Here is a 57671-nt window from a genome sequence, read left to right on the forward strand (position 1 = left end):
GATCACCATCCATGGGGCATTCGCGGTACTGGTCTCTTTGAGTACACGCCCGGCAATGCGGCGGAATCTATCGTATAGCTTCAGGTGTTTGATATCCTGTTTGCTGACACGCCAACGCGTCTTGGGGTCTTTTTTTAATGCCTTGATTCTGTTTTTTTGTGCATCTTTGGATAGATGGAACCATAGCTTGATGACAAGTGCACCTTCTTCTGTGAGCATCTGTTCAAAGCGCACGATGTCGTTCATGGCATTATCTAATTCAGAGGTTTTGATCTCACCATAGCTTTTCTGGACGATAGGCTCGGTGTACCAAGAGCCAAAGAAGATGCCAATCTCGCCTTTAGGAGGTAGTGCTTGCCAGAAGCGCCACATGGGTGGTTTTGCCAGCTCGTCCTGGCTGGGTGGCGCAAAGGCATAGGTGTGGATATGGCGGGCATCCATCCACTCATTGAGAATGTTCGCTGTTTCGCCTTTTCCTGCACCATCCACACCACTGATGAGCAGAATGACGGGGAAGGACTTAAGCTCAAGCAATTTATACTGTACATCCAGCAAAGCCTTTCTGAGCAAGGGCAGTGCTAGTTCATATTTTTCTTTGGAGATGTGATGCCCGAGTTCAGCCGATTCAAACATAGCGCGATGCTTTAAAGTTAGGAACTGTTAGTTTAACTGCATAGCTCCACAGGTGGCAGATGTTCGAGTTCATCATCGGTGAAAAGGCGTGAGCGGATGATGAAGTGTTTGCCAGTGGCCTGTTCCAGCGAAAACATACCGCCATGGCCAGCAATGACGTCCAAGGTTAGGTGCGTGTGCTCCCAATACTGGAATTGGAATTTTGCCATATAGAAAGGCACGCCATGCACGTCGCCGAGTTTGACATCTGAACTACCTATCATGAATTCGCCTTCTTGCAGGCACATGGGGGCACTGCCTTCGCAGCAACCACCTGATTGATGGAACATAAGATTGCCATGCTCTGCTTTCAGCTCATCAAGTAGGGCATCGGCAGCGGGCGTGCTGGTAATACGCGTTGCAATCATGGCATCACCTTTTGGCGTAATGTATCTTTATCGTACTATTCATCAAGCTGTGAATGAAAACGCAGTGCGACATTTTAAAATCTAAATGCGACACTGCGTATCTCTTTACTTGCGCCAATTATTTTAATCAGCGTTGAGTGTGTTTAGAAAAAACCTAAAGCGTTAGGACTGTAGCTGACGAGCAGGTTCTTGGTTTGTTGGTAGTGATCCAGCATCATCTTGTGGTTTTCACGGCCGATACCTGATTGCTTGTAACCACCGAACGCCGCATGCGCAGGGTAGAGGTGGTAACAGTTAGTCCATACACGGCCAGCCTGAACACCACGGCCCACGCGGAATGCACGGCTGCCATCACGCGTCCATACACCTGCACCCAAGCCATACATCGTGTCATTGGCGATAGCCAGTGCTTCTGCTTCATCCTTGAATGTTGTTACTGATAATACTGGGCCAAAGATCTCTTCCTGAAAGATGCGCATCTTGTTATGGCCCTTGAATACGGTAGGTTCGATGTAATAACCTTCGCTCAACTCACCATCCAGTTTGCTGATGTTGCCACCTGTGAGCAGCTCTGCACCTTCTTCTTTACCTAGCTTGATGTAGGAAAGAATGATCTCGACCTGTTCGCTAGATGCTTGCGCACCGATCATGGTAGCGGGGTTAAGTGGATTGCCTTGTTTGATCGCTTTTACGCGTTTGATGGCACGTTCGATGAATTTCTCGTAGATCGATTCCTGAATCAATGCACGACTAGGACAGGTACAGACTTCGCCTTGGTTCAATGCAAACAGGGCAAAACCTTCAAGACATTTATCAAAATAGGCGTCATCAGCATCCATGATGTCTTCAAAGAAGATATTAGGTGATTTACCGCCTAACTCCAACGTGACAGGAATCAAGTTTTGGCTCGCATATTGCATGATCAAGCGACCAACCGAAGTAGAGCCAGTGAATGCGATCTTGGCGATTCTTGGGCTGGTAGCCAATGCTTTGCCTACTTCAACACCAAAACCATTGATGACGTTTAATACGCCAGCAGGTAATAATTTGCCGATGATCTCCATTACGATCAGGATGGATGCAGGCGTCTGTTCAGCCGGTTTTAGCACGATACAGTTACCTGCTGCCAACGCGGGTGCTAATTTCCATGCGGCCATCAGGATCGGGAAGTTCCAAGGGATGATCTGGCCAACGACGCCTAGCGGTTCATGGAAGTGATAAGCCACGGTGTCATGGTCGATCTCGCTAATGCCGCCTTCCTGCGCACGAACACAGCCTGCGAAGTAGCGAAAGTGATCGATAGCTAGAGGAATATCTGCATTCATGGTTTCGCGCAATGGTTTGCCATTGTCGATGGTCTCTGCAATCGCGATCTTTTCAAGATTGGCTTCCATTGCATCTGCGATTTTTAGCAGAATGTTCGAACGTTCTGTCGTTGAGGTCTTGCCCCATGCTTCTTTGGCAGCATGGGCAGCATCTAGTGCGACATTGACATCTTTCTCGTTAGAGCGTGCAACGCGGCAGAACACCTTGCCGGTGATCGGGCTGATATTGTCAAAGTAACGGTCATCTACAGGAGCAACCCATTCGCCACCGATATAATTATCGTATTTTGCTTTATATGGGATATCAACACCCAGACCTTTTAGGCTTTCTAAAACCATGATGCTTCTCCTCAATGTAAAAATTATTGAACTTGTTATTTGACTTTGTTTCTAAAATTGTATCAAAATGTAACGGTGATGTGAGTAATAAAAAAAACAGCAGTATCGATTCGAACTAATAAAAATAATTTTATCAGGTGGTAGAGGAGATAGACGTTGTGTTGCCAGATCAAAAAGCGCGAGTAGAAGCGCACATCGTGACATGCAAAGACGCACCTGGTGCGTTGTTGCCTTTGTTACACGCCATTCAGGATGACATCGGTTTCATCCCTGAAGAATCTTATAGCCTCATTTCCAAAGCACTTAACCTCTCGGTTGCTGAAGTTCACGGCGTTGTTACCTTTTATCACCATTTTCGCCAACATCCTCCAGGCCGGCATGTCTTGCAAGTGTGCCGTGCTGAGTCTTGCCAATCCATGGGAAGTGCAGCCCTTGAGCAACATATCCAATCTACCTTAGCCGTTCATTTTCATGAGACGACAGCCGATGGCAGCATCACGCTGGAGCCAGTCTACTGTTTAGGTAATTGTGCCTGCTCCCCAGCGGTGATGATGGATGATGAGATATACGGGCGCGTGAGTGCGCAGAAGATCGACCGCATTATCGCTTCGGCAAAGGGGGCATGATGAGCATCAAAGTCTATGTGCCGCGAGATTCAAGTGCTTTATCGTTAGGTGCCAATGATGTGGCGAAGGCCATAGCGGCAGAGTCTGCTAAGCGGAATATCCCCATCAAACTCATCCGTAACGGTTCGCGCGGCCTGTTTTGGCTTGAACCGCTAGTGGAAGTGGAGACTGAAGCCGGTCGAGTAGCTTATGGGCCTGTAGATGAAATGGATGTCGCTGGGTTATTCGATGCTGATTTTTTACATGGCGGAGCACACAGATTAAACCTCGGTCTTACAGAAGAGATTACATGGCTTAAAAAGCAGGAGCGTTTGACTTTTGCTCGTGTGGGCATCACTGATCCGGTATCACTGGAAGATTATCTGGCGCATGACGGCTATCGCGGGCTTAAACAGGCATTAAGTATAGAACCTGCTGGCATTGTCGCCCGCGTGACAGACTCGGGCTTGCGTGGCCGTGGCGGTGCAGCATTCCCCACAGGCATCAAGTGGAAGACCGTGCATGGTTGTGTGGCAGATCAAAAATATATCGTTTGCAATGCAGATGAAGGTGATTCAGGTACTTATTCTGATCGCATGATCATGGAAGGTGATCCTTTCGTTTTGATAGAGGGCATGACCATCGCTGGTTTGGCTGTCGGCGCTACGCAAGGTTATATCTATCTGCGCTCAGAATATCCCCATGCGCTTGAAACACTGAATGAGGCGATCTTGAATGCCTATCTTGCAGGGTATCTAGGTAAAGATATTCAAGGTAGTGGTAAGGATTTTGATTTGGAAGTTCGTCGCGCAGCAGGGGCTTATGTATGTGGCGAAGAGACTTCCTTGCTAGAGAGCCTAGAAGGTAAACGCGGCCTAGTGAGATTTAAACCACCCTTGCCTGCTATTGAAGGTCTATTTGGTAAACCAACCGTTGTAAATAACGTCATTTCATTTGCGAGCGTGCCGATTATTCTCGATAAAGGTAGCGTCTATTACCGCGATTACGGCATGGGTAAATCACGCGGTACTTTGCCGATTCAGTTGGCCGGTAATATCAAACATGGCGGTCTGGTTGAAAAAGCTTTTGGCATCACCTTACGCGAGCTTCTTTACGATTACGGTGGCGGTTCTGCAAGTGGTAGACCAATACGCGCCGTGCAGGTCGGCGGTCCTTTAGGCGCTTATCTGCCTGAATCACAATTCGATACCCCATTGGATTATGAAGAGTTCACCAAGATATGGGCGGTGCTTGGCCACGGCGGCATCGTTGCTTTTGACGATACGGTGGATATGGCAAAGATGGCGCGCTACGCATTTGAGTTCTGTGCGATCGAGTCATGCGGTAAATGTACGCCATGCCGCATAGGCTCTACGCGCGGTGTGGAGGTCATGGACAAGATCATCGCTGGTACTGATCAAGCGAAAAGTATAGCGTTGGTGCGCGATCTCAGCGACACCATGCTCAACGGTTCTTTGTGTGCACTGGGGGGAATGACGCCTTACCCTGTATTAAGCGCGATTAACCATTTTGCAGAAGATTTCGGCCTACAAAATAAAGAGCAAGCGGCCTAGCAGGTTCAAGGAGTAAGTCATGGATACGCAAAAAGATTATGGAACGCCAGCAATAAAATCCGATAAGCAGGTGACCCTGCAGATCGATGGTGCGCAGGTCACTGTCCCTGCTGGAAGCTCCATCATGCATGCTGCAATGGTGGCGGGTATATCGGTACCTAAATTATGTGCAACCGATAGCCTTGATCCCTTCGGCTCATGTCGCTTATGTCTGGTAGAGATCGATGGGCGGCGTGGCTATCCGGCATCGTGTACGACACCTGTCGATGAAGGCTTAAAAGTTCACACACAGTCTGCAAAACTGGCAGATATCCGCCGTGGTGTGATGGAACTCTATATATCTGATCATCCTTTGGATTGTCTGACTTGTTCAGCCAATGGAGATTGTGAGTTACAGGACATGGCCGGTGCTGTGGGTTTGCGTGAAGTGCGTTACGGCTATGAGGGCGAGAATCACCTGAAAGCGGAAAAAGATACTTCCAACCCTTATTTTACTTTTGATCCTTCCAAGTGCATCGTCTGCTCTCGCTGTGTGCGGGCGTGTGAAGAGACACAAGGCACGTTTGCATTAACGATCCAAGGGCGCGGTTTTGAATCAAAAGTCGCTGCTGGCATCACCGATTTTATGGATTCTGAATGTGTATCCTGCGGTGCCTGTGTGCAAGCTTGCCCGACTGCGACTTTGATGGAAAAGTCGGTCATCCAACATGGGCAGCCTGAGCATAGTGTCACCACCACCTGTGCTTATTGTGGTGTGGGCTGTTCATTCAATGCTGAGATGAAAGGCGAAGAGTTGGTTCGAATGGTGCCGAATAAAGATGGCGGCGCCAATCATGGGCACTCTTGCGTCAAAGGCAGGTTTGCATGGGGGTATGCAACGCATAAAGACCGCATTACGACACCAATGATCCGTAAAAACATCACCGACCCATGGCAAGAAGCGTCATGGGAAGAGGCTATCGGCTACGCTGCTAGCGAGATCACCCGTATTCAGGGTAAATATGGTCGCGAATCCGTTGGCGCGATCACTTCGTCACGTTGTACCAATGAGGAAGTCTACGTTATCCAGAAACTAGTGCGTGCCGTATTCGGCAGTAATAATGTCGATACCTGCGCCCGTGTTTGCCATTCGCCTACGGGATATGGCCTAAAGCAGACCTTAGGTGAGTCAGCCGGTACACAGACATTTGATTCTGTGATGAAATCAGATGTGATTATGGTGATTGGTGCCAATCCTACGGATGGTCATCCTGTATTCGGCTCACAGATGAAAAGGCGTCTGCGCGAAGGCGCGAAATTGATTGTCGCTGATCCGCGTGCGATCGATCTTGTGTCATCGCCGCATGTCAAAGCTAACCATCATCTTAAATTACGTCCCGGTACCAATGTCGCATTGATATCTGCTTTGGCGCATGTTGTAGTAACCGAAGGATTGGTTAAAGAGGATTTCGTTAAAGCGCGCTGCGAATGGGATTCTTTCGTTCTTTGGCGTGATTTTGTCGCTAAACCTGAAAACTCGCCTGAAGTACTCCAAGAAGATATCGGTGTTAAAGCTGAAGACATCCGCGCCGCTGCAAGATTATTTGCTACCGGCGGCAATGCGGCTATCTATTATGGATTAGGCGTCACAGAGCATAGCCAAGGCTCTACTATGGTGATGGGTATCGCCAATCTTGCGATGGCAACGGGCAATATTGGTAGAGAAGGTGTGGGAGTCAATCCATTGCGTGGGCAAAACAATGTGCAGGGTTCATGTGACATGGGGTCTATGCCGCATGAGTTCACAGGATATCGTCACGTGTCTGATGATGCTGCACGCGCTTTATTTGAGACTGCATGGGGCAGGCCGCTTAGCAAAGAGCCGGGGTTGCGTATCCCCAACATGCTGGATGCCGCGATAGAAGGTGGCTTTAAAGCACTTTATTGCAATGGTGAGGACATCGCCCAGTCGGACCCTAATACGCAGCATGTAACGCATGCGCTGGAATCTATGGAATGTGTCATCGTGCAGGACCTGTTCCTCAACGAGACCGCGATGTATGCGCATGTATTCCTGCCGGGCGCATCATTCCTTGAAAAAACCGGCACCTTTACGAATGCTGAGCGTCGTATTTCGCCAGTGCGTCGTGTGATGAGCCCGAAGAATGGATTTGAGGATTGGGAGATCACAGCCAAGCTATCTGCCGCACTGGGTTATCCTATGCACTACAACTCTGCGTCCGATATCCTAGATGAGATCGCAGCGCTCACCCCGACATTCAAAGGTGTAAGCTTCAAAAAGCTGGATGAGCTTGGTAGTGTGCAGTGGCCTTGTAATGATGATCATCCAGAAGGCACGCCCACCATGCATATCGATGAATTTGTGCGTGGTAAAGGCAAATTCTTTATCACCCAATATGTACCGACCACTGAAAAGGTCAATGCGAAATACCCATTGATACTCACTACCGGGCGTATTCTTTCGCAATACAATGTCGGTGCTCAGACTCGCCGGACTGATAACGTAGCTTGGCACCCTGAAGACCAGGTTGAGATTCATCCGCATGATGCAGAAGACCGCGGCATCAAAGAAGGTGATTGGGTGGGCATCAATAGCCGAGCCGGTGAAACGGTATTGCGTGCAAAAATTACTGAACGCGTGCAGCCCGGTGTGATCTATACTACTTTCCACCATCCTGAGTCAGGTGCGAACGTGATCACGACTGATAACTCCGATTGGGCGACAAACTGCCCGGAATTCAAGGTGACAGCCGTGCAGGTGACGCGTGTCTCGCAATTATCAGGATGGCAAAAGAACTATCAGGAATTCAGCGAAGAGCAGATTTCCTTTGCATATAATCCACTTCATGAGGCACGGGTAGAATAATTGAACGATCTGGTTATCAAAGAAGGCATGACATCAGAGGCTACGACAGGCATATACCCTGTACAAAAGTGGCAGCAAGATGGCGTAGTTAAATTAAGCGATTGCGTTGCTGAAGAAGTGCCTATCGCCATGATCTATAACGGCGTATCACATGCTGTGATGCTGGCGACACCTAGTGATCTGAAAGACTTTGCGCTTGGTTTTTCATTGGCTGAAGGTATCTTGTCTTCGCCAAGTGAGTTGTATGGCATTGAGATCGTACCGCAGGAAAAGGGGATCGAGCTGCATCTTGATATTGCCTCTGAGCGTTTTCATCGGCTCAAAGAGCGCCGCCGTAGCATGACAGGTCGCACTGGTTGCGGTTTATGTGGTGCAGAAAGTTTGGAGCAAGCCCTACGTATTCCCCAGTCATCTGTAAAAAGTACCTTAAAATTCAAAGCTGATGCCATTCAAAAAGCACAACAGCAGATGCAAATCCAGCAACCATTGCAGAATATGACAGGCGCAACGCATGCCAGTGCGTGGGTTAGCCCAGAGGGTGAGATATTGCTGGTGCGTGAAGATGTCGGCCGTCATAACGCATTGGATAAACTGGTTGGGGCGTTGGCATCTAGTGGCAGCGACAAGCAGGGCTTTGTATTAACGACCAGCCGCGCCAGCTATGAAATGGTACAAAAAGTCGCTACAGCGGATATTCCCATGTTGGTTGCCATTTCAGCGCCTACCGGTTTGGCGATACGTATCGCCAAAAGCTGCGATGTCACATTAGTGGGATTCACACGTGCACATCAGCATGTGGTTTACAGTGGTGCAGAACGCATCATCTATTAAGAAAAAGCTGAGACGTTTATGAATATCGAACAACTTATCAAAATGGCGAACCAGATCGGGGAATTCTTTTTTGCCTATCCTGATGCCGAGCAGGCAAAGCTGGATATCGTGAGCCATATCAAACGCTTCTGGGCACTCTCCATGCGCAAGCAGATCGTGGAGTATGTGACAGAAGAGCAGGGAACTGCATTGCAGCCATTGGTTGTTGATGCTATCAAAGAGAACGTTGCCGTCTTAGCTTAATCAAAAGTCTGTTTTTAAGGGTTTTATATTTAATCGCCGTCCATAAAACGTAACTTTTTTTGCATCCAAAAAATGAGATTGAATCTCATTACTCAAGAATTTAATCACCCACGTTATAATCCATTCTCCTTTGGGGAGTAGCCTGCTTTCAGCTCTGAAAGCGCTTGTGTCAACATACTCGACATCATGCATGTCGTGGCACCTGCAGCCTGATTAGGTTGGCGAGACCAAATGGTATTTCAGCGCGAAGTTGTCGGATGCGTTGTTGTGCCATTTCGTCTTATCCGACTTTAATTGAAAGCTGCAATATGAATTTCGCCTCTATCGTTTTAATCGCCTTTGCTATGTCTACCGATGCTTTTGCCGCAGCGGTTGGCAAAGGTGCGACCCTGCAAAAACCACACTTGCGTGAAGCCTTGAGAATGGGCCTGATATTTGGTGTTATCGAAGCTATCACACCTGTTATAGGCTGGGCGATAGGTTCTGTTGCATCAAAATATATCTCCGAATGGGATCACTGGATCGCTTTTACGCTTTTGGCTATATTGGGTGTGAGCATGATTCGTGAGGGTTTTGCAAAATCTGAGCATGAAGATGAAAAACCCGAACAGCATTCATTCTGGATGTTGGCAGTCACCGCATTTGCCACCAGTATCGATGCCATGGCAGTTGGTGTCAGTCTGGCTTTTCTTGATGTCAGTATCGGAAAAATCGCGCTGGCGATAGGTTTGGCTACCATGTTAATGGTGACCATTGGCGTGATGCTTGGGCGTGCCTTAGGTGCAGTCGTAGGCAAGCGTGCAGAGATTGTTGGCGGTGTTATTCTTATCGCGATCGGTAGCTTTATTTTATACGAGCATCTAAGTCAGGCGACACTCGTCGCGCAATATCTGTGACTGGCATAAAACCTGCATTAAATGAAGCATGGGTAATCTGATATTCAAAGTGAGGTATTCATGAAGAGTGTATTCAAGGCGGTTCTGTTCGATCTCGATGGCGTTTTATACGTAGACAATACCGTGGTCGAAGGCGCCATAGAGGCGGTTAAAAAGGTGCGCGCTGCGGGTATTCCATGCCGATTTCTGACGAATACCAGCACACTCTCATTGAAATCATTGCAAGAAAAGATCAATGCGATGGGTTTTAATATCAAGCGTGAGGAGATTTTCAGTGCACCACAGGCTGCATTGCTTTATCTGAGCCAACGAGGTGATCCGGTATGTCGGTTATTATTGGCTGATGATGTAAAAAAGGATTTTTCCGGCTTTCGTCAATCCGATACCAAACCCGACTATATCGTGATCGGCGATATTGGCGATGCTTGGTCGTATAGCTTAATGAATGAGATTTTCACTAATCTCATGGACGGGGCAAAGCTGATTGCCATTCACAAAAACCGTTTCTGGCAGACTGAACAAGGGCTCAAATTGGATATCGGGAGTTTCATCGCTGGCTTGGAGTATGCCAGTGGCACTTCTACCATGATCATCGGCAAGCCTTCCAACGACTTTTTTAAGACGGCATTGGAAGACCTTGAGGTCAGCCCTATCGAAGTGTTGATGGTAGGCGACGACATCGATTCTGATATCGGTGGTGCTCATGATGCGGGTATTCATGCCGTGCTGGTCAAGACGGGTAAATACCGTCAGGAATATGTGGATAAATCAGCTATCACGCCGGATTGGGTATTCGATTCTATCGCCGACCTCCCCGGCTTTCTGGGAATTCACTCCTAGCTTATTCAGCGGCATCATGGTGGGGCATGCCATGATAAAATGCCGCCATGTCAAAATTCCATGTCATCATTCCCGCGGCTGGTTCCGGCAGCCGTATGGCGTCTGAAACACCAAAGCAATATTTGCCATTCTTGAGCGGTACACTCATTGAAAAAACGCTGAGTGTATTTCTCACATGCCCACACATCGATTCAGTCTCACTAGTCATCAGTGCCGATGACAATCACTGGGACGCATTGAGTATCCCCGTGACGCAAAAACTACATGTACATCGCCAGGGTGGTAACACCCGTGCAGAAACCGTACTGAATGGATTACGCATGTTAGCTTCGGCAAGCGATGACTGGGTGTTGGTGCATGATGCGGCAAGGCCAGGATTAAGTGTTGCGTTGCTGGAAAAACTCATCAGTGAGTTAAGTGATGACCCCGTGGGCGGTTTGCTGGCTATACCGCTGGCAGACACTTTGAAACGAGCAGATAATGATCAGCGTGTAGCGCATACAGAACCAAGAGATCACTTGTGGCAAGCACAGACGCCGCAGATGTTTCGCTATGCCTTGCTTAAAGAGGCACTTGAGAATCCTACTTCTCACGCCCCTACCGATGAAGCACAGGCAATCGAAGCATTAGGGTTCAAACCTAAGTTGGTGGCAGGTGAGTTGCGTAATTTAAAGATCACTTATCCAGAAGATATGGCGTTGCTTGAAGCTGTATTAAAAGCGGACTGAGCGGCCTTAACGTGCGAGAAAAGTAAAAGAGGTTATCTATGATAAGAGTCGGGCATGGTTTCGATGTTCATCCGCTGGTTGAAGGTCGGAAATGTATGATAGGCGGCGTAGATGTGCCGCATGATAAAGGCCTTGATGGGCATTCGGATGCGGATGTTTTGCTACATGCCATCAGTGATGCATTGTTGGGTGCTGCGGCTCTGGGCGATATCGGCAAGCATTTTCCAAATACAGATGAACGCTATAAAGGCATAGACTCACGCCAGCTATTGCGACATGTGGCGGCTCTGCTCAAGGCCAAGCATTACTCTATCGTCAATATCGATGCGACGGTGATTGCGGAAGCGCCCAAGCTATCGCCACATACGGCTCAGATGTGTGCCAATATCGCCAGCGATTGCCAGATTCTGGGAGACATGGTGAACGTAAAAGCGACGACTTCAGAAAAACTTGGTTTTACAGGCCGAGGTGAAGGTATCGCCGCTGAAGCTGTATGCTTGATCCAGTGTTACAGGATCTGATATTTTCGCGTTTTATGACGCATGCTCTAATAAGAAAAAAGTGGTAGGATAAAAATTGGATAAAAACGAAAAAGCGATTGCCGTATTATTTGAGCAGGATAGTAATTTCCATCAAGTCGTTTACGGTGCCTTGAATAAAGCACTTGAGGATGGCAACGGAGAGGCTACTTTCTCTGAACTGCTCCAGATATTCCAGCGGAATTTTGAAGTGATTGCTTCAGAGTTCATCGCTTCTGAGCTATTGGATGTTGATTTGGCTGATTATTACGATGTGCATAATGATCTCATGCTCGCTGATGACGTGCAGCGTATGATAGATGATAGTGAAGACGACGAATTAGATTTAGATTGATCATTTGAGTCACTCATTAGCGATATAAAAAAGCCCGCCTAGGCGGGCTTTTTGTCGCATAAAGCTTTTACTGACTATCTTTCCACTTCTTATTCTCATCGGAGAAGTACGGGAAGAGTAGGGGGAGTAACAGTAAAGTAAAGAATGTTGCTGTGACTAATCCACCAACGATCACAACAGCGAATGGCCGCTGCGTCTCGGAGCCGATGCTATGAGAAAGCGCTGCTGGCAATAAGCCCAGACCAGCCATTAGTGCTGTCATCAGGATAGGGCGCAACCTTGCTACTGCGCCATCCATCACTGCATCTGAGAGTACATGTCCTTGGCGCATCAGATATTTGATCTGGTCGACCATGATGACGCCGTTTTGCACAGAGATGCCTGCAAGCGCGATAAAGCCTACTGCGGCTGATACCGATAGATGCAAACCAGCCAGGCCAAGTGCTGCCAGACCGCCAATCAACGTGAATGGGATCATACACAAGACCAGTAAGGCATTACGTATAGAGCGGAAAGCCGAGAACAGCAGGATGAAGATCAGCATGATTGAAAGCGGCACGATGACTTCAAGACGTTTCATCGCACGTTGCTGATTCTCGAATTGACCACCCCAAGTAACGGTATAGCCGGGTGGTAACTTGACCTGTTCTTTTACCTTTGCCATGGCTTCTTGCACAAAGCTGCCTTGATCGCGGTCGATCAGGTTTGCCTTGATCGCCACGATACGAGAGACCCCTTCGCGGCTAACGCGCGATGCTCCTTGCTTGATCTGGATATCAGCGACTTCGCCGAGTGGAATGGTGCCGGCACCATCAGGCAATGCGACAGGCAATTCGGAGATGTCATCCACATCATCGCGGAATGGTCTATCCAGGCGCAAGGTCACATCGAAGCGGCGATCACCATCATAGAAGGTATTGGCAGCATTGCCAGCAAGTGCGGTTTGCACGGTGGTGTTCACATCGCTGACGGTCATGCCGTAGCGTGCGAGCTTGGTACGATCTAGTGTGATATCCAGCTCTGAGTTACCCGATATACGAATCGCCGCAACATCAGTGGCACCTTTAACCGTATTTAAAACATCCACGACTTGATCTGCTTTTTCTTCCAGAATACTCAGGTCAGGGCCGAATATCTTGACCGATATTTCGCCTTTCACGCCGGATAATGCCTCTTCAACACTGTCTTGAATCACTTGTGAGAAGTTAGTGGGGATGCCGGGAATCGTATGAATCTTGGCAGAGATGCTCTCAATGAGGGCTTCTTTATTGGCAAAGTGCCATGTGTCTTTTGGTTTCAGGTCAGCCAATATTTCGATGTTGTTCGGCCCTTTAGGGTCAGTGCCGTCATCCGGCCTACCGACATGGCTTACTACCAGATTGACCTCCGGGTAGCTTTGAAGAATGTTACGTACATGGCGTTCGACATCTTTGGTTTTTTCCAAACTGGTCGATGGCGGTAGGCTGATTGTGAGCCAGATATTACCTTCATCCAGTTTTGGCAAGAACTCAGAACCCAGTTTTGGCGCGAGCAATAATGAGATCACCAGCAGGCCGATAGAGCCAGCCACGACAGGCAATCTGAATTTGCCCATCTTCAGCAGGAATTTCAGGTAGTTTTGCTGGATAGCATGCATCCATTTGCTGTGTTTTTCACCCATGCCCTCACCCCGCATGGTATAGGAAAGTAGGGCAGGAACCAGCGTCAGTGTAAGAATGATCGCACCAAGTAAGGCAAAGCTCAGTGTGAATGCCATCGGGGAGAAAATCTTGCCTTCAACACGTTGGAACGTAAAGATTGGAAGGAACGCGAGAATGATAATGGCTTTTGAGAACAGGATAGGGCGCCCCATTTCAATGGCCGTTGTCTTTAGGCTATTAATGCGCCAGCCATAGTTGGACTGCTGCGCGTTAGCGAAGGCCAGCCGCACCATGAGCGCCTCTACCAGCACCACCGCACTATCGATGATGATACCGAAGTCGACCGCGCCGAGAGATATCAGGTTGGCTGAGACCCCACGGATATTCATGATGATGAAGGCGAAGAGCAGTGACAGTGGAATCACCGATGCCACGATCAATGCCGCTCGCCAGTTACGTAGGAAGATGATCAATATCGTCACCACAAGAAAAGCGCCGACAATCAGGTTTTCTGTCACCGTATGCACCGTATGGTGGATAAGGTTGGTGCGGTCATAAAAGGGCACGATTTTCACCCCCGCCGGAAGTTTCTCATTCACTTCTTTGACTTTATCTTGCAATGCCTCGATCACTTTGGCAGGGTTTTGACCTTTGCTCATGATGACGATACCTTCGATGACATCATCTTGATCATTAAAGGCGACGATGCCGGAACGTGGTCTATCACCGATCTCAACTGCCCCAATATCGCTAATCAGGATAGGTTTGCCGCCGCGCGAGGTGATGACGGTTTGCGCAATGTCATCCAGACTCTTATATAACCCGATGCCGCGCACGACCAGTGATTCATCGCCCCTATGCATCAATCCACCACCTACGTTGGTGCTATTACCTGCAAGCGCCTGATTGACTTGGTCGATACTCAGGTCGAATTTTTTGAGCAGATAAGGATCTATTTTTACTTGATATTCTTTGACTGCGCCGCCGAAACTGGTGATATCTGCAACCCCCGGCACGGTACGTAATACAGGGGTGATCGCCCAATCCTGCAGCGCGCGAATCTCACGCTGTGGCATATCTTTAGGTGCTTCTACCAAATAACGGAATATCTCACCGACTGCGGTCGAGAGTGGCGCTAATGTTGGCTGGTAACCCGGTGGCAGGTCTGCACCTTGTAATCGTTCAAGCACTTGCTGACGTGCGAAGTAGTCATCTGTATGTTCTGAGAACGTTAGCGTGATGACTGAAAGACCCGTGATAGAAACAGAGCGCATCTGCATCAGATGCGGTACACCGCTCATCTCATGTTCGATGGGCAGTGTGACCACCCGCTCGACCTCTTCAGGTGCCAATCCCGTTGCTTGCGTCACGATACCCACGTGCACGTCTTCTACATCAGGAAAAGCCTCAATAGGCATATCGCTGACGGCAAACCAGCCAGCAATGATCAGCGCCGCTGTAGCGAGCAGCACGAATGCCCGCTGTTGCAGGGAGAATGTAATGATCTTTTCTAACATTATTTGCCTGCTGATAATTCAGAGTTAAGAAGAATCGCGCCAGATGTAACCAAGCGATCACCGACTTGGAGACCTTCTTTTACTGTAGCGAAATCGCGCGCTTGTGTATTCAAGGTAACACGCCGCTTCTTGATGTGCCCGGGGGAGACTTCTACAAATACGTAGCTATATAGCCCTTCTGTAATCAGCGCGCTGTTAGGCAGGCGAATAACTTTGTTGTTGTTATTGCTAAGCGGGGTAATGCGCGCATACATTTCGGGTTTCAGCTTGCCCTTTCCCTCAAGGACGATACAACGGACCGGTATTCGGCGTGTCGTTGGCTCTACCATCGCACCGATAGATTGCACTTTGCCGGAGAAGCTTTCGTTAGGGTAGGCATCTACCTCGATGCTCAGCATTTGGCCTTCAGTGACTTTGTTTAGATCACGTTCCGGTAAATCTATGCTTGCCCATAAATGGCTAGGGTCGGTGATGATGAACAGCGGTGAAGGTGCATCAGGCCGCACTTCACTACCAGGGTTGATCTGTCGGTCAACGATCACGCCGCCGATCGGTGCGCGTAGCGTAAAGCTTTCGTTGTTAGACGCACTGCTCACACTGCCAAGATTCTTTAATCTGGCGCGGGCACGTTGGGCTTCAGCACCTGCTTCAGCCATCTCTGCCTGACTATTCTCATATTCCTTTTGTGCTATTACGCCGCCTTCAAGCAGCATACGGCTGCGTTCCAAGGCCTGTTTCTTCAGTTGCAGGTCAGCATCAGCTTTGCGTGAGTCAGCAACTGCACTGCCTAAGTCTGGTGAATCCAAGACCATCAGCACTTGACCTGCTTTTACCTTATCACCAATCTGTGCGTTGATTTGTAATGCACGCCCAATGACGGGGGAGGTGATGCGTGCTGTGTAATTCTCATCGAAGCTGATCTTGCCATTGAGTGGTTCAGCTGCTGGGGCCGCTACTTCGATCACCGATTCTATTTTTAGATTAGCCAGTTGTGGAGAGTCTGCTGGCAGGATGATCTCATCCTGACTGACAGGTTGTTTGCTAGCAGCCATCGCCATAGGCATAGTTGCGATAGTAAAGAGTGACGTTATCCCTAATGTCAGGTGTATAAAGCGATTCATTGTGCGTCCTCGGGGGTAATAGCTGCTTGCCATGCGGCAAGGGATTTTGCATAGTCTGCACGTACAGTGGCGGCATCAAGTTCGACTGCGCGCAATACACGGCGAGCATCCAGCAGGTCAGTTACGTCCATCGCGCCATGTTTGTAGGCAAATTCGGCTGCATCTGCACTTTTTTTGGCATCTGCGAGCATCTCCTGGTCATAACGCCTGACTTTGTCTATAGATGATTCCAAGTCGGCACGCGCACGGGTGATCTCGCCTGTTGCCGTTGCGCGGACTTGCTCTAATGATTCCAATGCGCTGGTATAAGCCACTTGTGAGCGCGCGATCTCACCTTGATACTGGTAATTACTTAAGAGTGGAAAACTGACGCCAGCGCCGACCGTGTTACGGCTATCGTTCGGGTAGTGTTCATACTGTACGCCTACTGTAATGTCACGGGTATTCAGTGACTCGGCGAGTTGTCGAGATTCATCTGCCAATTGCACACGGCTTTGCGCCGCGCGTACATCCGGGCGTTGGTCAACGACCTTATCGATCTCTACCAATGCGGTATCTTGGTCGTCGGTTGATGGCCAATTGTCCGTTGCGCTCAGGTTTCGAGCGTCATTATCCTTACCGATGAGATAAGCGAGTAAAGATTGCGCTTTTTCTTTATCTGCTTTTGCCTGGCGCACGTCATTTTGCGCCCGCATTGCATCGATGCGGATGCGCGATACATCCGTTGCAGCAATGTCGCCCGCTTTGAATCGTAATTGCGCTGCATCCAAGCTCTTTTGATAAAGATCAACGTTATTTTGTTGAATACCTTCTTTGTCCTGCGCCAATAGCAGATCATAGTAAGCAGAGCGTAAGGCGTATTTTTGCTGGCGTACGGTATCTGTCAGATCGAATTCACTGGCTTTTAGCGCATTATCTGCCGCAGCCATTCTGAGTTGACGTTTACTGCCACGCTCAATGAGTTGATCGATGCGGATGATAGAGTCCAGTGTCTTGTCGTCCAGCCCACCATTGCCATTGCTTTGACGAAGTCTGAAATTGGTCGAGCTTAGAGATAGTGTAGGGTTGGGTCTTTGTGCCGCAGATAAGGTATCAGCCTGCGAGCCTTCTACTAGTCGTTTCGCTGCGATGAGTTCCCGATTGTTGCTTGTGAAAAGCTGTTCAGCCTGTTGAAGGCTTAAGCGGTCAAGTGAAATATCCCCCAAATCGGCAGACATGCCAGCTAATGGAAACAACAAAGAGACAACAAGCACGCTAGTTATTTTTATGCGATGCTTCATAAAGCCACCTTTAAATCATTTGAGTGACATGGATATAAAAAACTATCAATTATAGTCTTGCATAACTCACGAGCTAGGATTCACTTCATGAGGTACATGACATGGACATATACGCTTTCAAAATAATTCAGTTTTACAAAAAATATATTTTAAGCTTTAAGCAGTACGATGACGGCGCCGCTACCACCATCATTCGCTCTTGCTTGCGCATAGGCAATTACCTCATCTTTTTGCATCAACCAATGCCGCAATTTATGTTTCAGTACAGGCTCACGATTCTTTGAGCCCAAGCCTTTGCCGTGCACGATACGCACACAGCGTATGCCTCTTTTTTTACATTCTGCGAGAAACGTCGCGACATACAACCGTGCCTCGTCACTGATCATGCCATGCAGATCAATCGCTGCTTGCACTACCCAGTGGCCGCGCCTTAGCTTGCTTAATATGTCGGGAGAATGACCTTCTCGGATATATAGCAACTCTTCGCCGCTTTCAAGTTCATGCGAGGGGATATAGCCATCACTTAGCGAGTCAACCAGTGCCTGCTGTTCGTCGCGTATAAATTGCTGGGGGATTGGTTTGGGTTTTGGCTGGCTGTGGTGCAAGCGGGTTGCTTTTAATGGGCGTGCACCTTTTACCGCTTCGCGGAATAGGGTGTCATCATCATCGTTGTCGTTTGAGTGTTCCATGATATTCAACGCACAAATAAAAACGCACGGGAGTAGCGCTATATTGCCACAACCGTGCGTCTTCTACTGCAATTGCTTGATGAATCTATAGGTTATTGCAGTCCATCCAGATAGCGCTCAGCATCAAGTGCTGCCATACAACCACTACCTGCACTGGTGACCGCTTGGCGATAGATATGGTCTTGCACATCGCCAGCAGCAAATACACCGGGAATGCTCGTGGCGGTTGCATTGCCTTTACGGCCTGCTTGCGTCACAAGATAACCGCCTTCCATCTCAAGTTGCCCGGCAAAGATATCCGTGTTCGGTTTATGTCCGATTGCAATAAAGACACCTTGCAAGGCGATATCCTTAGTAGCGCCTGTTTGTGTGTGCTTGATCCGCATACCGGTCACGCCACTGTTATCGCCCAGCACTTCTTCAAGTGTCGAGAACACTTCCAGTTCGATCTTGCCTTCTTTCACGCGTTCCATCAGCTTGTCGACCAGAATCGCTTCAGCTTTAAACTTGTCGCGACGGTGCACCAAGGTTACTTTACTTGCGATGTTTGCAAGATAAAGCGCTTCTTCAACGGCTGTGTTGCCGCCGCCGATGACAGCTACAGGCTGGTTGCGGTAAAAGAAGCCATCACATGTCGCACAAGCTGAAACCCCTTTACCTGAAAAAGCTTCTTCAGATGGTAAACCCAAATACTGTGCTGAAGCGCCAGTCGCGATGATCAAGGCATCAGCCGTATATTCACCAGAGTCGCCAATCAGACGGATCGGTTTTTCTTCCAGTTTGGCTGTATGGATATGATCAAAGATCATTTCGGTATTGAAGCGCTCAGCATGTTTTTGAAAACGTGCCATTAGCTCAGGACCTTGTACGCCTTCATTATCCGCAGGCCAGTTATCAACCTCGCTGGTTGTCATGAGTTGACCACCTTGGGCAATCCCCGTGATCAACACAGGTTTCAGGTTGGCGCGCGCAGCATATACTGCGGCCGAGTAACCGGCAGGGCCAGACCCCAAAATCAATAGGCGCGCATGTTTGGTTGCCATGATAAAACTCCTAAAATTTCAAATCTAAATTTAATTCAGTGTTGCTTTGCTTAACGCTATTCAATAACTTGTTTCTCTAGTTTATTGCCTAGCAGATTTATTTCTCTAGCAAGCTGCGCAACATCCATGCAGTTTTTTCATGTAACTGCAAACGCTGGGTCAATAGATCGGCACTTGCCTCATCTGCTGCTTTATCTACTACCGGAAACACCGAGCGCGCTGTGCGAACCACAGCTTCGTGGCCAGCAACCAGTTCGCGGATCATATCTTGCGCTTTTGGCACGCTTTCACTTTCCTGAATCGATGCCAGTTTGATAAAGTCGCGATAAGTGCCCGGCGCGTAGAAATCCAGTGAACGGATACGCTCTGCAACCAAGTCGACCGCCAAAGCCAGTTCTGTATATTGCGCCTCAAACATCAAATGCAATGTATTGAACATCGGGCCTGTGACGTTCCAATGGAAATAATGTGTCTTCAGGTACAGGGTATATGTGTCTGCCAGCAGGCGGGATAAGCCTTCAGCGATTTTCTTGCGGTCTTTTTCATTAATACCAATATCTACCATTTTATTCTCCTTGAATGCGCTTCGTTGGTTTTTCAGGTTATTTTGATTCTAAGATTTTGAGTAATCATAGGTTCGCGTAAGCAATAGTGCAAATTGATTGTATAAATTAAACCAATTAGTTTTACCTATAGTTCTTTAGGTGCTTGATTTTGCGATAAAGACGAATCCAAAGGCAATATGCCACTCAATTTGATACTCATGATAGCTTGCCTTACAAGCTCTATCGCCTCTGGTCGGGGGAATGATTTACGCCATGCTAGAGCAACGCGTCGACTCGGTGCGGGCTGAGTAAAAGGTTTGAATGTCAGCATCCGGTTTTCTTCCCGTGTAGGAATACAAGCGGTAGATGGCAGCACTGTCATACCAACGCCCGAGGCCACCATGTAACGTATCGTTTCCAATGAGCTGCCTTCAAGTGTTTGTTGTACACCGCTGGCTGTCTGGGTGTTACCCAGTTGTGGACACATCTTCAATACTTGGTCGCGGAAGCAATGCCCTGTGCCTAATAACAGTACAGTCTCGTCACCTAATGTTGCTGGGTCTATCGCAGATTTATCACTCCACGCATGTTGTGATGGTAATGCAAGCTGGAAAGGCTCATCGTAAAGCGTTGTAGTTTCAATCCCCGGCTCTGAGAATGGTAACGAGATAATAATTACATCCAGTTTCCCGCGCTTTAGTTGTTCACGCAGGTCAGAGGTATAACTTTCCTGAATGATCAATTGCATCGCAGGCGCTTTTTTGCGAATGAATGGCAGCATCTTGGGCAAGAGATACGGCCCTATCGTATAGATTGCGCCTATGCGTAAAGGATGGGCGAGTGGGTCACCACTGCGTTGAGCAATAGACTGTATCGCTTCAGCCTGCTCGATAATGCGTGCCGCCTGCGCGACAATTTGCTCGCCTACTGGGGTCAGTGTGATCTCATTGGAGCTGCGCTCAAAAATGGCGATGCCCAGTTCTTCCTCAAGCTTCTTGATACCCACGCTCAGTGTTGGCTGGCTGACGAAGCAAGCCTCCGCCGCACGGCCAAAATGGCGTTCACGTGATACGGCTAGCACATAGCGAAGTTCCGTTAGGGTCATGCAAGTAAGGTGTAAGAATGCAAAACATCATTTTACCCGCAATAGATAGCTTCTACGCAGGCTTATTGATACTGCTATACTTGTTGATATAATCAAATCCAATATTCTTGTCTCGGGCAATCAAACTATCTTGTTTTTCTCGAAAAATAAACTGCCACTCAATAGTCGTCGCGAAGTTGCGCCACCGCCATCTGAAGGTACAGGGCTTATCAAAGAAGCGTGGTGGCTGGCATTAGTTGTTGTCGGCATCTACCTCACGGTTATCCTCGCCACCTACCAGCCGCAAGATCCATCATGGTCGCATAGCGCAAGCAATAGTGATGTGGTACATAACGCTGGCGGAACAGTCGGTGCGTGGCTATCCGATATCCTGTTATTCCTGTTTGGATTTTCTGCATGGTGGTGGGCTGTATTTGCTTTTTACGCCATCTGGCTCGTGTATTTGCGCTTGGAAGTCGTGGCTGCGAGTGAGCGCCCATTGCTTCTTTTTAATATTGTCGGCTTCTTCATGTTGCTGGCTGCTTCATGCGCACTAGAGTTCGGCCATCTTGTTCACCTGCCTGCTGAGTTGCCTTCCGCGTCTGGCGGTATGTTAGGTTCCGTGCTTGATGGACTCCTGCAATCCATGCTTGGTTTTACCGGATCAACGATGATCCTGCTGTTACTGATGGCAACGGGTTTTAGCCTATTTACGGGCTGGTCATGGATCGTCATGACAGAAAAGCTAGGTGGTGCACTTGAGAGTAGTTATTTCTTTATCCAGAATAAACTGCAAGATCGCCAAGATAGAAAATTAGGCCGTGTCGCCGAGCAGTTGCGTGAAGAGTTCGTAGATAGCGAACGCAAACGCACTGAAGACAGGCCGCCCGTACAGATAGAAGTGCCAGTACTTGAGATTGCAAAAAGTGATCGAGTTGAAAAAGAGCGCCAAAGCCCTCTATTCGAGACCATGCCTGATTCTCCATTGCCGCCATTACACTTATTGGATGAACCAACAGGCGCGGTCGAAGTGCAATCTGCTGAAACACTCGATTTCACTTCCCGCCTGATTGAGCGAAAGCTCATGGATTTCGGTATCGAAGTGAAAGTCATCACCGCATTACCGGGTCCTGTGATTACACGCTATGAGCTTGAGCCAGCAGCTGGTGTAAAAGGTAGTCAGGTAGCTAACCTCTCGAAAGACTTGGCACGTGCGCTATCAGTAGTGAGTATTCGCGTGGTCGAAACCATTCCCGGCAAAGCCTATATGGGGTTGGAGATACCCAATCCTAAACGGCAGATCGTTTTCTTATCTGAGATATTAGGCTCGCAAGTCTATGCCGATGTCACCTCTCCGTTAGCTATCGCGATGGGTAAGGATATCGCGGGCAAACCTGTGGTCGCTGATTTGGCAAAAATGCCACACGTGCTGGTTGCCGGTACGACAGGTTCAGGCAAATCCGTTGCCATCAATGCCATGATCCTGAGTCTTTTGTATAAAGCAGAACCCAGCAAAGTGCGATTGATCCTGATCGACCCTAAGATGCTGGAGTTATCTGTTTATGAAGGCATCCCGCATTTGCTCGCACCAGTCATTACTGATATGCGTCAGGCAGGTAATGCACTTAACTGGTCAGTTGCCGAGATGGAGCGCCGTTATAAGCTGATGTCGGTGCTTGGTGTGCGTAACCTTGCGGGTTATAACCAAAAGATACGCGATGCTGAAAAAGAGGGCACCTCCATTCCTCATCCATTCACGCTTACGCCAGAGAGTCCTGAGCCATTAGAAGAGCTGCCATTGATTGTAGTCGTGATTGATGAGCTTGCCGATTTGATGATGGTTGTTGGCAAAAAAGTCGAAGAGCCTATCGCTAGGCTTGCGCAAAAAGCACGTGCCTGCGGCATTCACTTGGTTGTTGCTACGCAGCGTCCATCGGTCGATGTGATTACCGGACTTATTAAAGCGAATATTCCAACCCGCGTCGCCTTCCAGGTTTCCAGTAAGATAGATTCCCGAACTATTCTCGATCAAATGGGTGCCGAAGCCTTGTTGGGGCAGGGAGATATGCTCTATCAACCCCCTGGCACCAGCTATCCGCAGCGTATCCATGGGGCGTTCGTTTCTGATCAAGAAGTGCATCGCGTCGTCGAGCACATCAAGTCACTAGGTGAGCCAAATTACATTGAAGGCATTCTCACAGGCGGTGTTGATGAAAATGCTGAGGGCGGATTATCTGGCGAATCAGGTTCAGGTAGCGAAGCTGATCCTCTTTACGATGAAGCCGTTGCTATCGTCCTCAAAAGTCGCCGTGCCTCCATCTCTGCGGTTCAGCGCAATCTACGCATAGGCTATAACCGCGCTGCTCGATTAATAGAAGAAATGGAGCGGGCAGGCCTTGTATCTGCCATGCAGAGTAACGGTAATCGCGAAGTGCTCGCCCCTAATAACCAAGAGTAATCATGAAACAGCTATTCATCATCATCCTAGCAATCCCCACATTAGCCTTTGCTGGTGGTATGGATAGGCTAAAAGCCTTTTACCAGAATACGACTTCCATGCGTGCTAATTTTAATCAGACCGTGGTGGATAGCCAGGGCCGCAAGGTGCAAGAAGTCACTGGCACCATGCAATTGCAACGTCCGGGTAAGTTTCGTTGGGACTACAACAAACCCTATGTGCAACAGATTGTCGGCGATGGCGAAAAGGTATGGTTATATGACCCTGACCTTAATCAGGTAACTGTTCGTCCCCTAAGTAAAACCTTAGGTTCCAGCCCAGCATCTTTGCTTGCTGGCAGCAAAGATATGGAAAAAAGCTTTACGATTAAAGATGAAGGTCGTCAGGACGATCTCGATTGGGTGCAAGCCACACCTAAAGATGCGGATAGTGGTTTTGAGCGCGTATATCTGGGGTTCAAAGAAGACGCATTGCAACAGATGGAGCTGCATGACAGTTTTGGTCACATTACAGTGATCGAATTTACCAAGCTTGAACGTAATCAAAAACCAAATGCCCAAGCCTTCCGCTTCACCGTGCCTGCTGGCGCCGATGTCGTAGGCGAGTAGCTAATTGCTTGGATTTTATGTTGCATCCCTGCAACAGGATTACTTAATTTTACGATTGATAAACAATCAATTTCTTGTTACTGTAAACAAAAAACATAATGTTTATGTATAGTTACATAAAAATGCCAATTAAATCAGGGACGGTTTAAATGCTTAAAACGCATATTCGTAAAATAGGGGCAATAGTTCTTTTGTCCCTAATGCCAATGCTGGCACATGCAGCAGATGAATCACTAGAAAAAGCAGCAGCCTTAATCAAAGCTAACAAATACAGTGCAGCTTATGATTTGCTTGAGCCGCTAGAGGCTGACCGCGCTGGTGATCCTAGTTTTGATTATCTATTCGGCGTAGCAGCGCTTCAAAATGGTAAAGCCACGCGTGCTGTATTTGCCTTGGAGCGTGTGCTTGCTATCCAACCTAATAATACCGATGCAAGGGCTTTTATTGCCCGCGCTTATTTTCAGCTTGGCGAGAAAGATACTGCAAAAACCGAGTTCAAATATACGCTTGAGCAGAAGCCATCTCCGGCACTTTCAAAGGCTATTAATGACTACATGACCGCCATTGATAAATCATTGGGTTTAATCACCACTTATAACGCGTATATCGAAGCTACGTATGGATATGATACGAATATCAATAGCGCTACTGGTGTAAATGGATTTCCATTATTGGGCGGTACCGTTATTCTTGATAAAAATGCGCGTGAAATTTCAGATAATTTCATGAGTGCAAATGCTGGAGCATCTTTTAGAACGCCTATTGCCAAAGATATCGATTTCTTTGCTGGGGTGAACGGTATGATGCGTGTGAACTTGCATGAAGAGCTTTTTGACACAAAGTCTTATGATGCAAATGCTGGTCTACGAATTAAGCAAGCGATTGATACATATACTGTTGCGTTACAGGATAGTAACTTTTATGTAGATAGTGTCCGTTACCGTCATGCTTATGGAGTTACTGGGCAATGGCAACGTGATTTAAGCGCTACTGACCAAGTTAATGCTTTTGCGCAGTTTACTAAAATCAAATATCCGGACAACGATATTCGCGATGCTAAAAGATATGTCGCCGGAGGCGGTTGGGCGCATGTATTCTCGGGAGACAAAACACCTGTGCTTTTTCTGAGTGGTTATCTGGGTAAAGAAAAACCGGAAGATTCGAGTTTTGATCAGTTTGATAACAATATATATGGCGCGCGTGCTGGTGGGCAGGTAACCCTTACCCCACATTGGGTTACATTTGCTAATTCAAGTTATGAGTATCGTGACTATAAGGGGGATGAGCCATTTTTCTCGAAAGCCAGAGAAGATAAGCAATACGATGCATCTGTGGGTTTGCGTTATTTGGGTAAGATTTGGACAATTAAACCGCAAATCAGTTACTTGAAGAATGATTCGAATATTGTAGTAAACGATTTTGACCGAACGTTGCTGTCTGTAAGCTTCAGACACGATTTTAATTGGTAACAATTGAGGAACCATCATGAGAAATGACCCTAAATTTATCCTGACAACCCAGGCTTGGTTGATAGCCGTAGTTTCCACGGCCTATGCCGGCAGTGCGGTAGCTGCCGCAGGAAAAGTAGAATTCTCCCTCGGTGATGTATCGGCACTAGGAGCAGATGGCCGTGCCCGCACTCTTTCAAAGGGTGCGGAGATTAATCCGGGTGATACGATCCAGACTGTAGATGGACGTGCTCAAGTACGCTTTAGTGATGGTGGCTATATCTCGCTACAGCCTAATACGCAATTTAAAGTAGAAGACTATGCCTTTAGTGGAAAAGCTGATGGAAGTGAAAAAGGCTTCTTTAGCTTAGTTAAAGGCGGATTAAGGGCAATTACGGGTGCTATTGGACATGGTTCCAACAAAAGCGCATACCGCGTCAGCACTCCAGTTGCGACCATTGGTATTCGTGGAACTGAATACACAGCCAATTATGGATCAGATAACCAAAAGCTTAACTTTCACGTAGGTGATGGCGCAGTCTATGTAGAAAGTGATGGTGGTAATAAAGTCTTTTATCAAGGCCAGAATGGTGAAGTAAGTGGAACTGGTGGCAGCCCACAGCATACTACTGAAACTCCTAGTGTGGGTGCAGCCGGGCCTACCAACCCTCAGCAGCAGCAGCAGGAGCAACAACAAAATCAACAGCAACAACAGACCTTTGTAGCAGGTGAGCTTAAGACGCAGGATGGTGGAGTCTGTGGTATTGAAGGCGCTAGTGGTGGTGGTTGTGGATTTGTGCAAGGCGGCTCATCCTTCGATATGGCGGGTGAGATTGCTACGTTGAATGGTATAGGGGCTACCGGGAATTATTCGGGTTCTTCTACCAACGGTGGCATTACTGCTTCGGTAAGTTTTAGTATCTATTTTTCTAGTTATGAAACTTATTTAAATTACTTTAAATTGGAAAGTGGAGGGGGCTCAAATTATGTTGCTGTCTATGGTAGTGGCTCCGGCTCATTAAACTCATCTACAGGGGGATTTGGGTTTGGCACTACATATACAAGCAGCTCTGGATCCTGCGCTGGATCTGGTGGTGGTTGCTCGATTGGCAGTTTAGGTGGGCAATTGAATTCTGTGAGTGGTTTAACTGGCGCGACTGTTAATTATAGTGGGACATTTAATGGTAGCTCTGTGGGTGGATCTGTTGGCGCTACTGGATCTATTTATACAGGCGAAGGTGGCTAATTGATTTAGAGCAATAAAAAAGGAGGGGTTTCCCTCCTTTTTTATTGCTCTATTCAAGCTTTGCGATAGGCATTACAAATGAAATACAGGTTTAAATGCTTTGTTTTTAATGGCATAAAGAGATAATGCTGCAGGCGCTTCTGAATAAAAAAGATTTCTTGGCAGTAGAGCGCTATTGTCTGACTGAAATCGCAAATGGTAGTGAGGCGTTTGACATCTGGTTTTACCTTGCTATCGCTTACCAAGAGCAAGGCAGGGCTGATGCGGCTCTTACATCCTTGCAAAATATCCTTAAACAGACATCTCAAAATCCCAATGTCCATAGTTTGCATGCCGCCATATTGTGTTCATTGGAACATTATGATGAAGCGCTCGAAGCTTCTTTATGCGTATGTAGATTGACGCAGAACGCGCCTAATTCCATTTTAAACGCTGCCGCTATTTGCCAGCAGGCCGGTAAATTCGAACAGGCGATTGAGTTTTATCACCAAGCATTATCTATCAGACCTCTGGATATTTCAGCAAATCTTCATTTGGCGACGACGCTGGTTCTAGCCGGTAGGTATCCCGAAGCCCAAAAGCATTGTTTATCAATTTTGCAGCAATTCCCTCAAGTTGCTGAAATATACAATGTACTTGCCGAGTCTTATTTACAGATGGGTGATTGGAATAAATCTCTGGCCATGTGCGATTCAGGGCTTGGTCTGGATAATAGATTTGCCTTTTTATGGTTTAAGCGTGGATTATTGCTGGCATATATGGAGCGCTTTGATGAAGCAATCGATGCTATGGATCGAGCAGAAGCATTGCAACATGATGTTGCGACAGCTTATTTCTCTAGTCAGTATATCAATAAGCATGACAAGCCGTTATTAGAGAGCAGCTTGAATGTGCGACTCATATTTCTTGAGATGGCTTATATCGGATTGGGCAAGTGTGATTGGCGGATGTGGTACCAATATCCAAAAGTTTTAACAGATTACATTAGATCCGCGTCTGTTGAAGAGATAAGCCGTACGTTGGCTTTTAGGGTGTTTAATCGACCTGTGCCATCCTATTTAAGACTTAACCTCATGAAACGGATATCAGAGTCAGTAAGTGCTAAGGCGCAAGCACTTGGAGTTGAGCCTTATACCTATCATTCAGCTAACAAGACTCAATTACGAATCGGATATCTATCCGCAGACTTTTACCAACACCCGACCTCTGTATTAAGTCGTCAGATATATAGGTTGCATGACCGTTTGAAATTCAAGATATATGCATATTCGCTAATAGCTAAAGGTTCTGAAGATATATATCAGAAAGAGATCGCATCAAATTGCGATGTTTTTCGTGATGTGAGCAATATAAGCGCGGTTGATATTGCTAATCTGATTCATCAAGATGAAATCGATATATTGGTAGATCTTGGTGAGTACGCAACTTCAGATGGTAAATTGGAGATACTGGCATTAAGGCCTGCGCCTATCCAAATCAATTATCTGGCTTTTATGGCAACGACAGGGGCAGATTTTATTGATTATGCATTGGTCGATCACTATATTAGCCCTGAAGATAAAAATGCTGATTGGTCTGAACGTCTATTGAGGCTTCCAAATTCTTTATATACCTATGATAACGAGATTGATAATTCGCCGACGTCATTGTATAGAAAAGACTATGGGCTGCCGGAGGTTGGTATCGTATTTTGTTGTTTCAATAATGACTACAAGATAGAGCCGGAAATATTTGCAGTATGGATGAATATATTGAGAGCTGTGCCTAGTAGCGTGCTGTGGCTGCTAGGCAGTAACCAAGATGTTTGTACCAACCTTGGTAACGAGGCTGTAAAATCTGGTATAGATGAAAGTAGATTGATATTTGCGGGAAGAGAATCTATAGAAAAGCATGTGAAACGCTATCAACTTGCCGATATCTTTCTGGATACCTACTGGTTTAATGGGCATACAACGACATTAGAAGCGCTTTGGCAGGGGTTGCCTGTTCTGACGCGATGTGGAGATGTTACCTCGTCACGCGTGGCAGCATCATTTCTAAATGTATTGGGTTTGAGTGAGCTAGTTACGCATACTTATAAGGATTATCAGAATAAGGCTATTTATTATGCTAATCATCATGACGAGCGATTAGCCCTTAAGGCTAAATTGAGGGTAGGCAGGCAAAGTTCCCCCTTATTTAATACAGCATTAACATTGAAACATATAGAGTTGGCATACGAGATGGTATGGAGTCGATATACAAATAATCTTAAACTTGATCATATCGATGTTCCGGCGATTCCTGTATTGAATTGGTAAGTAAATGAGCGGATTGTTTGAACCTAACATGCCGGAAGCGCCCTTAGCTGAGCGCTTGCGTCCTAAGTCTTTGGATGAGGTTGTCGGGCAGAAGCACTTACTTGGTGAAGGTAAGCCATTAAGATTGGCCTTTCAGTCAGGCAAGCTTCCATCGATGATTCTTTGGGGGCCGCCAGGTGTGGGTAAGACTACCTTGGCGCGGCTGATTGCCAATACAGCGGACGCTGAATTTATACCTATCTCGGCCGTGTTATCTGGCATCAAGGATATTCGTGAAGCGGTAGAGCGTGCAGAGCATACTTTGCAGCAGTCTGGTCGCCGTACTATTTTGTTTGTTGATGAAGTGCATCGCTTTAATAAAGGGCAACAGGATGCTTTTCTGCCATTTGTTGAGAGTGGTTTGATTACCTTCATCGGTGCGACAACAGAAAATCCATCATTCGAAGTGAATAGCGCTTTATTGAGTCGTGCGCGCGTATTTGTTTTACAGGCTTTATCGGAATCCGAACTGGGTGAATTGCTTGAGCGCGCGCGTAAAGTAATGGCGGAGAATTTAAGTCTAGCTGATGAGGTAAAAGAGCAGATACTTGATTATGCGGATGGTGATGCAAGAAGGCTTTTGAACTTTGTTGAAGGTCTGTTTAATGCGGCGATCACCTCAAAAATTAATGTGATTGATGAAGCATTTCTGCTGAGCACGATGGCGAGTAAGCTGCGCCGCTTTGATAAAGGTGGCGAGGCTTTTTACGACCAGATATCTGCCTTGCATAAGTCGGTTCGGGGTTCTAACCCTGATGCAGCGCTTTACTGGTTCTTGCGTATGTTGGATGGTGGCGCAGACCCGCTTTATCTGGGTAGACGCATTATCCGCATGGCGGTTGAAGATATCGGCATCGCTGACCCAAGAGCCCAGACCATGGCGTTAGAAGCATGCCAGATATATGAACGTTTAGGATCACCTGAAGGTGAACTGGCATTATCCAATGCCGTGATTTACTGTGCTGTGGCACCTAAAAGTAATGCCGCCTACATGGCTTATAATCAGGCCAAGGCTTTTGTCGCGCAAGATAACTCGCGCAATGTGCCGTTGCATTTACGCAATGCGCCGACCAAGCTCATGAAAGACTTGGATTATGGCAAAGAGTACCGCTATGCACATAATGAGCCGGATGCTTATGCGGCAGGTGTAGATTATTTTCCTGATGATTTAGATACGATGCAGTTTTATGTGCCCACACCACGTGGACTAGAGGGTAAAATTAGCGAGAAATTAGCGCGATTACGCGAGCTTGATGCCCAAGCAAAACAAAAACATATTAAAAAGAAATAAGCCCAAAATTTGGGTAAGAAATAATTAGGAAAGTACATGTTAGATATACAGCAGTTACGTAATGATCTTGATACAGTTGTCGCTAAATTAGCTTTGCGTGGCTTTGTCCTTGATACAGCTAAGTTTAGTAGTCTGGAGCAAGAACGCAAGACCGTTCAGACGCGTACACAAGATCTACAAGCTAAACGCAATAACACTTCCAAGCAGATCGGCATTGCCAAATCTAAAGGTGAAGATGTTGGCGCGATTATGGCAGAGGTCGCTGGTTTGGGTGAGCAGTTAAAGACCGACGAAGAGCGACTGGCTGCTATTCAACATGAGTTGCAGCAGTTGCTACTTAATGTGCCAAATCTGCCGCATGAAAGCGTGCCACAGGGTAAATCTGAAGAAGACAATATCGAGGTTCGTAAAGTAGGTACGCCACGTGTATTAGATTTTGAGGTTAAAGACCATACTGATATCGGCGCACCATTAGGGTTGGATTTTGATACAGGCGCTAAATTGGCTGGCGCACGCTTTACCCTGATGCGCGGTCAGATTGCAAAACTGCATCGTGCACTTGCTCAGTTCATGCTGGATACGCAGACGGAGCAACATGGTTATGAGGAGTGTTATACCCCTTATATCGTGAATGCAGATACCCTTAAAGGTACCGGACAGTTACCTAAGTTCGAGGCTGATTTGTTTGCCGTGCAAAAGGGTGGTCAAGAAGGAGAGGGAGAGGCACTTTATCTTATCCCGACCTCAGAAGTAACGCTCACGAACACTGTGCGCGATGAGATCGTTGCTTTAGATGCATTGCCGATCAAATTAACAGCACATACGCCATGCTTTCGTTCAGAGGCTGGTTCTTATGGGCGTGATACACGTGGCATGATTCGGCAACACCAGTTTGATAAAGTCGAAATGGTGCAGATAGTCCATCCTGAGAAAAGCTATGCAGCACTGGAAGAGATGGTCGGACATGCCGAGAATATTCTGAAAGCACTAGGCTTGCCATATCGTGTGGTATCACTATGCACTGGCGATATGGGTTTCGGTGCGGCTAAGACTTATGATTTAGAAGTATGGCTGCCTGCTCAGAATACTTACCGCGAGATATCTTCTGTATCGAACTGCGAAGCTTTTCAGTCTCGTAGATTGCAAGCACGTTTCCGTAATGAAAATGGTAAGCCAGAGCTTGTGCACACATTGAATGGTTCAGGCCTTGCTGTCGGACGTACCTTGGTGGCTGTGCTTGAGAATTATCAGAACGCAGACGGTAGCGTCACAGTGCCTGAAGTGTTGCGTGGCTATATGAATGGGCTTGATAAGCTAAGCGTTCAATAAACTATTTATTGCTTGCAAAGTTATTATTAAAGCCTGAATCAACCAGATTAAAGTTGGGCAGTAGTGGCGTATGCTGCTGCTCATATCTTTCCAAGACTTTATGGTAAGTACGTATCGACTCCACGAACACGACAGGTGCACCACCACGCGCGAAGCCATATTTTACGGTTGAGTAATATTCAGCTTTATTAAGTAATGGCAGTGTCTTTTTAAGGTCGGCCCAGCTATCCGGGTTAAGCTTCATCCGTTGGGCAAGTACGCGTGCATCTTCCAGATGTGCGTAGCCAATGTTATATGCAGCAAGGGCCAGCCATGTTCTATCAGGTTCTTCAATGCGTGCCGGAATCAAATCTTTGAGCATGACGATGTAGCGCGCCCCCCCGAGAATGCTTTGCTTCGCATCTAATCTATCATTGACCCCAAGTAAGTCTGCCGTATCTTCCGTTAGCATCATCATGCCTCTGACATTGGTGGGGGATGTATTGAAGCGATCCCAATGCGACTCCTGATAGCTGATGGCGGCTAATAGTCGCCAATCTACGTTGGTTAATTCTTGCGCCTGTTTAAATGTGTTGATGTACTGCGGCAATATATTGCGTGAGCGTTGCAGGAACGAGGTGATGTCAACCGGATTGAGGCGTTCTGTATGGCCATAGTAACGATCCAGCAGGCTATGTAATGTGCCATCTTTTATGATGCGTTTAAAAAAAACATTGGCTTTCTCATGTATCCAAGGTTGCCCATTTTCCGGGAATGCCCAAGCGATACTCTCTGGGTCACCTAGTGACATACCCGCCTCTAGATTTGGGTAGTAATTTTGCAACATGGATACGAGATGGCCATCCGAAATGGTGTAATCAAGATTGCCTTCAGCCACTTGTTCCAGTAATTCGTCTGCGCTGGTATTGCTCAATTGTTGCCATTTTAAGCCCGGCTCTTTCTGGCTTAAATTTTTTAAGCGTTCGGCGTAGCTTGTACCTGCGGGTACGGCGATACTTTTATCTGCAAGGTCATTTATTTTCTTCGGCGGGCTTTTTTGTGAAGAATTATAGACCACCTTTTGTTGCACGCTCTGGTATGGAATGCTGAACTTCACCAGCTTTTCTCGTTCTGGCGTGATGCTTAGATCAGCTGCTGCAAAGTGTGCCTTGCCTTTGGTGAGCGTAGGGACGACTTGGGAGATATTGTCGACGATGAGGAATTTTACGCTGTATTCGGGGCCAAGCTCTTTGACGAATAGTTTAACGAGATCATATTCAAGGCCCGCGTATTGACCTTCGCCATTCACATAGTAAGTGTTGGGGCCATTATGAGTAACGACGATCAGCTCTTTTGATAGCTGCGCATCTGGCAATGGCTTTGGCGGCTGATCACAGCCTTGCAGCATTGCTAATAATATGAAGATAAAGAATAAACGCACGGTGTCAGTTTCCTTAACTTTGCTGGTTTTGTCCAGCTAAGTGTATGGATACTTAGTTGAAGCGCTCGGCAGAAAAAGTGATGAATGTTAGAATGGCTGCTGTGATAAAGCGAGTAATGATGCAAGTTTTATCGCTAACGGAGAGGTGGCAGAGTGGTTGAATGTACCTGACTCGAAATCAGGCATACGCGCAAGCGTATCGAGGGTTCAAATCCCTCTCTCTCCGCCATCAGCCCCGTATTCCCAACTTTTACTACTGATAACGCAGGGCTTCTATCGGGTTCAAACGCGCTGCCATACGGGCAGGGTAGAAGCCAAAGAAAACGCCGACACTGGCCGCAACGCCGAATGCGATCATGATAGAGTCGCCTGAGATGACGACGGCCGCTTGAGTCAACATATTGACCAGTAACGCGCCACCTACGCCGATGACAATGCCGATCAGGCAGCCGATGATCGAGATGACGATGGCTTCGAGCAGGAATTGCATGAGGATATCGCGCTCACGGGCACCAATGGCCATCCGTATGCCGATTTCGCGGGTACGTTCAGTGACTGATACCAGCATGATGTTCATGATGCCAATACCGCCAACTAAGAGCGATACAGATGCGATTGCGCCCAAAAGCAGCGACATCGTCTTTGTTGTTTCAGCGGCTGAGTCGGCTAATGCAGTCAGGTTGCGCACAAAGAAATCACTATCAGAGCCTTCACGTATCCTGTGGCGCTGACGCAAAAGGCTATTTACATCCTGTTCTACGAAAGGCAAGGCTTTTGCCGAATCAGCTTGTACCATGATCATGCGTACCGTGGTAGAGAATTGGCTGCCGAAAAGCTTGCGCTGCGCGGTGGTAAGCGGGACGATGATGGTGTCATCCTGATCACGCCCATCCAGATTTTGGCCTTTTCGGTCTAGCACGCCAAGTACGACAAAAGGGCTTTGTTTGATGCGGATAGTTTTGCCGATAGGGTCGATATCATCACCAAACAGATTCTTTGCAACGGTTTGGCCGATCAGTGCAACGCGTGTTGCCGAGCGAATATCGGAATCTGAGAATGCATAACCTTCAACAAGGTTCCATGAACGTACATCCAGATAACTTGGGGTAGTGCCTATGACGCTCGTGTTCCAGTTATTGGAGCCATAAATCACTTGCGCACTGCTATTTGTTGATGGTGCAACACCACTTACATTATCCAGCTCGGCAATAGCCTCTGAATCGTTGATGGTGAGGCTAGGGCCGCTGCCTGATGCTGATCTCGCGCTACCGCCCATTCCCGGCGGCGCAGAGAGCACGATAAGCAGGTTGCTACCCATTGAGCTGATGGATTGCGCGACAGAATATTGTGCACCTTGACCGACAGCCATCATGAGTACCACGGCACCCACTCCGATGACCATGCCTAGCATGGTCAGAAACGTGCGTAGACGGTTGGCGCCCATCGCGTGCCAAGCTTCTCCTAACATGGCAGAAAACATTATACTGGCTCCGAAATAGGGTGAGTGCGCACATCTTCTACGATGCGGCCATCAAGAAAACGCACTTGACGGCTCGCATGTGCCGCAATATCAAGCTCATGAGTGACCACAACGATGGTGATGCCTTCACGATTGAGATTGCCGAATAGCTCCATGATCTCTTCGCTGGTTTTACTATCTAGATTACCTGTGGGTTCATCCGCAAGTAAAAGTCTTGGGTTGTTGATGAGTGCGCGTGCGATAGCCACACGTTGTTGTTGACCACCGGATATCTGATTAGGGCGAGAATCCACATGTTTACCCAAACCAACTTTTTCTAGTAGTTGTCTGGCACGAGCGTGACGCTCTTCTTTCTCCACACCGGTGTAAACCAATGGCAAGGCAACATTATCCAGCAGGTTGGATCGTGAAAGCAGGTTAAAGCCCTGAAACACAAAGCCGATGGTCTGGTTGCGCACTTTTGCCAGATCGTCGCTTTCTAACTTATCGACATGGTGTCCATCCAGGATATATTCGCCACTGCTTGGCTTATCCAGACAACCGAGAATATTCATAAACGTGGATTTACCTGAACCCGATGGACCCATGATAGCAACATAGTCGCCTTTATCGATCTGCAGTTCGACTTCTTTTAATACTGGAAACAGACCAGCAGCGGTGACGTAATCTTTGAATAGATTACGTACAACAATCACATTCTGCATTAGAACATCCGCATCCGCATGTTATTGCCAGGGCCTTGGGTTTGCGGCTGATTGTCAGCCAAGGTTTCACCCACAATGATCTTGGCATCGGGTTCAAGATGCCTGCTCTTGATTTCAGTAAAGCGACCATCTGAGATACCTAGGCGTACTTTCACTTCTTCTGGTTTGCCATTATTGAGTACATACACCTTACCTGCGGAAAGGTCTTCATTTTTGCCTCTGCGTTTGCCGCCACGTTCACGGCCACCTTTTTGACCACCCGCTTGCTGATCACCGCCAGCATTGGTTTGCCCATTCGGGTTGGGTTTATCACCTGAACCTGATGCAACTTTGGTATTTTGGTTAGCATCTGAATCATCGACTTTAGGTTTGTAGCGTAGGGCAGCGTTCGGTACAAGCATCACATCATCGTGCTTGGCCACAGTGATGTTCACATAAGCCGTCATACCAGGCAGCAATATTTGACCTGGGTTATCTACGGTGACTACAACGTCATAAGTCACAACATTGGATGTGACCGTAGGATTGAGGCGCACCTGTTTGACCAAGCCTTCAAAGTTTTTATTGGGGAAAGCATCAACAGTAAACTTGGCTTTCTGCCCGACTTTGATATTGCCGATGTCGGCTTCTGCGAAGCTAGAGTTGATTTGCATCTTAGAAAGATCCTGCGCGATCTGGATCAATGTGGGCGTTTGAAAACTGGCAGCCACTGTTTGACCAAGATTGACCACACGATCAACCACTACGCCTGAGATAGGGGAGCGGATAATCGAGTAGCTCAGATTGGTCTTATCTCGACGCAATTGGGCTTTGTAAGTGTCCACCTGGGCCTGAGCTGATTGCAAGGCCTGCACTGCCTGATCAAGCTCCTGCTTTGAGACATATTCTTGCGTATATAACGAGCGAATACGCGCTTCGCTGGCCTTGGCTAAATCAACGGATGCCTGTGCGTTACGAACATTTCCTTCAGACTGTGCGATCTGCGCAGTGAAAAGGGAGTCGTCCAGTTCCAATAACACTTGCCCCGCTTTCACCTCATCATTGAAGTCCACATAGAGCTTGCTTACACGGCCAGATACTTGCGCACCTACACTCACTACTGTTACCGGGTTCAACGTGCCATTGGCTGAGACGGTTTGCTCTACAGAACCTTGTGTGACTTTCTGTAAACGGTACAGGTCTTCAGGTTTAGGTTTGTGGCTTTCTTTATAGTAATAGAAGCCGCCACCTGCGATTGCGAGAAGCGTGATCAGCGTGATTGTTTTTTTTGTAGAGCGTTTCATGGTTGGGCGTCCAGACCTGTCTTGATGATGTTACCTTCGGGTAATGATTGAATCATGGCGTTATCTAAACTGCCGATAGATTGTGCAAGCGTTGCGCGGGCGATATTCCAGTTAAGTTGTGCCGTGATCTTTTGCTGGCGCGCATTTGCAAGCGCACTTTGTGCATTCAGTGTATCGATGATATTGCCTACTCCGGCCTTATACCGGCCTAAGGCTACACGCTCAGACTCTTCAGCACTACTTAGTAATATATTAGATGCAGTGATGGTTTCATTCGCTGTGCGCAAACTCTGGTAAGCACGCCAGACATCCAGTGATATCTGCAAGCGAATACGATCACGTTGCGCTACCCGTGCATCGGCTGTGGCCTCTGCGGAGCGGATTCTATAAGTTGGGGCATAACCGTTGAAAAGAGGGATAGCGACGGTAAACCCAACGGTGGAATTGTTATTTGAAGTGATGTTGCTACCATCCTGCACATTGTTGGAAACACCAAGTGACACGGTAGGTTTTGCAGCCGCTTTGCTTGCTTCTATGGCTGCCTGTGCCGCTTTTACCTGCGCTTCACTTGCCATGAGGTCAGGGCGACGGTTTCTGGCTTGCTCTATCAAGCCATTAATATCCGCTTCTATATTCTGGCCGCCATCAGCAGATAGCGATGGCGCTAGTGTGAGTGGTTGATTCGAATCGATACCCATCACGTTCGCCAATGTGCCATAAGCAGTTTTTACCGTACCTTCTGCCGTGATGCGTAGAAGTGTAGCTTGCGCATACGCCGTTTGCGCCTGCAGTTTATCTGCAGGGGTGACGATGCCCGCGATATAACGGGCATTGGCAGCCTTGAAGCTTTCCTCGCTTGCCCGTTCTGCTTCGCGTGAAGCCTCAAGGGCTGCTACGCCAGATTGTGCCAAGTAATAGGATTGAATCACACTTAGCAGGATGGTTTGTATGGTCGCATCTTGCGTGGCGCTCGCAGCCTGTAGCAATTGCCGGGCGTTTTCCAACGTAGCATTGCGGTTACCAAAATCGTACAAAAGGTATGACGCTACGATGCTATTGCTGATTGTATTGTAAGGGTTTTTTCTCGTCGCTTGTTCAGGATCTGACCATGTAAAGTTGCCTGAAATATTATCTGTAACGCTGGGTAGGTAAGCGGATCTTGTGATACCGACCTGTGCTGCCTGAATACGGGCATTTGCCCATGCCTCACGGGTTTGCGGGTTGTTACACAATGCGGCATCTGCAACATCTGCGAGGGTTAGCGTAGTGTTCACATTGAGCTGGGCGCAGGGCGAGGTGCTCTTATCGCTTAGATAACCTTGCGGTATTACAGGTGGGGTCAGTGCCTGCGTCTTGAATGGATCATCTTTGCTATACCAGATAGAGCTATCAGCATACGCTGGCGCCATCTGTGTCAAAGTAAGGATAAGGGCAAGTATTCGGTAGAGCGTGCTTGGCATTTTATATAAGCCAAGTGCTTTTTTATGATGATTCAACTGCATGTAATGTATCAGCCCCTGATAAAGCTATTGGTCTTAAAATCATTCGCCTGATTAATCAATATAGGTTTGATTGAATTGGTTTAATCAGGTGAATGATATCTAGTCTTGCTCACGGTATACAACCGATGCTGATCAGATTTACTTACTTTTACTTATTTTTTTGATCGCCATCGTTTTGGCTACACTGATACGGTAAATCAGTTGCTAGCTAAATGTACGTCACTCTAACGCGGCAACTTTGCATTAGGTTGACATCATTTAGTTAATTTTTAATCAACACCCTGACTTGCTAAGTAATCTTCATAGTTGCCAGTGAAATCGATGATCTTGTCTGCACGGATATCAATAATGCGTGTCGCTAATGTGCTGACGAATTCGCGGTCATGGCTGACGAAGAATAGCGTACCTTTATATTTATCAAGTGCGGTATTCAGTGCTTCGATCGATTCCATATCCATGTGGTTGGTTGGTTCATCCATCAGCAATACGTTGGTGCGTGCCAGCATCAGTTGGCCATATAACATACGGCCTTTTTCACCACCTGATAATACTTTGACTGATTTTTTGGTATCTTCCCCAGAAAATAGTAAACGCCCCAGCATGCTACGCACGGATTGATCATCGTCACCTTCCTGCGTGTACTGTGACATCCAATCGAACAGGTTAAGGCCATTTTCAAATTCCGATTCGTGGTCTTGCGCAAAATAGCCAAGTTTTGCTTTTTCAGCCCATTTCACTTCGCCATGGTTTGGTTTTAGCACACCAGCTAGGCAGCGCAGGAACGTTGTCTTACCGATACCATTCTCACCGATGATCGCGACTTTTTCACCTGCTTCAAACATCAATTCGACATCATTGAAAAGCGTGCGATCAAAGCCATGACCAAGTTTCTTCAACTCAACTGCATTACGGTGTAGCTTTTCACGTTCATCGTACTCAAAACGAATGAATGGATATTGACGGCTGGAAGGCTTGAATTCTTCGATCTTGATCTTATCGATCTGTTTGGCACGGCTGGTCGCTTGTTTGGCTTTAGATGCATTGGCAGAGAAGCGGCGAACGAATTCCTGCAAGTCAGCGACCTGTTGCTTAGCTTTGGCATTATCTTTGGCTTGTTGCGCGCGTGCTTGAGCAGAGGCTTCCATATAGTCGTCGTAATTGCCGGGGTAAACAGTCAGTTTGCCGTAATCCATATCAGACGTGTGCGTACATACCTGATTCAAAAAGTGTCTATCGTGCGAAATGATCACCATCGTGCAATCACGATTGTTCAGTACATCTTCCAGCCAACGGATGGTGTTGATATCCAAGTTATTGGTTGGCTCATCCAGCAATAAGATGTCTGGGTTAGCAAATAGGGCTTGTACCAGTAATACACGTAGCTTCCAGCCGGGTGCAACAGCACTCATGGGGCCAGTATGCTGCTCGATAGGGATACCCACGCCAAGCAAAAGCTCACCAGCGCGTGCTTCAGCGGTATAGCCATCGTATTCTGCAAATACGCCTTCTAGCTCAGCGGCGCGCATGTAGTCGTCTTCAGTCGCTTCCGGATTCATATAGATGGCGTTTTTCTCTACATTGGCTTTCCACATTTGCTCATGTCCCATCATCACCACGTCGATGACGCGCTGATCTTCATAAGCGAATTGGTCTTGGCGCAGGAATGCCATGCGCTCGTTGTTATCCAGCGCGATATTGCCGGAGGTCGGCTCCAATACGCCAGCCAAAATCTTCATATAGGTCGATTTTCCGCATCCATTCGCACCGATCAAACCGTAACGGTTGTTGTCGCCGAATTTGACTGAGACGTTTTCAAATAGCGGCTTGGCGCCGAACTGCATGGTGATATTGTTGCTAATTAACACGGTGTATTCCTAAAATTAGATGATGCTTATTTAAAATTAAAACTTTATCTTAATCATGCCGCATTGATAATCGTCCTTTGTGCTTTTATTGCGTGAAAAAGCACAAAAGATTCAATTATCTAGGCTCAAAATGTATTCCGGATGACAACCTCATCGAATGGCAATGAACCGCCACGAGGTGATGCCTCTTTTATGCCTTTGCCAATGGCGACAAACATCGCGGGTGTATGGTCGGCTGGTAACTTAAGTAGCTTGGCGACTGCATCGAAATCAAAGCCATCCATCGGGCATGAGTCATATCCCATTTCCTTAGCGGCTAACATCAGCGTCATTGCTGCCATGCCACATGAACGCATCGCTTCGTCACGTTGTACTTGCTCTTTACCATTGTAATAGCCATGAATCGCATTCACGAGATACTCTTTGACAGCCTGCGGTGCATGGCGCCAATAGCGCTCAGGCGATTTCTCCCATGCTTTTAGGTCGCCAGTTAAAACGATTAATAACGATGCATCTGTTACCTGTGATTGATCCCAACTAACAGCACGCACTTGTTTGCGAAGTTCAGGGTCTTGCACGAGGACAAAACGCCAGTTTTGTATATTGAATGCTGTTGGTGAAAGCATCGCGAGTGATAGCAGTTGCTTGATCTCATCTTCACTCAGTTGATGTGTAGGGTCAAATGCTTTGACTGCACGTCTGGCTTCGATAGTGCTGGCTACGTTCATATTGGCTTTCTCATTCATATTCAATTGATATTATCTCTAGCGTAATATCGCCAGCAGGGCGATGCCACAGAACGCTATCCCCAGTTTTTTGCCCTAATAGTGCTTTGGCTAATGGCGATACCCAACTCACCTTATTTGCCGCGATATCTGCTTCGTCTTCACCGACGATTGAGAATGCAAGGGTTTCACCTTCTTCATCTTCTGCCGTGACCTTTGCGCCGAATAACACTTTCTCTTTCGACTGATTCGTCGGCTCAACTATGATCGCGTTCTCGAGTCGGGCAAGGTAGTAACGTGAGTCACGTTCTACCATGACTAATTTTTGCTGCGCAACCGGGTCTTCTTTTCGCTGAGCGAGTAACAAACGCTCCTGTTCAAGCGCGTCTGCTTTTTCTTGCAGTTGTTTCAAACCCGTAGGTGTAACATAGTTCGGATGTTCGCTTAGCGGGCGCTCCGGTAGATCTGTGCCTGCGTGCTCTAAGTCATCTTCTTTAACGAATCCGCGACTCATTCCCACTCGATCGTTGCAGGTGGTTTACCCGATATATCGTAAACAACGCGGTTGATACCGCGCACCTCATTGATGATGCGGTTAGACACTTTACCTAATAAATCATAAGGCAACTCAGCCCAATGCGCTGTCATAAAATCACTTGTTACCACTGCACGTAGCGCCACCACGTAATCATAGGTACGGCCATCACCCATCACGCCAACTGATTTTACGGGCAGGAATACGGCAAATGCCTGCGAAGTCTTTTCATACCAGCCTGATGCGCGTAACTCTTCAATAAAGATCGCATCGGCACGCCTGAGTAGATCAGCAAACTCACGTTTGACTTCGCCCAATATCCGCACACCTAAGCCCGGGCCAGGGAATGGGTGACGGTACACCATGTCATGCGGCAAGCCCAACGCAATGCCTAACTCACGTACTTCATCCTTGAATAGTTCGCGTAAAGGTTCCAGCAGTTTAAGTTTTAGGGTATCCGGCAAACCACCAACGTTGTGATGACTTTTGATCGTATGTGCTTTTTTAGTTTTCGCGCCCGCTGATTCGATTACGTCAGGGTATATCGTGCCTTGTGCCAACCATTTAGCCTGTGGCAGTTTGGCGGATTCTTGCTGGAACACTTCAACGAACTCACGCCCGATGATCTTGCGTTTTGCTTCAGGGTCACTCACGCCTGCTAGGTCGCCTAAGAACTTCTCGCTAGCATCTACGTGAATGACTTTAACGCCGAGGTTCTTCGCGAACGTCTCCATGACTTGTTCTGCTTCATTTAGTCGTAGTAGGCCGTTATCAACGAATACACAGGTGAGTTGATCACCAATCGCACGGTGAATCAGCGCTGCAGCAACAGATGAATCCACCCCACCAGAAAGACCAAGAATCACTTGATCTGAACCGACTTCTTCGCGAATGCGGTTCACCGCCGTCTCGACATAATCAGGCATGTTCCAATCTTGCCCACATCCGCAGATATCATGTACAAAACGGCTTAAGATCGCTTTACCTTGTTTTGTATGTGTGACTTCAGGGTGGAATTGCACAGCATAGAACTTGCGTGACTCATCAGCCATGCCCGCGATAGGGGTTGATGCGTTACTGGCGATAATCTTAAAACCATCTGGCAGGGCCGTGACTTTATCGCCGTGGCTCATCCATACATCTAAAAGACCATGGCCGGCGTCGTTAGTCTTGTCTTGTATATCTTTGAATAGGGCGGAGTGGCCTTGAGCGCGTATCTCTGCATAACCGAATTCACGCTTGGCTGCATTTTCAACTGAACCGCCAAGTTGTGCTGCCATCGTCTGCATGCCATAACATACGCCCAGTACTGGAACGCCTAGCTCGAATACAGCTTGAGGTGCACGCGGCGTCTCATCCTCATAAACTGAATTCGGCCCGCCCGATAGGATTACCCCTGCAGGATTGAATTCACGGATGAATTGATTATCGACATCCCATGAGTGCAATTCACAGTACACATTGGCTTCGCGGACACGGCGGGCGATTAGCTGGGTATATTGGGAGCCAAAATCGAGTATCAGTATTTTTTGAGTCATAGGTATAAATGCAAAGTAGGCGTGCGGATTAAATTATTAGGTATTGCCGGGTATTGCGCAGCAATCTAGTCTGATAGATAGTACTCTACCGTAGATACAACCCGTACTTTCTTGATATGGGCGGTGCTGTTGTCACGATTCTCTATACTGAATTGCCCTTGGTTCGCATGTTTAATCTTGCCGAGCGAACTATCAGAATCTTTAGCAAACTTCTCAGCCGCTGCACGAGCACTTTTCGTTGCCTCTTCGATCATGGCTGGCTTGATATCATTCAGCTTGCTGTAGATATATTCTGTATTGTAGCCTTCGCCAGCAATCGCAATGCCTTGGCGTCCGAGATCTACAAGTTTGATCATGGCATTGCGCACGCCATCCACCTTGGGTGAGTACACCGTAATGGTCGAGCTGGCCGTGTAACGGAATCGGTTGCCGCTGCCATTGTCACCATATTCACGTGCCAGCTTATCAACGACTGAAGGGGCGGAAATCGTGATCTCTTTTTCTTCAAACCCATTCTCTTTCAGGAAGGCGACCACGCGGGAATTTTTATCCTGAATGGTCTCGTACAGCGCTGTTAAGTCATTGTCGGCGACATTGAACGTGATCGGCCAGATAGCGATATCAGCCGTCACCTCACGCTCAGAGAGGCCTTTAACCTCTACTGAGCGATCCAGCCTTTTCATGTCCATCACACTTTTTGAAACCAGATAACCAAAGCTAGCAAGGCCTGCAAACAACAGTAGGCCTAAAATGGCAGATTCAACAATAAAACGATTTTTGTCTGTCGCCATTTACGAGCCTATTCAATATGGTAGTTAGGGGCTTCTTTGGTGATCTGCACATCATGCACATGCGATTCACGCATACCAGCGGAAGTGATTTGTACAAATTCTGCTTTGGTACGCATCTCTTCGATCGTGCTGCAACCGGCATAACCCATAGAAGCACGTAATCCGCCCATTAGCTGGTGGATCACAGCGACTACACTGCCTTTGTATGGTACGCGGCCTTCGACACCTTCCGGTACCAGTTTATCCGCATTGCCATCGTTATCTTGGAAGTAACGATCACTAGAACCTTTTTGCATGGCACCTATAGAACCCATGCCACGGTATGACTTATAGGAACGACCCTGATATAGCTCGATCTCACCGGGCGCTTCTTCTGTACCGGCGAACATACCACCTAGCATCACGGAGTATGCGCCAGCAGCGATCGCTTTTGAGATATCGCCAGAGAAACGGATACCACCATCGGAGATAAAAGGCACGCCAGTACCGCGCAATGCTTCTTCAACATTGCTGACGGCACTGATTTGTGGAACGCCAACGCCTGCGACGATACGCGTTGTACAGATTGAGCCAGGGCCAATGCCGACTTTCACGCCATCTGCACCTGCATCAACCAAAGCTTTGGCTGCTGAAGCGGTAGCGATATTACCGCCAATGACTTCAATGTGAGGAAAGTGTTTTTTCACCCAAGTGACGCGGTCAAGCACCCCTTGAGAGTGACCGTGTGCCGTATCTACTACGATCACATCTACACCGGCTTCGGCCAACGCGGCAACGCGCTCTTCAGTGCCTTCGCCCACACCAACTGCCGCACCAACGCGCAGGCGGCCTTTACTGTCTTTACAGGCAGAAGGGTGGTCACTCGATTTTTGGATATCTTTAACAGTGATCAAGCCTTTTAATTCGTAATTGTCATTAATGACTAATACGCGCTCAAGACGGTGTTGATGCAATAAGCGCATCGCCTCTTCACGGCTTGCACCTTCACGCACAGTGACAAGACGTTCGCGTGGGGTCATGATGTTCTTGATCGATTGATCTAGGTTAGTCTCGAACCGTAAATCACGGTTGGTGACGATGCCAACGACTTTGCCATTATCAACGACAGGCAAGCCTGATATTTTGTGTTGGCGGGTAATGCTTAATACATCGCGCACCGTCATATTCGAGTGAATAGTCACAGGATCATTTACAACGCCAGACTCAAAGCGCTTCACGCGCGAGACATGCGCCGCCTGATCGGCGATGATCATGTTCTTGTGGATGATGCCCATGCCGCCTTCTTGTGCCAAAGCAATCGCTAGGGGGGCTTCGGTAACGGTATCCATCGCAGCTGAGACGAGTGGAATGTTAAGGCGAATGGAACGGGTGAGTTGGGTGGCTAAGCTTACTTCGCGCGGCAACACGTTTGAATGTGCTGGAACCAGTAAAACATCGTCGAAAGTAAGCGCTGTTTGCAACAAGCGCATAGAATATCTTTCCGGCAAAAGGTAATTATACCGATTTGGTGCCTTATCGTAAATGCGCATACACGTATTAACGCTTGCTGGAAAAATTATATCGCAATAGTATATCTCTAATTGAGCTAACGATTTTTGAGGTTGAAATGCAAGGCAAATTATTTCTGGTGATGGTTTTGATGCTGCCGATACTGGCACAGGCAGAGATCTATAAGTGGAAAGATAGTAATGGGGTCGTGCGTTATTCTGATACTCCGCCTGCTTCCAATGTCCCTACAGAGTCGTTAAGAACAGGCAAGGTAATCAACTCGCCGCCGCCTGCTGTGGCAGCCAAACCCGCCGTTAGCCCTGAAGCTGCCGCCATCAAGCGTCAGGAAGATGCTGAAGCCAGTAAAAAAGACGAGCAAAAGAAAGAAGCTGAAAAAAAGGCCAAAGCTCAAAACTGTTTAGCTGCGAAAGATAACTTACAAAGTTATGAACAAGGTGCTCTAGTATATAAAATGAATGAAAAAGGTGAGCGTGAGTATACAGAAGATGCTGATCGCCCTGCGGCTATCGAGGCTGCAAAAAAAGACGTAGCCAAGTATTGTAATTAAACTAAATATCGCGACTTTAGTAAGTAAGTCGTGTTTAAAAAAGGGCAGCTAAGTGCTGCCTTTTTTATTAGGTGAATTGGCCGTGACTCTTTGCCGCCTGATCTCTTTTGGGTCAGCTATCAAATGACGGTAGATTTCGATACGATCTCCATCTTTCACATGCCCATAGAGTTTTGATAATTTACTAAATATGCCTACCTTATTGACTGACAGGTCAATCTCTTTGAATCTGTCAAGAATGCCCGATGCCAGAATAGCTTCTTCTATGGTAGCGCCTTCTTTTATGCGAGTTTTGATGATTACCTGCTCTATGGGCAATGCATAGGCAACTTCAACCGTGATTTCCTGAGTGCGCTTGAACAGCATCAATAAATCTTATCGGCGCGCTCTACAAAAGCATCAACGAAGGTATTGGCGATATGGCTGAATACGGGAGAGATCAGCTTTTCCAGAATAAAGTTCGAGAACTCATAGCTGAGCTTGAATTCAATCTTACAGGCATGTTCTGTCAGCGCGATAAAATGCCATGAACCCTCAAGATGGCGAAACGGCCCATCAATCAGCTTGATTTCCATCAGATTAGGGTAGGTTTTATGGTTCTCTGTTGTAAAGCTTTGTTTAATGCCGTGATAATCAATATGCAGCGTAGCCGATGTGATGGATGCATCGCGATGAATAAGGGTTGTACCGCCACACCATGGCAAAAATTCAGGATATTGCTCAATAGCATCTACCAGCGCATACATACGCTCTGCGGAGTGGCTTACCAGAACAGATTTTTCAACCAATGCCATCGTAATTTTGAAGTAGGGTAAAATAGCGATTTTAAGCCAAAACACCATTGCTTAATCAAAATAACTTTCTCAATGGTTTGGGTAAGTGATTAGGCAATGCGTTTACTATATCTGCCTAGGTACTAAATCTACATAGTGACTAAGCGTAGTTATAAAAAGAGAGAACAACGGAATAAATAGTCCCATGAACATCGCCCAGAATAAAAAAGCCTTTCACGACTACTTTATCGAAGAGAAGTATGAAGCCGGTATCGTGCTTGAAGGTTGGGAAGTCAAAGCCATTCGCGATAATCGCATACAGCTAAAAGAGGCTTATGTGGTCATCATGAGTGGTGAGATATACCTCATCGGCTGCCATGTCACGCCTTTGGGGTCTGCATCAACCCATGTGCGCCCTGACTCCATCCGCACCCGTAAGTTATTGCTACATTCAGAAGAGATCGCCAAACTCATTGGTAAAGTCGATCGCGCAGGATATACGTTAGTACCGCTGGATATGCATTACACGCGGGGCAGGGTGAAAGTACAGATAGGCCTTGCCAAAGGTAAGAAGCAATACGATAAACGTGAATCAGAAAAAGAGCGTGATTGGGAGCGCGAAAAAGGCCGTATTATACGAGCCGCAAACAAATAGGCTTTATCAAGCGTATAATTCAGTATGCATTAAACTAATTCGATCTGAATCAGTCTCAATGTAGTATCAAAGTGTTTCAAACCAAGTAGGGGCCGACCAGGTTTCGACGTGGGTTGCAAAGCAGTGCAGGGCATACCGAGGCCTAGTCACCTCGTAAATAAACTAGAAAAAAGTATAGTCGCAAACGACGAAACTTACGCTCTAGCCGCTTAATACCGGTTGGACGCTGCACCGAAGGGCCTCTCGGTCGGGTGGGGTAACCCACAGCAGCGTCATAAAGAGAGGATCGTGTTGTATTGGGTTACTTAATACATCATTAAATCCAAGGTAACTCGCCTGCTGTTTGCTTGCTCGTTGGTGAGCATCAGGTTAAATTAAACAACACAGCTAAGTATGTAGAACTGTCTGTGGCGGGCTTGCGGACGGGGGTTCGATTCCCCCCGGCTCCACCAAATAAAAGTAATAACAGAAAAGCCGAAATGCTAATAGCATTCCGGCTTTTCTGTTTCTATATGCTAGTTTATTGAAGTGTCGTTGACCATTCTTTCATTGCCTCTTCATGAGGTCTATCTATTCGCACTTCAGCATCATCTGTAGAGGCTACCCAATCAATTGGGATGTAGTGATTTTGGCCTTTTTCATCTTCGGATAGTTTTATATGGTTGCTTCCTGCCATGCTATCTACGGTTGCGAATTTCTCACCGCGTGAACACAAAACAGGCATGCCGGGCAATATTCCATGTGAAAGACTCATGATGTATCTCCAAAATGTGATTTTGAAGATAGATTGTCTGGCTTATGTGGGTTTTAAATAAGCCGCAATATTCTGACTTTAACGTAAGAATCTACTGAGCGTGTCCTACGTCAATTATAAAAAGCTACTGCTCTACTAACAGGATGCGATAACGCAAACTCGAACTTTGCCCATATTGTTTGGGTTTCTCGAATCGTTCGATGAGTGTGCCGCCATTCTTCTCAATGACGCGTTGAGAAGGAATGTTATCTGGATCGGTGACGATTTCAACATATTGAAATTCTTGTGTATTTATCTTTGATAATAGCTGCTTGAGCGCGTCAGTAGCGTAGCCCATGCCTTGCTTCCAAGGCACTACCGAATAACCGATATGGCCTAGGCAATACGGAGGAAGCGCATTTGAGCCGGGCTGCCAGCGAAAGCCTATTACTCCGCAAAATTCACCATCCCATAACCATTGCTGATAACTTGGCAGGCGCTGTACTTTTGTACCATCAGGAAGCGATATTGCATCGCCAATCGCTTTTGGATCGGTGAGGCTGCTTATAAAAGCTATCGGGTCTTTTGCGATCTTTTCTAATTGTTCTTTAATGGCGCTTGCGCCGTGAACATTGTCTGGAGACCAATTTTTCTCGAGTGCCTGAACATAATCAGGCAATAAATCAACGGACGGATTTAGAAGATGCATGGGGTTTAGTATCAATTACTCACGTGTTTGTAACTATTTGTTGTAGAAATTACATAATTTTGAAACAAATGACCACCATAATGAGAAACCTAATCTTTACCCAAGGTTAGGTTTATTAACTATATTCCCACAAGGAAAAATCATGGTAGTCGAGTATTTTATCAAAATTGTTATCCCCATCGTGTTCTCTGCTTTTGTGGCAGCTTTCGGTTGGTTTGCATACGAGATCGAAGGCGCAGTGGTCGCTGGTGTATCTTCTCTAGTGATCTCTGCTATTTGGACTTGCTATAGCTGGTTCATTTCAACAAGACATATCCTAAAGCAAAATTTAGTGGCTCGCCGTAATGCAATGAAGGCAAAAAGAGCAACACTTAAAGTCGCTATATAAATCGTCTTGAACCAACAAAATCGTTAATATGATTTAAAAAATAAGGCAGTCGAAACTGCCTTATTGGTTGGCTATTAACTCTCTAACGCTGGCAGTGGTATGTCTGGAAGTTGTTCGCCAGCTTCTAGTAGCTTATGCGCCTCGATGATCTTGTTCCATAGGCTTTCAGCAGAAATCACCACTAGCAGGTTGTGTTGACCATTATCTGACTCTACTTTTGTAATGCCTTCTGTCGTGGTATTGGCATTCGCAAAGATAGTGGCCATGGGTTCTATGCTTTCCAGCACGATCGCAGGGATTTCGCCTAGCGCATTGACCAATATACCAAAGTGGGATGATTCAGCAGTGCGTTGTATGACGACGACTTGTTTGGAATCGGTTGGTGTATTGTCTTCTGGTGCGCCAATCGCGCGTGCAAGATTGACGACGGGTATCACTTTCCCCTGATGCTGCATGATGCCTTCCAGAATTGAGGAGGTATCAGGCAGACTCTTTATCTGGTTGGTTTGTATGGCTTCGATCACTTGCGTTGCAGGCAGACCCAGCCATTGGTTGCCAACATAGAAGGTAGCGAATTCTTCAGCATTTTCTGCTGAAGCGTTAGTGGTGGTCGGTTTGAACTGGTTATGCTGGAACGCATACTCTGCTTCAATGATCGCATCGATCTCGGCTGCGATTCCCAATGGGATGAATATCAATGCAGTGATCGGGTTTTGATAGGCGTCTTCAGGCCCTTTAAATTCTCTATAGCCTGATGATGCGCGGGCACCAACCGCATAGTAACGACCTTCATAGATGGCGATATCAAAAGCGGCTTCACCCGGGGCAAGCTTGCAGAGATGTGCCTGTAATGTGAATTGGCTACCTACCTTAAAGGCTGGCATGGTCGATGATATGACTTGCTGATCACCATCTACATATAGCGTAAAGCTGCCGATGATAGGCTCACCGTTGGCATCGCGTGGCAATGAGTCCTCAAGCATAGCCGAGAATTGTGGCGTGCTATCGAACACAATGCCGATGCCGCCGACGACTTGATTATTCTCTGCGCGAATTGCCGCGGAATAGATGTAAGTCGGCTGGTTTTTATACAGCGGCGAGGGCTCAAATTTTGATACTACATAGTCTTGCGATGAGCGCAGGCTACGTGTGCGGTTGACCCATTCGGCATCCATCGTCGTGCCGACAAAGTGCTGATAGGATGAATTTGAGACAGCCAGAATCTCACCTTGCTTATCGAAGACTACCAAGTTTGAATACACCGTATACAAGTTATTGATGTAGACGAGTACGCGCGCGATATTTGCCTTGTCATGGTCCGTAATCTTCGGTTTTGACAGCAATTGTTGAAAAGTCGCTGTCAGCGCCCACCATCTACAATCGTTCGCACGTTCGTAGAGGTTTCTGTCCATGATATCCACGGCAAGTGACGCAAAGAAACGCGAGTTCTCCAGCATGACGGATACGACTGTCTGATAGAGGTCCGATACGGTTTTTTCAATCACATGCTGGGTTTTAAAGCCGGTATTACTGATCTCCCAAAGTAGCATCTTTGAGAAATTAGTCTGGTGTGCAAGGCCGTTAGAGTTACGTTTTTGCCAGATATTGCCGTTCCATACGGACTGATTAAGTTTGCTTTGGATCGTAGCGGCCTGTTTCGGTATCTCGAGCAATGTTTGCGAAAATAGCAGGGGGCTACGCATGACTTTCTTGAGTAGCTTGTTGTCAATGTTGTTGATGATGGACGAGATGTCGTCATCGAACGCATGCTCCAGTGGAATCATGGCGTGACCTATCCACCCCGGCCCCATATAGCCTTGATAGCCTTTTGTGTGCTTGGTCACAGCAAGATACTCTCGCCCTGCAAAACGGGTGATTATCCAATCGGCATCCCCGGCTTTTTCCAGTTTTGCGCCAATCGGTATCTGATAGCTATCACTACTTGCGATCACGCGACCATCTTGATCGAGTAGTAACCCAACCGCCCATTCCTGTTGGGTAATCAGTTCTGCGAACACGCCTTCCATCTCATTTTTAAAACGGAAGCAGAGACACAGAACACCTAGTGCCTCATTGCTATTGTCGCGAGTGACGCGGAAAGCGTAAACCAAGCCTACATCTTGATTGGGTAGCAAATCGGTTTTTCTGAAAACCTCGATATACGCGGCTTCGGTATGGATTGATTCCTGCACCAATGGATCGTGAATCACCGAGATGGGATTGTTTTCGTCCAACTGCACCAAAACATTGCCTTCAAGATCTAATAAAACGATATTGAAATAGACTGAATATTTTTTTACGTACTCTTTAAATCTGTCTTTAAGCGCCTCGTAATCGTCATCATCTGCCATATCCTCGGCATGTTTGATGAGAAATCCGCTGACATTGTCATCGGTAGCCAAAAAACCGATATCGGCTGTGCGCTCAAATAGATTGCGTACGACGATGTCTACTGCCACTTGGGCTTTGACAGTAATTGCCGTGACTGTTTTGTTGAGGGTTTCTTCTGCGAGGCTATCTAACACGTTGTTTGTGACTTGGCTGAAGGCAAGCCGAGTCTCGTTCATATCGGTGCCCGTGCCTGATAGCTGGCCTAGGAGGGAGAGGTTATCCCAAATACTCTGAAGCTGATGGAGTGATTCTCGGTAACGGTTCAGGCTCACCATTTTGGTGACCATATTATTTTGCTTGCTAGATTTATTAGGAACCGATGTATCCATATATTGATAGCCTAAAAAATGTTTATTTATTTTATATCAGCAAGGATTGTGCCGTGATAACTGAGCGCATGATTCGATTGGGCAACGAGCGCTAACAATGCTAAAATCAGGCTTCTTAAGCGTGATATCGTTAAAAAATTAGTAATCTTTAAAATTAGGATAGATATATGAGTCAAATTACTGTTGAGCATAACCCAAGCGAAGAGAAGCTGAAGCAATTGGGCGTTTCTGGTTGGTCAATCTGGGAAAAAGAAGTGTCTAAGTTCCCACTGAATTTCGGTGCTAAAGAAACAGCCTACATTCTTGAAGGCGAAATCGTTGTTACCCCTAAAGGCGGCGAGCCAGTACGTATCGTTCCTGGTGATTTCGTTGTATTCCCTGAAGGTCTTAAGACTGATTGGGAAGTGGTTAAGCCATTGCGCAAGCACTACAAGCACGGTTAATTGTTTCTTGCCATCTGTGATGATGGCTTGAGCAAATAAAAAAGCATCCCCGCGTTTAAAAGGGATGCTTTTTATTTTGCTTAGAGATTGAGCGTCAGTGCGGTCTTATTTCAAAGCGACCACAGTTTTAGGTGGGAACTCTTTCAGTGCACCTTTTTTGAACTCGCGTGATGCGGTTTGGTAATAGGCAATCGCTTCATCCAATAATTGCTGATTCATATCAGTCTTTTCAGCGTCAAGCGTTACAGGGTCGATCTTGAATGCCTCGGCTTTTTGTTTTGGCGATAACACGATCAGGGTGTTGTCTTTATAGTAACCAAGCTCCTGATAGTTACTGATGAATGCCCGCGCAGGCGTATTTTGCGCTTTGAATAAAGATTGCCCGAAAAACGTATCATCGCCTTTAACGCCGACAAGATCGATTAAGGTTGGCGCAATGTCGATCTGGCTTGCCATGCGCTTGTAGGTGCCAGCTGCCAACATATCGGGCGCATAAAAGATCAAAGGGATATGATATTTAGCGACTGGTAGTTTGGTCTTGCCAGCAACAGATGCGCAGTGGTCGGCTACGATGACGAATAGCGTATCTTTAAACCACGGTTTTGTTTTTGCATCTTCAATGAATTTTCCTAGTGCGTAATCCGTATATTTAACCGCGCCGTCACGGTTACCTTGTGGCATATCGACGCGACCTTCCGGGAAAGTGAAAGGGCGGTGATTGCTGGTAGTCATCACATGGGCGAAGAACGGTTGGTTTTTTGCGAATGATTGATCCAACGTTTTTAGCGTATGGTTGAAGAGGCTTTCATCCGCAACGCCCCATACATTCTCGGCGGCGATCTCATCGGCATTAAAGTCGGTGCGATCGATGACTTTGTAGTCGTTGCCCCTGAAATAGGCATTCATGTTATCGAAATAGCCGTAGCCGCCATAGATGAAGTAGGTCTGATAACCTTTGGCTTCCATAAACTCACCAACGGTCGCTAGGTGATCGTTGTTTGGCCGGTGTACGATTGCCTGGCCGGGAATTGGCGGTGCCCCAAGGGACAGTGCATCCAAGCCTCGCACGGTACGAGTGCCGGTAGCGAACAGGTTTTCGAATTTAAGGCCTTGGGCAGCTATTTTATCCAGGTTAGGCGTTAAATTATCTTTGCTGCCATAAGCACCAAGGTATTCAGCAGAAAGGCTTTCTACCGAGATGAGGACGACATTCTTAGGGCGGCGGGTGAATGGGCCGATCTCTTCTTTCTCGGTGAAATTGGCTTTCATGATGTGGCGTGTAATATTTGTAAGTGGGGTGCGAGTCACACCTAGTGATGCCAAGGTCTCATCGGCCTTGTTTTGATCCATGGTCTGGTAGAACTTGTCATAATCCAGCTCATTACGGCGCATGGCGGCTGCCAAGGTAAATAATCCGTTACCTGACAGCTCGTTGGCATAGGCATTATTGGTCGCTTGGGCTTGATCAATATTGGCGACGTTGTAACTTAATGTTGGTAGGATCATTGCGACTGCCAGTATCGCAAATCGCTGTTTATAAGTGCGAGGCGCGTCAGAGAATCTGAAGTATTTACGTAGTACCAAAACCAGCACAAGTGAAAATAGCCCAATACCTGCCATGATCAATGGCACAGGATAAGATTCGCGGATATTACCAATCACTTCATTCGTGTAGATCAGGTAGTCAACAGCGATAAAGTTAAAGCGGGTAGTGAATTCTTGCCAGAAGATGAATTCAGAAATTACCCCGAATAATAAGCTGAATGCGATCACCCAAGCCAATGTCCAGCGGATGATGTGGCTAGCCTTGCTTACGCGCCAGCGGTTTGGCAGTAGTGTTGAAAGAATAAGAAATGGGGTAATCAGGTAGGCGAGCGTCCAGGTATCGAACCATGCGCCTAAGCCTAACGCTGCAATTGATGGCGCAAACCCTGTTTGTGCGGGGCCAACGTTAAACCATAAAACGAATCTTAATATTAACCAGAAGCTGACAGCGATAAGTCCGATAAGGGCAGCAAATAAAATCGGCCGTTGCTTGGTGGTGTTGGCGGTAGGTGAGTTCAAACTATGCTCCATGAAATACTTAGATGAAACAATAGATTGCAACTGACATGCCAACACTATTTTATTTTATAACTATATGATAATTAAAAATATTATGTATTTTTTGGTTGCCTGCAATATCTGCACAAAAACGATTTACTGCAATGGAGAATGACAAATTTTGCAGGGTTTACTCGGAGGGTTGGTAATACTTCGCGAATTGCCGGGAATAAAAAAAGGAGCTATCGCTCCTTTTTTTGAATGGCATTTGCTGATTACTTCACGCGATTTCTGTATTCGCCAGTGCGGGTATCGATTTCGATCTTGTCACCAGTAGCACAGAACAATGGCACAGGAAGCTCAAAACCTGTGGCGATCTTGGCTGGCTTCATTACTTTACCTGATGTATCGCCTTTGACTGCTGGCTCTGTGTAGGTGATCTCGCGGACTACGGAGTTAGGTAAGTCAACGGAAATAGCTTTGCCATTGTAAAAGCGTACTTCGCATTCCATGCCTGCTTCCAGGAAGTTCAGCGCATCTGTCATGTTTTCAGCTTCAACTTCATATTGGTTGTAGTCTGCATCCATGAATACATATAAAGGGTCTGCAAAGTAAGAGTAGGTGACATCTCGTTTTTCGAGCACAACGACTTCAAACTTGTCGTCAGCTTTGTATACAGATTCGCTCGGCGCTTCAGTCAGCAGGTTCTTGAACTTCATCTTAACCACGGCTGAGTTACGGCCAGACTTGTTGTATTCTGCTTTTTGAACAACGAGTGGGTCATTCCCAATCATTATCACGTTGCCTACGCGGACTTCCTGAGCTGTTTTCATGTGCTTAATCTCTATATTGTTTTATATGGCCGTCTCGCGGCCTGAAATTGGGTACCTGAATACTTATGGTACGGTCTAAAAAGCCCATGATTATACGCGATTTTTGTATAAATTGACCAGCTTGCTAGCCAAGTCATTTTGTAATGCTAGTGTGGTCGAGAATGCATCGCTGTGGCTGCTTAATTCAGGCAGACGCTCAAGTATGTTATGCAGATTATTCTCTGTGAAATCTGAGTTGGGGCTAGACCATGCTAAATACGCTGCGCGCAAAATCTCTAAAGTTTCGGGAGATAAGTCTTTCGCATATAGCGTTAAAAATGCCTCAAGCTTATTGAGATGGGCATCTTGTTCTTGTTGGTATGGTTGCCATATAAAAGGCTTGGCTGCCAAAATTGCACGAATCCAGCTATCTTCACCGCGTACGAAATTGAGATCGCATGCCCACAATAATCGGTCGTAATCGTCTTGCGATAAAAATGGCAATATATGCAGGTGAAGGGCGCCTTTGCTTAGCATCATCCCCACTTCTATATGTGGTATATCGAAATATTGCTGCATGATCGGGGCTAAACCGTTACCGGGCACAAAACATGAAATGGGGTGAGGGGATGTTGCAAAGCTATCTAGCAACTTCGTCACTGGCGCATGTGGGTAGCAGAAGAGTGAGACTTTTGTTTTAGGTTCATCCCTGATATTCAGGCTTTGCCAAAAAGTGGCTTGCATTTCATTGGATAGTTGAAATGTGCTACGTTGATCGCTTAAATTTTTCTCGCGTATTAGCCCACCTGTATTTTCCGTAAACCCCGGAAAGAAGAAATATTTAGTCAAAGGCAGAGTGGGGTGCTGCGAGGGTTGTGCGTGAAAATCCTCTACCCATGCTTCAGCAGATAGATATTCAAGGTTGATCCATAGCGGCTGAGTGGTCACCATCACCTTGATATAGCTTTCTGGCAACTCGCAGCCAAAAGCTTCAATGACTATTTGTGGGATATGGTTATCTGTGAAGTTTTCTTGCCAATGGGCAATCTCAATTTCATTAATTATTTGAGCGTCGACGTTGCTATCAATTTCAGGAATCAGTCGTTTAGCGATGTGCAGATCATCCACCCATAGACGGGTTTTCCAACCATATTCTTGGCTGAGCTGTTTGGCTAATCGCCAGCAGATGCCGATATCGCCATAATTATCGACGATGCGGCAGAAGATGTCGCAGTTTGGGTTGGTTTGCATGCGTTTAGGCAGGCGGCTGGTAGCTTACGCTAATGACTTCGTATAACTCTTCACCTGCTGGTGTGGCTACTTTGACTTCATCGCCTATCTGTTTGCCAAGTAAACCACGGGCAAGTGGAGATATCCAACTGATGTAACCTTTACCCGGGTCAAGCTCGTTCTGACCGACGATACGATAGTGATGCTCTTGCTCACTATCTAATGCATAAATTGTGACCCATGCGCCAAAGAATACGCGCTCAAGGCTTTGCTGTCTTTGCGGGTCTACCACTTCGGCAAGATCCATGCTTCTCATGAGAAAGCGCAAACGTGAGTCTATCTGTCTAAGCCTGCGTTTACCGTAAATGTAGTCACCATTTTCACTGCGGTCACCATTGCTGGCTGCCCAGGAGACATCGCGGACCACATTGGGGCGTTCGACTTTATAGAGTTGATCGAACTCTGCCTTAAGAATGGCGTAGCCTTCTGGCGTAATATAATTTTTCTGGTCAGCCATATTGATGTGTGGATATCGGGTGGATTTTTGGATGCAAGGTAGGCGTGTAACCGCTAAAAGTCAACAAACAATTTGCAATGGCTACGGCTTGCTGATGTGCTGTGAGTCGGATAAGCTCAGGGCTGGGACGGCATCTTCTAAAAATAAAATAAAGGGAGTTTTATGATGGTTGAATCAGGTAAATCCACACCTGTTGTATTCACGGGGAACGGTACGGAATACTTTGGTATCTGGATCGTCAACTTATTGCTTAGCATCATCACTTTGGGTATTTACTCGGCATGGGCAAAGGTGCGGCGTAAAAAATATTTTTACAACAATACCTTAATTGATGGGGTCGGTTTCGATTATCACGCTTCGCCGATCTCTATTCTCAAAGGCCGTATCATTGCTTTTATTCTTTTTGTTATTTATATCGGTAGCCAGAGTATTTCCCCCATATTTAGCGGCGTACTTCTGTTGTTGTTCTTTGCTATATTGCCTTGGTTGGTTGTGCGCACGACTTTGTTTAATGCGCGTAATTCAAGCCATCGTGGGTTGCGATTTGATTTTTCCGGTAAGCTCGGTAAAGCCTATGCCATCATTTTAGGCTTGCCTGTGGTGATGTACGCTTTGATCGGTGCAATATTCTTTTTATCAGTGATCCCTTATATCGGGCCTGAAAAAACGCCAGATATGACGATGGTGCGCCATGTTGTGGTTGCCTTGGTGCTTGCTGTCATCATTGTTGCGGCATTGATGCCGCTGTTTTTCTACCTGTTGAATAAATATATGGTGAATGGCCATCGTTTTGGCATTACAAACTTTGATATGCGTGCCAAGCTTGGTAGTTTCTATGCCGTTTATCTCAAAATGTTTCTTGTTGGCATAGGCATGGCACTTTTTGTCGCTGCATTAGCAGGTGCAGCCGCAGCCATTACACATTACGCGCCCTCAGCTGTTTCAGGAGCA

General features: G+C 47.0%; 52 protein-coding genes, 1 tRNA gene and 1 other RNA gene (2 of these 54 only partly in view). 24 read left to right on the forward strand and 30 right to left on the reverse strand.

The annotated features are described in order from the left end of the window. The 3 genes from pap to adh form a co-directional block, all read right to left on the reverse strand. On the reverse strand, positions 1-633 hold the 5' portion of the coding sequence (pap, locus tag A7981_RS04650; RefSeq protein WP_067264665.1) for a polyphosphate:AMP phosphotransferase. Its footprint begins 855 nt before the window's first position; only the first 633 of its 1488 coding nucleotides appear in the window; the start codon lies at positions 631-633; the stop codon falls past the left edge of the window. A 32-nt stretch (positions 634-665) separates the two neighbouring features. Continuing rightward, positions 666-1040: a DUF779 domain-containing protein gene (locus A7981_RS04655; protein WP_067264666.1), complete on the reverse strand. Its 375-nt coding sequence runs from the start codon at positions 1038-1040 to the stop codon at positions 666-668. Positions 1041-1183: 143 nt separating this feature from the next. Further along, complete coding sequence (gene adh, locus A7981_RS04660; RefSeq protein ID WP_067264669.1) at positions 1184-2704, reverse strand: aldehyde dehydrogenase; 1521 nt, start codon at positions 2702-2704, stop codon at positions 1184-1186. Positions 2705-2862: 158 nt separating this feature from the next. Here adh and A7981_RS04665 point away from each other — a divergent pair, with 158 nt between their 5' ends. The 10 genes from A7981_RS04665 to A7981_RS04715 all read left to right on the forward strand — a co-directional run bounded on the left by A7981_RS04665 (position 2863) and on the right by A7981_RS04715 (position 12160). Then, a complete protein-coding gene (locus tag A7981_RS04665) occupies positions 2863-3330 on the forward strand; it encodes a formate dehydrogenase subunit gamma (RefSeq protein WP_088178023.1) in 468 nt (155 codons plus the stop codon). After that, complete coding sequence (locus A7981_RS04670) at positions 3330-4883, forward strand: NADH-quinone oxidoreductase subunit NuoF (protein ID WP_174545151.1); 1554 nt, start codon at positions 3330-3332, stop codon at positions 4881-4883. The genes A7981_RS04665 and A7981_RS04670 overlap by 1 nt, the downstream gene beginning before the upstream one ends. A gap of 19 nt (positions 4884-4902) precedes the next feature. Then, on the forward strand, positions 4903-7749 hold the full coding sequence (gene fdhF, locus A7981_RS04675) for a formate dehydrogenase subunit alpha (protein ID WP_067264675.1): 2847 nt from the start codon (positions 4903-4905) through the stop codon (positions 7747-7749). 27 nt (positions 7750-7776) lie between these two features. After that, positions 7777-8580, forward strand: coding sequence for a formate dehydrogenase accessory sulfurtransferase FdhD (fdhD, locus tag A7981_RS04680; RefSeq protein WP_067266552.1), 804 nt, complete (start codon positions 7777-7779; stop codon positions 8578-8580). An 18-nt stretch (positions 8581-8598) separates the two neighbouring features. Continuing rightward, positions 8599-8823, forward strand: coding sequence for a formate dehydrogenase subunit delta (locus A7981_RS04685; protein WP_067264679.1), 225 nt, complete (start codon positions 8599-8601; stop codon positions 8821-8823). 308 nt (positions 8824-9131) lie between these two features. Further along, positions 9132-9719: a manganese efflux pump MntP gene (mntP, locus tag A7981_RS04695; protein WP_067264683.1), complete on the forward strand. Its 588-nt coding sequence runs from the start codon at positions 9132-9134 to the stop codon at positions 9717-9719. 60 nt (positions 9720-9779) lie between these two features. Then, the gene (locus A7981_RS04700) at positions 9780-10559 is read left to right on the forward strand and encodes a TIGR01458 family HAD-type hydrolase (protein ID WP_067264685.1); all 780 of its coding nucleotides are present in this window, start codon (positions 9780-9782) and stop codon (positions 10557-10559) included. Positions 10560-10606: 47 nt separating this feature from the next. Beyond that, the gene (gene ispD / locus A7981_RS04705) at positions 10607-11287 is read left to right on the forward strand and encodes a 2-C-methyl-D-erythritol 4-phosphate cytidylyltransferase (protein WP_067264703.1); all 681 of its coding nucleotides are present in this window, start codon (positions 10607-10609) and stop codon (positions 11285-11287) included. A 38-nt stretch (positions 11288-11325) separates the two neighbouring features. Continuing rightward, the gene (ispF, locus tag A7981_RS04710; RefSeq protein WP_067264705.1) at positions 11326-11808 is read left to right on the forward strand and encodes a 2-C-methyl-D-erythritol 2,4-cyclodiphosphate synthase; all 483 of its coding nucleotides are present in this window, start codon (positions 11326-11328) and stop codon (positions 11806-11808) included. Positions 11809-11863: 55 nt separating this feature from the next. Further along, positions 11864-12160 (forward strand): hypothetical protein, encoded by a 297-nt coding sequence (locus A7981_RS04715; RefSeq protein ID WP_067264707.1) that lies wholly within the window; start codon positions 11864-11866, stop codon positions 12158-12160. Positions 12161-12227: 67 nt separating this feature from the next. Here the strand turns inward: A7981_RS04715 and A7981_RS04720 are convergent, their stop codons facing one another. The 7 genes from A7981_RS04720 to A7981_RS04750 all read right to left on the reverse strand — a co-directional run bounded on the left by A7981_RS04720 (position 12228) and on the right by A7981_RS04750 (position 21100). Then, entirely contained in the window at positions 12228-15317 is a 3090-nt protein-coding gene (locus A7981_RS04720; protein ID WP_067264711.1) for an efflux RND transporter permease subunit, read from the reverse strand. After that, complete coding sequence (locus A7981_RS04725; RefSeq protein WP_067264713.1) at positions 15317-16438, reverse strand: efflux RND transporter periplasmic adaptor subunit; 1122 nt, start codon at positions 16436-16438, stop codon at positions 15317-15319. Before A7981_RS04725 ends, A7981_RS04720 begins: the two co-directional genes overlap by 1 nt. Further along, a complete protein-coding gene (locus tag A7981_RS04730) occupies positions 16435-17718 on the reverse strand; it encodes a TolC family protein (protein WP_067264717.1) in 1284 nt (427 codons plus the stop codon). The genes A7981_RS04725 and A7981_RS04730 overlap by 4 nt, the downstream gene beginning before the upstream one ends. A gap of 149 nt (positions 17719-17867) precedes the next feature. Next, positions 17868-18407 (reverse strand): Smr/MutS family protein, encoded by a 540-nt coding sequence (locus A7981_RS04735; RefSeq protein ID WP_067266556.1) that lies wholly within the window; start codon positions 18405-18407, stop codon positions 17868-17870. A gap of 92 nt (positions 18408-18499) precedes the next feature. Continuing rightward, positions 18500-19450 carry a thioredoxin-disulfide reductase gene (gene trxB, locus A7981_RS04740; protein WP_067264721.1) on the reverse strand — a complete coding sequence of 317 codons (951 nt, stop codon included), beginning with the start codon at positions 19448-19450 and terminating at the stop codon, positions 18500-18502. Positions 19451-19547: 97 nt separating this feature from the next. Continuing rightward, complete coding sequence (locus A7981_RS04745) at positions 19548-20015, reverse strand: Dps family protein (protein WP_067264723.1); 468 nt, start codon at positions 20013-20015, stop codon at positions 19548-19550. Positions 20016-20140: 125 nt separating this feature from the next. Further along, the gene (locus A7981_RS04750) at positions 20141-21100 is read right to left on the reverse strand and encodes a hydrogen peroxide-inducible genes activator (RefSeq protein WP_067264726.1); all 960 of its coding nucleotides are present in this window, start codon (positions 21098-21100) and stop codon (positions 20141-20143) included. Between the two features lie 130 nt (positions 21101-21230). Here A7981_RS04750 and A7981_RS12375 point away from each other — a divergent pair, with 130 nt between their 5' ends. From A7981_RS12375 to serS, 7 genes are all read left to right on the forward strand, one after another. Then, positions 21231-23537: a DNA translocase FtsK gene (locus A7981_RS12375; RefSeq protein WP_067264728.1), complete on the forward strand. Its 2307-nt coding sequence runs from the start codon at positions 21231-21233 to the stop codon at positions 23535-23537. Between the two features lie 2 nt (positions 23538-23539). Beyond that, a complete protein-coding gene (gene lolA / locus A7981_RS04760) occupies positions 23540-24145 on the forward strand; it encodes an outer membrane lipoprotein chaperone LolA (protein WP_067264731.1) in 606 nt (201 codons plus the stop codon). Between the two features lie 200 nt (positions 24146-24345). After that, positions 24346-25614 (forward strand): surface lipoprotein assembly modifier, encoded by a 1269-nt coding sequence (locus A7981_RS04765; RefSeq protein WP_067264734.1) that lies wholly within the window; start codon positions 24346-24348, stop codon positions 25612-25614. Between the two features lie 16 nt (positions 25615-25630). After that, on the forward strand, positions 25631-26839 hold the full coding sequence (locus A7981_RS04770) for a FecR domain-containing protein (protein ID WP_067264738.1): 1209 nt from the start codon (positions 25631-25633) through the stop codon (positions 26837-26839). A 125-nt stretch (positions 26840-26964) separates the two neighbouring features. Next, positions 26965-29139: a tetratricopeptide repeat protein gene (locus tag A7981_RS04775; protein ID WP_067264742.1), complete on the forward strand. Its 2175-nt coding sequence runs from the start codon at positions 26965-26967 to the stop codon at positions 29137-29139. Between the two features lie 4 nt (positions 29140-29143). Continuing rightward, entirely contained in the window at positions 29144-30469 is a 1326-nt protein-coding gene (locus A7981_RS04780; RefSeq protein ID WP_067264745.1) for a replication-associated recombination protein A, read from the forward strand. A gap of 36 nt (positions 30470-30505) precedes the next feature. Beyond that, on the forward strand, positions 30506-31798 hold the full coding sequence (gene serS / locus A7981_RS04785; RefSeq protein WP_067264748.1) for a serine--tRNA ligase: 1293 nt from the start codon (positions 30506-30508) through the stop codon (positions 31796-31798). A 1-nt stretch (position 31799) separates the two neighbouring features. Here the strand turns inward: serS and mltF are convergent, their stop codons facing one another. Beyond that, positions 31800-33218, reverse strand: coding sequence for a membrane-bound lytic murein transglycosylase MltF (gene mltF / locus A7981_RS04790; RefSeq protein WP_082889210.1), 1419 nt, complete (start codon positions 33216-33218; stop codon positions 31800-31802). Between the two features lie 139 nt (positions 33219-33357). Here mltF and A7981_RS04795 point away from each other — a divergent pair. Continuing rightward, positions 33358-33447: transfer RNA gene (locus A7981_RS04795), tRNA-Ser, on the forward strand. A gap of 24 nt (positions 33448-33471) precedes the next feature. On the opposite strand, the gene A7981_RS04800 is transcribed toward A7981_RS04795, so the two are convergent. The 10 genes from A7981_RS04800 to guaB form a co-directional block, all read right to left on the reverse strand. Next, the gene (locus A7981_RS04800) at positions 33472-34698 is read right to left on the reverse strand and encodes an ABC transporter permease (protein ID WP_067264751.1); all 1227 of its coding nucleotides are present in this window, start codon (positions 34696-34698) and stop codon (positions 33472-33474) included. Continuing rightward, positions 34698-35402, reverse strand: coding sequence for an ABC transporter ATP-binding protein (locus tag A7981_RS04805; RefSeq protein WP_067264754.1), 705 nt, complete (start codon positions 35400-35402; stop codon positions 34698-34700). The genes A7981_RS04800 and A7981_RS04805 overlap by 1 nt, the downstream gene beginning before the upstream one ends. Then, complete coding sequence (locus A7981_RS04810; protein ID WP_067264758.1) at positions 35402-36685, reverse strand: efflux RND transporter periplasmic adaptor subunit; 1284 nt, start codon at positions 36683-36685, stop codon at positions 35402-35404. The genes A7981_RS04805 and A7981_RS04810 overlap by 1 nt, the downstream gene beginning before the upstream one ends. Next, on the reverse strand, positions 36682-38187 hold the full coding sequence (locus A7981_RS04815) for a TolC family protein (RefSeq protein WP_371440340.1): 1506 nt from the start codon (positions 38185-38187) through the stop codon (positions 36682-36684). The genes A7981_RS04810 and A7981_RS04815 overlap by 4 nt, the downstream gene beginning before the upstream one ends. Positions 38188-38456: 269 nt before the next feature. Beyond that, positions 38457-40052: an ABC-F family ATPase gene (locus A7981_RS04820; protein WP_067264760.1), complete on the reverse strand. Its 1596-nt coding sequence runs from the start codon at positions 40050-40052 to the stop codon at positions 38457-38459. A gap of 125 nt (positions 40053-40177) precedes the next feature. Continuing rightward, complete coding sequence (locus A7981_RS04825) at positions 40178-40780, reverse strand: nitroreductase family protein (RefSeq protein ID WP_067266566.1); 603 nt, start codon at positions 40778-40780, stop codon at positions 40178-40180. 10 nt (positions 40781-40790) lie between these two features. Next, on the reverse strand, positions 40791-41291 hold the full coding sequence (locus A7981_RS04830; protein WP_067264763.1) for a GreA/GreB family elongation factor: 501 nt from the start codon (positions 41289-41291) through the stop codon (positions 40791-40793). Continuing rightward, positions 41288-42850 carry a glutamine-hydrolyzing GMP synthase gene (guaA, locus tag A7981_RS04835; protein WP_067264765.1) on the reverse strand — a complete coding sequence of 521 codons (1563 nt, stop codon included), beginning with the start codon at positions 42848-42850 and terminating at the stop codon, positions 41288-41290. The genes A7981_RS04830 and guaA overlap by 4 nt, the downstream gene beginning before the upstream one ends. A gap of 65 nt (positions 42851-42915) precedes the next feature. Continuing rightward, entirely contained in the window at positions 42916-43641 is a 726-nt protein-coding gene (locus tag A7981_RS04840) for an SIMPL domain-containing protein (RefSeq protein ID WP_067264766.1), read from the reverse strand. Positions 43642-43649: 8 nt separating this feature from the next. After that, positions 43650-45110 (reverse strand): IMP dehydrogenase, encoded by a 1461-nt coding sequence (guaB, locus tag A7981_RS04845; protein WP_067264767.1) that lies wholly within the window; start codon positions 45108-45110, stop codon positions 43650-43652. Positions 45111-45247: 137 nt separating this feature from the next. On the opposite strand from guaB, the gene A7981_RS04850 reads away from it, so the two are divergent. Continuing rightward, the gene (locus A7981_RS04850; protein WP_067266569.1) at positions 45248-45697 is read left to right on the forward strand and encodes a DUF4124 domain-containing protein; all 450 of its coding nucleotides are present in this window, start codon (positions 45248-45250) and stop codon (positions 45695-45697) included. A 48-nt stretch (positions 45698-45745) separates the two neighbouring features. Here A7981_RS04850 and A7981_RS04855 read toward each other — a convergent pair whose 3' ends face one another. Then, positions 45746-46063 (reverse strand): RnfH family protein, encoded by a 318-nt coding sequence (locus tag A7981_RS04855; protein WP_067264768.1) that lies wholly within the window; start codon positions 46061-46063, stop codon positions 45746-45748. Continuing rightward, positions 46063-46491 (reverse strand): type II toxin-antitoxin system RatA family toxin, encoded by a 429-nt coding sequence (locus A7981_RS04860; protein ID WP_067266572.1) that lies wholly within the window; start codon positions 46489-46491, stop codon positions 46063-46065. Before A7981_RS04860 ends, A7981_RS04855 begins: the two co-directional genes overlap by 1 nt. 184 nt (positions 46492-46675) lie before the next feature. Between A7981_RS04860 and smpB the strand changes: the two genes are divergently transcribed. Then, positions 46676-47125: an SsrA-binding protein SmpB gene (smpB, locus tag A7981_RS04865; protein ID WP_067264769.1), complete on the forward strand. Its 450-nt coding sequence runs from the start codon at positions 46676-46678 to the stop codon at positions 47123-47125. Positions 47126-47213: 88 nt separating this feature from the next. Further along, positions 47214-47577, forward strand: a transfer-messenger RNA (tmRNA) gene (gene ssrA / locus A7981_RS04870). A 68-nt stretch (positions 47578-47645) separates the two neighbouring features. On the opposite strand, the gene A7981_RS04875 is transcribed toward ssrA, so the two are convergent. Both A7981_RS04875 and A7981_RS04880 read right to left on the reverse strand, forming a co-directional pair. Beyond that, positions 47646-47879: a DUF2171 domain-containing protein gene (locus tag A7981_RS04875; protein WP_067264771.1), complete on the reverse strand. Its 234-nt coding sequence runs from the start codon at positions 47877-47879 to the stop codon at positions 47646-47648. 124 nt (positions 47880-48003) lie between these two features. Next, positions 48004-48567, reverse strand: a complete 564-nt coding sequence (locus tag A7981_RS04880) for a GNAT family N-acetyltransferase (protein ID WP_067264774.1) — start codon at positions 48565-48567, stop codon at positions 48004-48006. Positions 48568-48709: 142 nt separating this feature from the next. Between A7981_RS04880 and A7981_RS04885 the strand changes: the two genes are divergently transcribed. Further along, positions 48710-48955, forward strand: a complete 246-nt coding sequence (locus tag A7981_RS04885; RefSeq protein WP_067264777.1) for a hypothetical protein — start codon at positions 48710-48712, stop codon at positions 48953-48955. A gap of 74 nt (positions 48956-49029) precedes the next feature. Here the strand turns inward: A7981_RS04885 and A7981_RS04890 are convergent, their stop codons facing one another. Further along, positions 49030-51633: a chemotaxis protein CheW gene (locus A7981_RS04890; RefSeq protein WP_067266574.1), complete on the reverse strand. Its 2604-nt coding sequence runs from the start codon at positions 51631-51633 to the stop codon at positions 49030-49032. A 209-nt stretch (positions 51634-51842) separates the two neighbouring features. Here A7981_RS04890 and A7981_RS04895 point away from each other — a divergent pair, with 209 nt between their 5' ends. After that, the gene (locus A7981_RS04895; protein ID WP_067264780.1) at positions 51843-52118 is read left to right on the forward strand and encodes a cupin domain-containing protein; all 276 of its coding nucleotides are present in this window, start codon (positions 51843-51845) and stop codon (positions 52116-52118) included. 105 nt (positions 52119-52223) lie between these two features. Here A7981_RS04895 and A7981_RS04900 read toward each other — a convergent pair whose 3' ends face one another. The 4 genes from A7981_RS04900 to greB all read right to left on the reverse strand — a co-directional run bounded on the left by A7981_RS04900 (position 52224) and on the right by greB (position 56720). After that, positions 52224-54182, reverse strand: a complete 1959-nt coding sequence (locus A7981_RS04900) for an LTA synthase family protein (protein WP_254258501.1) — start codon at positions 54180-54182, stop codon at positions 52224-52226. Between the two features lie 254 nt (positions 54183-54436). Beyond that, the gene (gene efp, locus A7981_RS04905; protein WP_067264786.1) at positions 54437-54994 is read right to left on the reverse strand and encodes an elongation factor P; all 558 of its coding nucleotides are present in this window, start codon (positions 54992-54994) and stop codon (positions 54437-54439) included. 90 nt (positions 54995-55084) lie between these two features. Beyond that, complete coding sequence (gene earP, locus A7981_RS04910) at positions 55085-56224, reverse strand: elongation factor P maturation arginine rhamnosyltransferase EarP (protein WP_067264789.1); 1140 nt, start codon at positions 56222-56224, stop codon at positions 55085-55087. A 4-nt stretch (positions 56225-56228) separates the two neighbouring features. Beyond that, positions 56229-56720, reverse strand: a complete 492-nt coding sequence (gene greB / locus A7981_RS04915) for a transcription elongation factor GreB (RefSeq protein WP_067264793.1) — start codon at positions 56718-56720, stop codon at positions 56229-56231. A 162-nt stretch (positions 56721-56882) separates the two neighbouring features. Here greB and A7981_RS04920 point away from each other — a divergent pair, with 162 nt between their 5' ends. Beyond that, on the forward strand, positions 56883-57671 hold the 5' portion of the coding sequence (locus A7981_RS04920) for a YjgN family protein (protein ID WP_067264796.1). It continues 372 nt past the right edge of the window; 789 of the gene's 1161 nt are visible here — the first part of the coding sequence; the start codon lies at positions 56883-56885; its stop codon lies beyond the right edge, outside the window.

Source organism: Methylovorus sp. MM2 (assembly GCF_001648895.1).
Lineage (GTDB): Bacteria > Pseudomonadota > Gammaproteobacteria > Burkholderiales > Methylophilaceae > MM1.

Excerpts from the sequence above, each read along its gene's own strand:
- A7981_RS04655 (WP_067264666.1), bottom strand. The coding sequence starts at position 1,040 with ATGATTGCAACGCGTATTACCAGCACGCCCGCTGCCGATGCCCTACTT.
- adh (WP_067264669.1), bottom strand. The coding sequence starts at position 2,704 with ATGGTTTTAGAAAGCCTAAAAGGTCTGGGTGTTGATATCCCATATAAA.
- A7981_RS04670 (WP_174545151.1), top strand. The coding sequence starts at position 3,330 with ATGAGCATCAAAGTCTATGTGCCGCGAGATTCAAGTGCTTTATCGTTA.
- fdhF (WP_067264675.1), top strand. The coding sequence starts at position 4,903 with ATGGATACGCAAAAAGATTATGGAACGCCAGCAATAAAATCCGATAAG.
- fdhD (WP_067266552.1), top strand. The coding sequence starts at position 7,777 with ATGACATCAGAGGCTACGACAGGCATATACCCTGTACAAAAGTGGCAG.
- A7981_RS04685 (WP_067264679.1), top strand. The coding sequence starts at position 8,599 with ATGAATATCGAACAACTTATCAAAATGGCGAACCAGATCGGGGAATTC.
- mntP (WP_067264683.1), top strand. The coding sequence starts at position 9,132 with ATGAATTTCGCCTCTATCGTTTTAATCGCCTTTGCTATGTCTACCGAT.
- A7981_RS04700 (WP_067264685.1), top strand. The coding sequence starts at position 9,780 with ATGAAGAGTGTATTCAAGGCGGTTCTGTTCGATCTCGATGGCGTTTTA.
- ispD (WP_067264703.1), top strand. The coding sequence starts at position 10,607 with ATGTCAAAATTCCATGTCATCATTCCCGCGGCTGGTTCCGGCAGCCGT.
- ispF (WP_067264705.1), top strand. The coding sequence starts at position 11,326 with ATGATAAGAGTCGGGCATGGTTTCGATGTTCATCCGCTGGTTGAAGGT.
- A7981_RS04720 (WP_067264711.1), bottom strand. The coding sequence starts at position 15,317 with ATGTTAGAAAAGATCATTACATTCTCCCTGCAACAGCGGGCATTCGTG.
- A7981_RS04725 (WP_067264713.1), bottom strand. The coding sequence starts at position 16,438 with ATGAATCGCTTTATACACCTGACATTAGGGATAACGTCACTCTTTACT.
- A7981_RS04730 (WP_067264717.1), bottom strand. The coding sequence starts at position 17,718 with ATGAAGCATCGCATAAAAATAACTAGCGTGCTTGTTGTCTCTTTGTTG.
- A7981_RS04735 (WP_067266556.1), bottom strand. The coding sequence starts at position 18,407 with ATGGAACACTCAAACGACAACGATGATGATGACACCCTATTCCGCGAA.
- trxB (WP_067264721.1), bottom strand. The coding sequence starts at position 19,450 with ATGGCAACCAAACATGCGCGCCTATTGATTTTGGGGTCTGGCCCTGCC.
- A7981_RS04745 (WP_067264723.1), bottom strand. The coding sequence starts at position 20,015 with ATGGTAGATATTGGTATTAATGAAAAAGACCGCAAGAAAATCGCTGAA.
- A7981_RS04750 (WP_067264726.1), bottom strand. The coding sequence starts at position 21,100 with ATGACCCTAACGGAACTTCGCTATGTGCTAGCCGTATCACGTGAACGC.
- lolA (WP_067264731.1), top strand. The coding sequence starts at position 23,540 with ATGAAACAGCTATTCATCATCATCCTAGCAATCCCCACATTAGCCTTT.
- A7981_RS04765 (WP_067264734.1), top strand. The coding sequence starts at position 24,346 with ATGCCAATGCTGGCACATGCAGCAGATGAATCACTAGAAAAAGCAGCA.
- A7981_RS04770 (WP_067264738.1), top strand. The coding sequence starts at position 25,631 with ATGAGAAATGACCCTAAATTTATCCTGACAACCCAGGCTTGGTTGATA.
- A7981_RS04775 (WP_067264742.1), top strand. The coding sequence starts at position 26,965 with ATGCTGCAGGCGCTTCTGAATAAAAAAGATTTCTTGGCAGTAGAGCGC.
- A7981_RS04780 (WP_067264745.1), top strand. The coding sequence starts at position 29,144 with ATGAGCGGATTGTTTGAACCTAACATGCCGGAAGCGCCCTTAGCTGAG.
- serS (WP_067264748.1), top strand. The coding sequence starts at position 30,506 with ATGTTAGATATACAGCAGTTACGTAATGATCTTGATACAGTTGTCGCT.
- A7981_RS04800 (WP_067264751.1), bottom strand. The coding sequence starts at position 34,698 with ATGTTTTCTGCCATGTTAGGAGAAGCTTGGCACGCGATGGGCGCCAAC.
- A7981_RS04805 (WP_067264754.1), bottom strand. The coding sequence starts at position 35,402 with ATGCAGAATGTGATTGTTGTACGTAATCTATTCAAAGATTACGTCACC.
- A7981_RS04810 (WP_067264758.1), bottom strand. The coding sequence starts at position 36,685 with ATGAAACGCTCTACAAAAAAAACAATCACGCTGATCACGCTTCTCGCA.
- A7981_RS04815 (WP_371440340.1), bottom strand. The coding sequence starts at position 38,187 with ATGCAGTTGAATCATCATAAAAAAGCACTTGGCTTATATAAAATGCCA.
- A7981_RS04825 (WP_067266566.1), bottom strand. The coding sequence starts at position 40,780 with ATGAACGTAGCCAGCACTATCGAAGCCAGACGTGCAGTCAAAGCATTT.
- A7981_RS04830 (WP_067264763.1), bottom strand. The coding sequence starts at position 41,291 with ATGAGTCGCGGATTCGTTAAAGAAGATGACTTAGAGCACGCAGGCACA.
- guaA (WP_067264765.1), bottom strand. The coding sequence starts at position 42,850 with ATGACTCAAAAAATACTGATACTCGATTTTGGCTCCCAATATACCCAG.
- A7981_RS04840 (WP_067264766.1), bottom strand. The coding sequence starts at position 43,641 with ATGGCGACAGACAAAAATCGTTTTATTGTTGAATCTGCCATTTTAGGC.
- guaB (WP_067264767.1), bottom strand. The coding sequence starts at position 45,110 with ATGCGCTTGTTGCAAACAGCGCTTACTTTCGACGATGTTTTACTGGTT.
- A7981_RS04850 (WP_067266569.1), top strand. The coding sequence starts at position 45,248 with ATGCAAGGCAAATTATTTCTGGTGATGGTTTTGATGCTGCCGATACTG.
- A7981_RS04855 (WP_067264768.1), bottom strand. The coding sequence starts at position 46,063 with ATGCTGTTCAAGCGCACTCAGGAAATCACGGTTGAAGTTGCCTATGCA.
- A7981_RS04860 (WP_067266572.1), bottom strand. The coding sequence starts at position 46,491 with ATGGCATTGGTTGAAAAATCTGTTCTGGTAAGCCACTCCGCAGAGCGT.
- smpB (WP_067264769.1), top strand. The coding sequence starts at position 46,676 with ATGAACATCGCCCAGAATAAAAAAGCCTTTCACGACTACTTTATCGAA.
- A7981_RS04875 (WP_067264771.1), bottom strand. The coding sequence starts at position 47,879 with ATGAGTCTTTCACATGGAATATTGCCCGGCATGCCTGTTTTGTGTTCA.
- A7981_RS04880 (WP_067264774.1), bottom strand. The coding sequence starts at position 48,567 with ATGCATCTTCTAAATCCGTCCGTTGATTTATTGCCTGATTATGTTCAG.
- A7981_RS04885 (WP_067264777.1), top strand. The coding sequence starts at position 48,710 with ATGGTAGTCGAGTATTTTATCAAAATTGTTATCCCCATCGTGTTCTCT.
- A7981_RS04890 (WP_067266574.1), bottom strand. The coding sequence starts at position 51,633 with ATGGTCACCAAAATGGTGAGCCTGAACCGTTACCGAGAATCACTCCAT.
- A7981_RS04895 (WP_067264780.1), top strand. The coding sequence starts at position 51,843 with ATGAGTCAAATTACTGTTGAGCATAACCCAAGCGAAGAGAAGCTGAAG.
- efp (WP_067264786.1), bottom strand. The coding sequence starts at position 54,994 with ATGAAAACAGCTCAGGAAGTCCGCGTAGGCAACGTGATAATGATTGGG.
- earP (WP_067264789.1), bottom strand. The coding sequence starts at position 56,224 with ATGCAAACCAACCCAAACTGCGACATCTTCTGCCGCATCGTCGATAAT.
- greB (WP_067264793.1), bottom strand. The coding sequence starts at position 56,720 with ATGGCTGACCAGAAAAATTATATTACGCCAGAAGGCTACGCCATTCTT.